The organism is Acinetobacter sp. ANC 4648 (genome assembly GCF_002135345.1).
Lineage (GTDB): Bacteria > Pseudomonadota > Gammaproteobacteria > Pseudomonadales > Moraxellaceae > Acinetobacter.
Genome location: NZ_NEGI01000006.1, coordinates 115,343 through 173,013, shown reverse-complemented (window position 1 = coordinate 173,013; position 57,671 = coordinate 115,343). Strand labels below are relative to the sequence as shown.

Here is a 57,671-nt window from a genome sequence, read left to right as displayed (position 1 = left end):
CATTTTGAATATCTAAGGCGAGTGCTAAATTTTGTTTTGATAATTTTTGGCCCTGAGCATTCATGGCTAAAGGTAAGTGCATATATTGTAGCGTCGGATAACCAAGTAACGAACCTAACCAAATTTGACGTTCCGTATTATCAAGTAAGTCTGCGCCACGCACGATATGGGTCATGCCTTGCAGATAATCATCAACGACTACCGCTAATTGATAGTTAATAATACCATCGCGGCGTTTGAGAACAAAATCACCGAGTTGCTCTTTTAAATTGCAACAATGCGTGCCTTGCAAACGATCTGTGAAGCAAATATTTTGATCCGATACTTTAACCCGAATAGCATGCTGTTCAAAAGGGAGTTTTAAGTCTCGGCAGGTACCTGTGTAGATATGATTTGGACCTAATATTTTACGAGTACATTGGCAGGCATAAATGAGATTTTTTTGTTTGAGCTGGGTTAAGACATGTTCATAAATATCAAGGCGATCTTTCTGAAAAATAATGTCAACATCCGATTCAAATTCGAACGCATCCAGACACCGTAGAATGTGCTGTTCACTGCCAGGATAGATGCGAGGAATGTCAGTATCTTCAATGCGGACAATCCACGTCCCTTGCTGTGCTTTGGCATCGCAATAGCTAGCGACAGCGGTAATCAAAGAACCAAAATGCAAAGGGCCGGTTGGCGATGGCGCAAACCGACCCGTATAACGGTGATCTTGGGTCAACATGAATGACTCAAATTAACCGTTATTTTGCTTTTCTTTGATTTCTGCTAATGTTTTACAATCGATACATAAAGTTGCAGTTGGACGTGCTTCTAAACGACGTAAACCAATTTCGATACCACATGTTTCGCAGAAACCGTAGTCATCATTTTGAATAGCTTCAATCGATTGTTCAATTTTACGAATCAATTTACGTTCACGGTCACGTGTACGTAATTCAATCGCAAATTCTTCTTCTTGCGTTGCACGGTCATTTACATCGGGAAGTGAAGATGATTCATCTTGCATGGTGTTCAAGGTGCGATCAACTTCAGACATGAGTTCAGTTTTCCACGCAAGCAAAATTTTACGAAAATGCTCGAGTTGCCCCTCAGACATGTACTCTTCATTTTTTTTCGGTTGATAAGGTTCAATACCAAAAAGGCTTGCTGTAGTACCGCCTTCTGATGCCTTTGGCTTAGTTTTACGGACACGTTTCGTAGCTTTTTCGTCTACAATAGCATCTGTTTTTTCATCTAAGATTTGGTTTTGGTTGTCAGTCGCCATAAAGGGCATTCCTCATCATATACGTATATCTATACGCAAAAAATATGGTGATATGCAAGTATTTTTATCGCTGCCGATAGAATGTTGCCATCGGGGGTCGTCATCATATAGAGTTTTTACCAAAGATGAAAGCCATGAATCCAATGATTTGACTTAATGCATATCTTGATAGGAGCAATAACTTAATGGAAAAAATAGCAAATGGAAAGCTAATAACCTGAAATTTCCTGCATTATTTTTTGGCTAAAGTTTTTAAGTCGGAAAACTTTAGTTTCAAACTCACCATTTTCTTTTAAATGTAAATACCGATAACCTGGAGCCATATCGTCCAAAGCGAAATCATGACTAAACGGTTTAAATTGTACACAGGTTGCAGGGCTAGATAGAAATTGAATTCCATTCCATATATAGGTTGAATCTTGGTGTACATGTCCGTAAATGACTGCTTTGATATGGTTAAAATTTTCTAAAATTTGAATAAATTCTTCTGTGTTTTTGAGCTGATGCTGATCGATCCAATGTGATTTCATTGCAAAAGGATGATGGTGACAGGCTAAAATAATATTTTTATTTATGTGCTGTTCAAGAATTTGTTTCAGCTGTTGTAGTTGCTCTGTTTGAATGTAACCGTCAGTTTGTCCTGATACTGCGCTATTTAATAAAATAACACTCCACTCACCCAGTTCAATCACTGTTGGGGTGGGATTTGGGGTATGAAAGGGAAAGAGCGCGAGATCGTCATGATTGCCTGGAATTTGGAAAAAAGGAATTCCAAGTTTTTGCATATAGGTTTGATAGCGTGCGTACGTTCCTGGATTGGCAATTTGTGCCAAATCACCTGTATGTACAATGGCATCTATATGCGAAAAACGCTGTAAGATATCATCTACGACGGCATGAAAATTTTGTTCCGGATTAATATGGACAAATTCCGTCTCAGGGTGATCCATGAGATGGGTATCTGTAATTTGAATAATAATTTTATTCTGTAAGTTCGGTGGTTTGAATGTCGGCATGTCTTCCCCTAGACACATTTATAATGTAGATATATGTTGCTTAAGCCACTGTAAAGCCATAATAACAGGCGCATTACGTAAACGATTACTATTTAATAATATATTTAGTTCTGAGTATTGAATTAAATGTAGTTTTATATTTTCACCTTCATCTGGAATACCAAAAATACCACCTTCGGAGGGGAGTCTGCTTTGAGCGCTATATAAATGAAAAATTTCATTACAGGCACCTGCTGAAGGGTAGAAAGTAAATAAATGTTCTAAGTGATCGACTTCACAGCCTGACTCTTCAAGACTTTCTCGTTTTATACAACTTTCTGGTGATTCATTGCCATCAAGTACGCCTGCAATAATTTCAAGTTGCCAAGGTGAGTCAATATCTAGTATTGCACCGACTCGGAATTGTTCAATTAAAGCAAACTTTTGTTGTTGATCATCGTAAATTAAAACCCCAGCAGCTTCTTTACGTGCTATCAATTCTCGTGAAATGACTGGCGTATATGTATCTTGATTAAATAGACGATGTTTAAAACATACTTTTTCAACTTGAACAAAACCTCGAAACACAAATTCACGTGATTCTATTTTAAAATCTTTGTGGCCATAGGTTGCGTGTTGAAGAATATGCATAAACTCAATCAGAATGAAATGTACTTATTTCATCCTAACTGAGAATTACAGGAAGACAAATATTTTTTTAAAACTTTATACTTTGTGGTACAACTTTTGTCCATGTTCCTGATAAGCGGTTTTCATCGCTTCGAGACCTGCTTCAACATCGGAATTAGACTCTTTATGGAGCTTGGCAATATTTTGATTTTGCGCATAATCACGCACATTCTGTGTGATTTTCATAGAGCAAAATTTAGGCCCACACATTGAACAAAAGTGTGCAGATTTATGTGCTTCTTTGGGCATGGTTTCATCATGCATAGAACGTGCAGTGTCAGGATCTAGACTTAAATTAAATTGGTCATCCCAACGGAATTCAAAACGTGCTTTAGACAGTGCATTATCACGGACTTGTGCACCTGGATGGCCTTTGGCTAAATCAGCCGCATGTGCTGCAATTTTATAGGTAATGATGCCATCTTTAACATCCTTTTTATTTGGTAAGCCCAAATGTTCTTTTGGTGTGACATAACAAAGCATGGCTGTGCCATACCAACCGATCATCGCTGCACCAATTGCCGATGTAATATGGTCATAACCTGGTGCAATATCTGTAGTTAAAGGGCCTAGGGTATAGAAGGGCGCTTCTTTGCACACTTCAAGTTGTAGATCCATATTTTCTTTAATCATATGCATGGGCACATGCCCTGGACCTTCAATCATGACCTGTACATCATGTTCCCAAGCACGGTGCGTGAGTTCACCTAAAGTACGCAGTTCGCTAAATTGAGCTTCATCATTGGCATCTTGAATACAACCCGGTCGTAGACCATCACCTAAGCTAAATGAAACATCATAGGTTTTCATGATTTCACAGATGTCATCAAAATGGGTATACAGGAAGTTTTCTTCATGATGTGCCAAACACCATTGCGCCATGATTGATCCACCACGTGACACAATGCCTGTTAGACGATTTGCAGTGAGTGGCACATATCGTAAAAGTACACCTGCATGAATAGTAAAATAATCTACCCCTTGTTCGGCTTGTTCAATTAAGGTGTCTTTAAAAATTTCCCAAGTTAAATCTTCAGCAACACCATCAACTTTTTCTAAAGCTTGATAGATGGGTACTGTTCCGATAGGAACAGGTGAGTTGCGAATAATCCATTCACGTGTTTCATGGATATTTTTACCGGTAGATAAGTCCATGATCGTATCTGCACCCCAGCGGGTTGCCCATGTCATTTTTGCGACTTCTTCATCAATTGAAGAGCCCAGTGCAGAGTTCCCAATATTAGCGTTGATCTTCACCAAAAAATTACGACCAATAATCATGGGTTCAATTTCAGGGTGGTTGATATTGGCTGGAATAATGGCTCGTCCTTCAGCAATTTCCTTACGTACAAACTCTGGAGTGATTTCTTTAAGATTTTTTGCACCAAAATTTTCACCTACGTGTTGGCGCATATCGACCCCTTCACGTTGACGCTGATTTTCACGAATTGCAATATATTCCATTTCAGGCGTAATGATACCTTGGCGTGCATAATGCATTTGCGTCACATTTTTGCCTAATTTGGCGCGGCGTGGCTTTTGAATATGGGCAAAACGAATATTTGCAGTACGAATATCATTAGCGCGTTGTTGGCCAAATTCTGAAGATAGGTTGTCTAAACGTTGAGTATCTTGGCGTTCCTCAATCCATGTTTCACGGACAGAAGGTAAGCCTTGATTCAAGTCAATTTGAATGGATGGATCAGTATATACCCCAGAGGTGTCATAGACCATGACGGGTGGATTGTATTCACCACCCAAACCTGTAGGTGTATCTGAAAGCGTAATAGCACGCATGGGGACTTGAATGTCTGGGCGAGAACCTTGAATATAAACTTTTGATGACGCGGGTAAAATTCGAGTCAGATCTTTGGCATCTTGCTCATGTTGAGCAGAAATAGGGGCTGAAGATAGATTCGTTAATTGGCTCATTGCAATGATCCTTATGAATGACATCAACGAATCAAGCACGACCAAAAACGTAGCAGATTTATCTTATTTCTCAAGCTAGTTTGAATTGAAAAAATAGATAAATTGAGGGCTTAAGTTTTCAGATGGCTTGATTCCTACGCAGGTCTTAACCTGATCAGGTTCAACGGTACTTGTGTTTAAGTTTTTTCTTATCAAAAGATTAGAAGAAACTGACACAATCTCAGCGAGGATTTACTCGCGCTCCGTCAAGCTATGCGAGAGATATTATCATGTGATGTGGATAAAAACACTCACATTAAAGATCTCTTTTAAAGGCAGCTGTACACAATGACTTCGCTATTTTTAGTGGTTTTAGGGGGTGACGCTGCCTGATTTATAGAAAGTCTGAATGTTTAGATACCAACAGATTGATTCATTCAATATAGATTTTAAATATAATAATTGAATATGTTTATTGGGTAGTAAATAGAAGACGAACTTAGCCATATAAATACTCATTTTGTGCTGAATTAATCATCTTTTGTCATCAAAAATTCATATTAGCTATGTTTTAATATTCACTAATACTATTTTCATTTCGCTGCAAGTGGAGTAAGTCATCTTGAGCCCAAGCAACCCGATTTTAAATCATCATATTTCTTCGCAATTTAATGAAGACTTACAAGATGTAAATACTAAATTTATGACTATGGGTGGTTTAGTTGAGCAACAAGTTGCGAATGCGATTCATGCTTTACTTGATACCAATGCGAATTTAGCCATAGAAGTGCAATTTCAAGACAATATTGTCAATCGCTATGAGCGTGAAATTGATGAGGCTTTAACCCTAATTTTAGCGCGTCGCCATCCTGCTGCAATTGATTTACGTATGGTGATTGCTATGAGTAAAGCCAATACAGATTTAGAGCGAATTGGTGATGAAGCGTCAAAAATTGCCCGAATTGCCCAAAATTTATGTGAAGAAGGTGAGTCGCCACGCGGTTATATGGAAACGCGCCATATTGGAAACCAAGTTCGGGTGATGATTCATGAGGCGCTAGATGCATTCGCTCGGGTAGATGCAGAGCAAGCCTTAAAAGTATTACTTGCGGATGCGGACATTGATCGTGAATATCAATCTGCTACACGGACATTGATGACTTATATGATTGAAGATCCTCGTTATATTAGTCGTGTGATTAATGTGATGTGGATCTTACGCTCTTTAGAACGTATTGGTGATCATGCTCGTAATATATCTGAGCAAGTCATTTATATGGCAAAAGGTTTTGATGTACGTCACACCAGCGTCGAAGAAATTGAAGAAAAGGTTCAAAATAGTCATTAATTAAAAAGAGTTAAAAAGCTTTGAAATATTCAGGGCTTTTTTGTTGCTAAATGACATCTATTTATTTGAAAATCTTTTAAAGAAAATTAAGACAAAAAAATTCCTAGATTTTGGGGAAAATCTAGGAAATAAAGCTTAAAACTCAATGTAATATCTTTTGAATTAACATTTAGTTTGTTAAATCTTATGTATTTAATATAGTGCTGTTATCTGTAAAAGTCATTGCTCATTTTGTGATGCTTTGTAAGTTTTTATTGTTAAATGTATTTTGCATCATTAAATTGAAGTGATTTGTTAGCTAGGTCTTATGAAAATTTTTTGATTTAAGATAAAACAAGTTGGAAAAATAATAAAAGGCTGCCTAATGTAAAAAAATCCCCACTGAAGTGAGGATTTTGATTTGAAATATAAATATGAATCGAAAAATACGACAGATCAGATTTATCTAAGTGTTCTAAATAAAGTTAAAGAAGCACTTGATTATGTGGAGCCCAAGCATAGTATTTAGACGCAGCAGAGCTCCCTTTATATTTACTCAGGCTTCCAACCTTCAGCTTTTTCGACACTTTCGTCGTTCGCGAAGAATTTTTCACGTTGTTCTTCTAAGAACTGCTTAGCTTCAGGTTCAAAGACATTTAAGCGTTTCTCATTAATCAGTGTGGTTTGGTGTTGTAACCACTCTTGCCAAGCTTGTTTGGAAACAGAGTTAAAAAATGCTTCACCTTTTGGGCCAGGAAAGGGTGCAAAAGCTAAGCCTTCCATGTCTTTTTGATATTTACGGCAAAATACTTGTCGAGTCATCTTTCAATCCTTAAGCGTAAAGTTTTTCTAAGCGAGTGTAAGCACGTTCAATAGCTGCTGCAACTTGGTTTGGTGCAGTACCACCAATATGATTGCGGGCATTCACAGATGCTTCTAAAGTTAAAGCTTTCTCAAATACATCAGCTTGAATTAAGCCAGAGAACTGTTGTAGCTGTTCCAGCGTAAGTTCAGATAAATCTTTACTTTCTTGTACACCTAAAGCCACAGCCTTACCGACAATTTCATGTGCATCACGGAAAGCTACGCCATTTTTAACTAAATAATCAGCGAGATCAGTTGCTGTTGAGAAGCCACGTAATGCTGCTTCACGCATGATCTCGATATTTGGAACCAGAGCTGGAATCATGTCCGCAAATGCCATGAGTGAACCACGAACGGTATCAATTGCATCAAATAATGGTTCTTTATCTTCTTGGTTATCTTTGTTATAGGCTAAAGGTTGACCTTTCATGAGCGTTAAAAGACTCATTAAGTCGCCATAAACACGACCAGTTTTACCACGGATCAGTTCAGGAACATCTGGGTTTTTCTTTTGTGGCATGATTGAGGAGCCAGTACAGAAACGATCTGGAATGTTTACAAATTTGAATTGAGCTGAAGTCCAAAGAATCATTTCTTCAGACATACGAGATAAATGCATCATGATCAACGATGCCGCAGCATTAAATTCAATCGCAAAGTCACGGTCAGAAACTGCATCTAAAGAGTTTTCACATACAGCTTCAAAGCCTAATAGCTCAGCGGTATAGGCACGCTCAATCGGGTAGGTTGTACCCGCAAGCGCAGCAGACCCTAATGGTAGGCGATTGACACGTTTACGACAGTCAATTAAGCGCTCAGAATCACGAACTAACATTTCAAACCACGCCATTAAATGATGGCCAAAGGTCACAGGCTGAGCCGTTTGTAAATGAGTAAAGCCAGGCATAATAGTATCGGTATTTTTCGCAGCTAAACCCAGAATGCCTTTTTGTAATTTTTCCAGTAGTTTTAAAATTGCATCAATTTCATCGCGCACATATAAACGAATATCTGTCGCGACTTGGTCGTTCCGGCTACGGCCAGTATGTAGTTTTTTACCTGTGATACCAATACGGTCGGTTAAACGCGACTCAATATTCATGTGTACATCTTCGAGCTCAATGCGCCACTCAAAGTTGCCTGCTTCAATTTCTGTTTGAATCGTGTTTAAACCGTTGATGATGTCATCACGTTCTTGTTGAGTGAGTACGCCAACTTTGGCCAACATCGTTGCATGTGCAATAGAACCCGCAATATCTTGTTTATAAAAGCGTTGGTCAAATTGCACAGATGCTGTAAATTCAGCAACAAAGGCGTCAGTAGCTTCAGAGAAACGACCGCCCCACATACCCGAAGTTTGGGCTTGTGACGGATTTGAGGAATTAGATGATGTGGTCATGTCGGCTCAGTAAAATAAAAAGCAGTAGGTTTAAGCGGAGTATAGCAAATTCGAGTTCACTTGCCGAAGTTCAACAGAAGGAATCTAGTAGAAAAAATCAACGAAATTTTAATCATTCCTATTTTTTTAGCAAAAGAGGGAATTGGCAGTATTTAATTGAATTGTTCATTGCTAGTAATGTGTTGGCTTTGCTTATCGCACTTGCAGAAGCTCAGTCATGGGGAAACTTAAAAACCAGTCATGTTGTACAATATATATTATATATCAACTGGGTATTGCTGGCTTTTGTGGCTTTGGTTGATTTTTTTCAGAAAAAAATACACAGAATTAGTGCGATTGCTCGTGCTATTTTTGGCTTTTTTTTATTGCAAGGAATCGTATTTTTCACCACAGTTATTTTAAATTTGGTTGGTTACTGGGGTGCTTACTTCAGCTTACAAAATTTGTCATGGCCAAACTTGAGTGAAAACTTAGTTTTGCATCTGAGTTATGGGGTGTTGTTGGGGGCATTTTGCTTGCGTTATATTTATATGCGTGAGCAATGGTTATTGCAACAAAATAGTGAGTTGAATGCCCGTATACAAGCGATGCAGGCACGCATACATCCACACTTTTTGTTTAATAGCTTGAATAGCGTGGTGAGTTTAATCAGTATTGATCCTGATAAAGCTGAACAAATGTTGATAGATCTTTCGCGGTTATTTAGAGCCAGCTTTCAAGAGTTAAAACTGGTCAGCTTAAATGAGGAAATAGAATTATGCCGTCATTATATTGCGATTGAACAAATTCGACTGGGCGATCGTTTACAGGTTGAGTGGAATATCCAACAACCATTACAACTCTTACAAGTTAAAATTCCCTTACTAACGTTACAACCATTAATTGAAAATAGTATTTTTCATGGCGTTGAGAAAAGAATAATCAGCGCTAAAATAGGCATACTGGTTGAAATATTGCAAAATCAAGTCACTATAGTCATTACTAACCCGTTTATACAGGATAAAATAACAGTTAGAGAAGGACATGGTATTGCAATAGAGAATGTAAAGCAGCGTTTAAAAGCGCACTTTGGCAATAGTGTACAATTTCGGAGTTATGCAAGTAAGGAATTGTTTACGACCATTATTCAGTATCAAAATAAATAAAACAAATCAGCGTTAACACACTAAAATAATCATTGTTAACAGGGACAAGGAGGTAAAATGGACATCCTCATTTGTGATGATGAGCCACTCGCAGTGGAGCGTTTGTCTCGATTAGTATCGCAATTAGGACATCATGTCATTGCGACAGCACAACATGGTTTACAAGCGTTAGAAATGGTTCAGCAATATGAGCCAGATGTCATCTTGCTTGATATTCAAATGCCAGAAATGGATGGTTTAACTTGTGCACAACATTTAAGTTTATTAAATCCTATGCCTGCTGTGGTGTTTTGTACAGCTTATGATGCACATGCTTTGCAGGCGATTCAATCTCAAGCAAAAGGATATTTGCTGAAACCTATTGCAAAATCAGACTTACAAACTGTTTTAGACAATGTCACGAAACTAACTCAAGCTCAAATCTCTAATATAGAACAAAAAGAAATCATGGAAGAAAAAACACAAAGACAGCAGATTACTGCAAAAACCTATCGTGGACTGGAATTGATCCCCATTGAAAATATTTATTATTTTCTTGCAGATCAGAAATACGTTACGGTTAGGCATAAAAATGGCAGTGTATTGATTGATGAAACCTTGAAAGATTTAGAGCAAGAATTTGCACATAAATTTATTCGAATTCACAGAAATGCATTAATTTCATTAAATTATATAGATGGAATGGAAGTCGTTACCTCTGGGCAATACCAAGTACGTTGCCGAGAGCTAAATGAAAAATTGGCTGTTAGTCGACGGCATTTGCCGCTTCTTCGAGAGCGGATGCAAAACTTATGAAATTTGTATGAATTTAAACGATTTTGGATAATTTACTTGCATTTTTAAGGTATCCGGTTAAGTTTAGAGTGTTTAAAGTTTGGCTACTCTGAAATGATGAAAACCTTGAAAATAGCAACCCGTCAAAGTCCGCTTGCATTATGGCAAGCGGAGCACATTCGTGCCCGATTAGAGACATTGCATGCAGGTCTGCAGGTTGAGCTCGTCACTTTCGTGACGCAAGGTGATAAAATTTTAGATACGCCATTGGCTAAAATTGGTGGCAAAGGTCTGTTTGTGAAAGAGTTAGAGGCTGCATTGTTAGATGGTCGTGCGGATCTTGCTGTGCATTCGATGAAAGATGTTCCTATGCAATTGCCTGAAGGCTTAGAGCTTGCAGTCATGTGTGAGCGTGAAGATCCTTTTGATGCTTTTGTTTCAAACCATTATGAAACATTTGAAGATTTACCCCAAGGTGCCAAATTAGGTACTTCAAGTTTGCGCCGTAAATGCCAAATTTTAAAACAACGTCCAGATTTAGACGTGATTGACCTGCGTGGGAATGTGGGTACACGGTTATCAAAATTGGATGCGGGATTGTATGATGCGATTATCTTGGCAAGTGCAGGCTTAAAACGCTTAGGACTGCATCAGCGTATTCGTCATGCACTCGCACCAGAACTTAGTCTGCCCGCAGTGGGTCAAGGGGCTTTAGGTTTGGAATGCCGCAGTAATGACCATGCTGTATTGGATTTAATTCTACCTTTGATGCATTCAGAAACGAATCTATGTGTACGTGCAGAACGTGCCTTTAATGCATATTTGGAAGGGGGTTGCCAAGTTCCAATTGCAGGCTATGCAACATTATCTGGACATGAATTGAGCCTTGAAGGGCGTGTGGGGAGTGTTGATGGTCAAACACTACTTTATGGTCTGGTTAAAGGTTCTCCTGATCAAGCTGAACAATTAGGTGTTCAACTGGCCCAAGATTTGTTAAATCAAGGTGCGGGTGAATTACTCAAAGCATTACATTAACTAGTGATGCAATTTATTAATACTCGACCCGCAGATCGTGCCCAAGCATTAACTGAGTGTTTGGTACGGTCAGGTATTCAGGTAGTTGATTTACCTTTATTGGAACTGAAAGCCTTCCCATATACAGAAAAATTACAACAACTGTATGCGCAACTCTTAGAAACGCAAATTATTGTCGTCGTTAGTCCAACTGCGGTTAATATTGGGATGCAATATTTACAGCAAAGTGGCGTGTTGCAATCACAATTGGATCATATTCAATGGATTGCTGTGGGACAAACCACGGCTCAGAGCTTAGAAATTTATGGAATTCAAAGCCTCATTCCAGCAGTAGAAAGCTCTGAGGGGATGTTAAGTTTACCTATTTTTCAAGACTTACCTCATTTGAAAAAAATTGCATTTTGGCGAGGAGAGGGTGGGCGTCAATTTATGATGCAACATTGTCTTGATCATCACATAGAGGTGCTCAATTTTTTGTTATATGAACGTTATTGCCCAGAAAGTACCGAGGCCAAATTTTCTCAATTGGTTGCTACCTTTTCTAAAAATCCACAAATATATTGGATGTGTGTGAGTAGTGAGGCCAGTTGGAAAAATTGGTTGTCTTTATGCCGTGAACACCCTTGTCTATTGCAAAGTTGCCATTATTTAGTGTTGGGTGAGCGTTTGTATCAAGTTTTGCAACATGATAAAAATAATGCACAATATCATTTTAAGCTCAGTAAAATCTTAAATTTACAACCCAATACAGTACTTGAGAAAATTGCTGAGTTACAAAGGGAATTATGAAAAAGTTTATTTATGTCTTATTTTTAGTCGGTATTGCATGGCTGATTAAGTTGAGCTATGACTTTTATCAAATTTCAGCCCAAGTTGAGACTTTGCAAGCGACTTTACATCAAAGCGAACAACAAAACGCCCATTTAAATGACCGTTTGGTGGCCATTCAAAGGCAAGCTTTGGGGCAACAAGATCAAAGCTTGGCAACAGATTCAAAGCAGATTAAAACTGAAGTGGCATCAGGCTTAAGTCCAAATTTTGTGATTCAGCAGCAATTAGAGCTGGTTCAGTTTGCTCTACAGCAACAGCAATACGTCTATGCTGTTGAAAAATTGAATCAGTTGGAACAGGCACTTGAACACTATGCACTGGCTGATGCTGTCAAAAAAAGTTTGCATCAAAGTATTGAACAAGATAAACAAAATATTCAACAGTTTGTATTAGCACGGAATGCGCAACAAACATTATTAGAAGATATTTTGCATCAATTAGACCAAAAAATCGCCGAGGAAATTGAGAGTACACAATTAAAGCCATCTAGCCATGTGGCTGAACATTTTTGGCAAAAATGGTTTCAAATTGATGTGGTGACACAAGCATCAGCAGAATTGGTAAACCGAAAAATCATTTTAAAAGAAACACAGTTGCGCATTTTGTTGGCTCAACAGGCTTTAGCACGTGGGGAAGCACTTGAGTATCAATCTATGTTGAATCTTGCAATTCAGCAATTAAATGCTTTACCTGATGCTGCAAGCCAGCAACTCAAACAACAGTTAATTAATCTGAAACAAATACAAATGCTTCCTGTGCCGAAGCTGAATAGTACAGCGATTTTGGGGTAAGCATGTTATGAAACAGATTTTACTTGCATATGCTCTGGTTAGTTTAATCATGATCGCAATCATGAGTGTGATGAGCTATGGCGCAGGTGCGGGCTATGTATATCTGTTATGGCATGGGATTCAAATTCAAACCAATGTCTGGATCGTGTTATTTTTAATGATTATTATCAGCCTATTTTTACAAATAGCATGGTTGATTTTAAAGCGAGCCATTCATCAAGAGAAACGTCAGTTAGAACAGGTATTGAATTTTAGTCATCTACATCCATATGAGCAATTGGGGGTGATTTGGATTTTAGAAGGTGAAGAAGAACAGCAGGAATTTGTACAGCAGGTCTTTGATCAGTCTGGTTTACTAAAGCAAATCGTATATGCACGGCTTAAATACAAGCAAAATCAATATACTGAAGCTTTGATGGAGCTAGAGCGCAGTCCAGCATCGGCATTTGAGCTGGCTGAGATTCAACGCATAGAAATTTATTTAGCACAAAATGATGCGCAACAGGCATTAACCCATTTAGAGTTTTTAAACGGTCATGCTTTATCACCTTGGTTGGATCAGGTGAATTTGGCCTATACGCAACGAATGTCAGAGCTATGGGGGATGTACGCGGTACAATTCCCTTGGCAATATTTGCATTCAACACAATTTGGTCAATTAAATACGGCGATGAAAAATGATTGGTTAGTCCAGATATTGGGGCAATTTGAGCAAGCCAATTTAGATGAAGTTGAACTTTTACAGCAACGTTATCTTGAGTTAAAAGAACATATTGCAACATTATCTTTTGATACTAAAAAGCTATGGTTAAAAGTATTATCTCGATTATCTGAAATGGGCCAGCAACATCAAGATTTGGCATTACAGATACTTGAGGAGCAATTTGATCAAGATGTATTTTATATGTGGTTTCAGCAACAGTTATTGAAACAAGTACCTGAATATGATGTGCTTGAACAAAAAATTAATCAGTTTGAAGAAAAATATCCGAGTATGCCAGTATTTAGTTTTGCAAAATGGCATATATATACTGCCACTGGGCGAATGGATCAGGCAAATGCATTATTAAGTCTTTATCCTAAAAATAGCTTGATGAATTATTTACGAATTAAAGCGACATTTAATGGTAATGAAGAATTAATTCAGCAGCTTAATTCAGTATTTGAAAAAGATACCAATTTTATTAAATTTAAAATATGAGAATAGTCATGGATGAACTTTTAAACTACCCTGTCATTTATGAGCAAACCGTTGCTTGGGGAGATATGGATGCTTTTGGTCATGTGAATAATGTGATTTATTATCGCTATATGGAAAGTGCGCGTATTGCTTATTTTGATCAGTTAAATATTTTTACACAGAATATTTATACAGTGGTTTCTTCTAATCAATGTCAGTATTTAAAACCAGTATTTTATCCAGATCGTTTAAAGATTGCTGCGCGAGTCGATGAAATAAGGAATAGTGCGATGCGTATGCATTATATTTTATGGAGTGAGAAACAAAATGCAATTGTTGCAACAGGAGATGCTGTGATTGTATTTGTTGATCCTGTTGAAATGAAAAAAACCTTAATCCCAATTGATATTAAAGAAATGATATTAAGTTTAGAACAATCGGTTAATCATGAATTAAGTTAAGCATGTCAGTATATAAATATTTTGCTTATTTTAAGCGTTTATTTTTTCTGTTTTTTTATGTTGTTTTAACGAGCAGCATGTATTGATTGTTGGTATTAATAAAAATATTATAAGCATGAAATTGTTTTTAATAATTATTCAAACTTATGGAGTTTAAATGATGCCAGATATTAGTAATTTATCCGTTGAAGAGTTAAGACGTTTAACCGTACAAGCAGAAGCGTTGATTGAATCTAAAAAAGATCAAGAAATTGAAGATGCTTATAATAGTATTATGCAAATTGCAGAAACTGTAGGCCTAAGTTTAGAGCAATTGATTGAATATGGTACACAGAAACGTAAGAAAACTACGCGTAAAGCAGTAGAGCCACGCTATCGTAATAAAGACAACAGTGCTGAGACTTGGACTGGACGTGGTAAGCAGCCACGTTGGTTGGTCGCTCAACTTGAAAAAGGTGCTAAATTAGAGGATTTCTTGATTTAATTTAACCGAATTGTCATTCGAGCACTTTAAAATTAAAAAAACCAAGCAAGATTGCTTGGTTTTTTTATACGAGTGAATTGGCGATATGTAAAATATATGCATAATGGGTGTTGAATAAGGGCATCAGCTCACATGGAAGAATAAATGAATAAATTGGTAAGTGTTGGATGAAGAATAAATCAAAACAAATAACTTGGTGGATAATTGGGGTTATCGCTTTTTTAGTTTTTGTATTGTTACAAGTCCCAGCATCATGGTTGATTGCAAAATTTTATAAAGATAACCAAGTCCTACAGAATGTCAGTGGTAATATCTGGCAAGGGCAGGCCGATTGGCGTAAAGGTAATCTGCGCGGATCGGTGGCATGGAAAACACGACCTCTAGATTTAATTTTATTTCGACTTGGTGCCAATTTAGATATTCATAGTGGTGAAACGCAGTTACACGGTATTGCTGCGTATGGATTAGGCAAAAAAATTATTATTAAACAAATGTCGGGGCAAATTGCACCAGAAACATTAAAATCAATCGTGAATTGGCAATGGCCCACAAATGCGATTCAATTGACAGATATTCAATTTAATTTAAATAAAGATCAGGGCTTCAGTGATACAGCTGGAACATTGCAATGGGCGGGTGGTGAGCTAATTTATACCTTTGGTCAGCGCCAAGATCGTATGAATATGCCGTCTTTGGCGGGGCAATTGAAAGATGAGTCAGGAAAGTTACAGTTCGATATTCAAGATCAGCGTAGTCAAAAAATGGCCAATATCGGATTGGATCAAAGTATGATGTTGGATATTCAGCTGACACAACGCTTATTACTGAATGTACCCTCTTATGATGGGAAAGCTGGTTTAGATACTTATGTCATTAGCAGTAGACAACCGCTTGTACAAGGTGGTTTTTAATGATGAATATGCAAGCAAAGTTTGAAAATATTGCTTGGGGAAAAGCAGATAAACTAGCACCCTTTGTATTATTGTTACTTATTCTGGCGTTATGTTGGAAATTAGCTTCGATATTTTGGTGGGTTGTTGCTCCACCTCAAGTGATAAGTCCTGAACCCATTACTTTAGGTTCACAGCAACAACTCGTTCCGAATATTTCTGGATTTGCATTGTTCTATGAAGCTGGATCGGCTGTGGCTAAAGCCGATGATCAGCTACAAATGCAGTTACAAGGCGTTGTACTGGGTTACCCGAGTCGTTATTCCTCCGCCGTAATTAAAGTCAATGAAGTTGCTGACCGTTATGCGGTTGGGCAAAGTATTGATGGTAGTTCTTACCAGTTGGCTGAAGTATATTGGGATCATGTTGTTTTAAAACAAAGTAATGGTTCGGTACGTGAATTAAAATTTAAAGGCATTGAAAATTTAAATCAGCCGATGATTTCGCCTCAAACGAGTAACTCAACGAATTCATCAACCACACCTGAAAATAGTTCGCCTACCAATTCTGAGCAAAATGCACTGGGGCAAGCTATTCAGAAAATGAATGAAGATCGTGATGCCTATATGAAAAATATGGGGGTGAATACTGCTGGTGGACAAGGTTATGAAGTGACTGATCAAACACCATCCGCGTTAAAGAGTAAATTGGGGCTCAGGTCAGGGGATCGCATTCTTTCTCTAAATGGACAAGCAGTCGGTCAAGGACAAAGTGACGTACAACTGTTAGAACAAGCAAAAAAAGAGGGAAAGGTGCGCATTGAAATTAAGCGTGGTGATCAGGTGATGACCATTCAGCAAAGTTTGTAAATGTTAGGCTTGCAAATAAAATTAGGAAAGATAATAAGTTATGGCATTTTTGAATCATCATCGACCACTTTGGGCTTTAGTTGCTGCGGCACCGATGCTTGCTGTAGTCAGTACTGCAACGCAAGCACAGACTTGGAAAATTAACTTACGTGATGCTGATTTAACTGCATTTATTAATGAAGTTGCAGATATTACTGGTAAAAATTTTGCTGTAGATCCACGTGTGCGCGGAAATGTGACGGTTATTTCAAATAAGCCTTTAAATAAAAATGAAGTCTATGACTTGTTTTTAGGGGTCTTAAATGTAAATGGTGTGGTTGCTGTTCCATCGGGGAATACCATTCGCTTGGTTCCAGACAGCAATGTCAAAAATTCGGGTGTGCCTTACGATTCGAGTCGTAATGCACGCGGTGATCAAGTCGTGACCCGTGTGCTTTGGTTGGAAAATACCAATCCAAATGACTTAATTCCTGCATTACGACCTTTAATGCCTCAATTTGCGCATCTTGCAGCCATACAGGGCACTAACGCACTGATCGTCTCTGATCGTGCCAGTAATATTTATCAGTTGGAAACCCTTGTTCGTAATTTAGATGGTACTGGGCAGAATGATATTGAGGCAGTGACATTGCATGCCAGTCAAGCCGAAGAAATTATTACTTTGTTAGAGTCAATGTCTACCACGGGGGCCTCAAAAGATTTTGCGGGGTCGCGAGTTCGTATTATTGCCGATGCACGTACCAATCGTATTTTAATTAAAGGCGATACTGGAACTCGGAAACGTATCCGACAAATGATTGAAATGTTGGATGTTCCCTCAGCGGATCGCTTGGGTGGATTGAAAGTCTTTAAGCTGAAGTATGCCAGTGCTAAAAATTTATCTGAAATTTTACAAGGTTTAGTGACAGGTCAAGCCGTAAATTCCAATTCGAATTACTCATCTTCAAGTAATAATTCAAATAATGGCATGAGTAACTTACTGAATAATAATTCCTCTAGTAACTCTGGTTCCAATGGTGGTTCAAGTATTTCTACGCCTTCGATTAGTTTGAATGGTGGTTCTAATAAAAGTAATCAGAATAGTAATGTCAGTAGTTTTAATGCCAATGGTGTCAGTATTATTGCAGATGGTTCGCAAAATGCATTGGTGGTCAAAGCTGATCCGCAATTGATGCGTGAAATTAGTGCTGCGATTCAACAGCTGGATGTACGCCGTGAACAGGTTCTGATTGAGGCCGCAATTATTGAAGTGGCTGGAGATGATGCTGATCAATTGGGCGTCCAATGGGCATTGGGTGATTTAGCCAGTGGTGTGGGCTTAGTAAACTTCTCAAATGTTGGTGCAGGTATTGCCAACTTAGCCGCGGGATATTTGACTGGTGGGGCTGCTGGTTTAGGTGCTGCATTAACCTCGAGTAAAAACGGAGTGGGTTCTGTTATTGGTATTGGGGATTATAAAGAGGGTGCGGATGGTTCACGTAAACTCTATGGCGCACTGATTCAAGCCTTAAAATCCAATGTGAAATCAAACCTCTTGTCTACACCATCCATTGTCACTATGGATAATGAAGAAGCTTATATTGTGGTGGGTCAGAATGTACCTTTCGTAACTGGGTCTGTCTCAACTTCTGCAACGGGCGGGAATCCTTATACCTCAGTAGAACGTAAAGATGTTGGTGTGACGTTGAAGGTGATACCACATGTGGGTGAGGGTGGGACGGTTCGTCTTGAGGTCGAGCAGGAAGTTTCAGCTGTTCAAGACAAAGGTCAGGCCACAGATTTAGTCACCAGTAAGCGCGCTATTAAAACCTCAGTTTTAGCTGAGCATGGTCAAACTATTGTTTTGGGTGGCTTGATTTCAGACAATAGTATTCATAGTCGCCAATCTGTACCCGGTTTAGGCTCTCTTCCAGGTATTGGTTACTTGTTTAGAGCAGATAATAAAGTCGCTGAGAAGCGTAATCTACTGGTATTTATTCATCCAACGATTGTGGGTGATAATGCGGATGTACGCCGTATAGCACAGCAACGCTATGATCAATTGTATAGTTTGCAATTGGCCATGGATAAAGATGGTAACTTTGCCAAGCTTCCTGAAAATGTAGAAGATGTTTATCAGCAACGGTTGCCAATTACATCCAGTCTTACTTCACAGCCGAAAGTTGAAAACTATCAAGCTGTACCATCGGGTGGAACCATGTCTAAGGGTGTCGTGACAACACCCCTTGCGATTGAAGCACCTGTGCAGAAAGTAACAGTAGAGCTAGTACCCGATTGAAGTGAATAACATATTGATAACAGTGTTATCTATGTCTTGGTCATCGATGTATAAAAATACAAGGATGCCATGTTAAGATAAATTTGAATCAGAATGAGAAAATCGTCATGACTTGGAAATTACAATCCGTTACCGGTGAATTAATGGGGGAAACAATCAACATTGAGCGTGATATGTTGGTTGGTCGTCATCAGGATGCAGATGTCGTTTTACAATCTGCTGAAATTTCTCGTCGCCATGCTGCACTTTTATTAAAAGACAATGTACTTTGGGTTCAGGATTTGAATTCCTCAAATGGTACCTATGTGAATGATGTTCGTATTGCAAACGAAACTTTATTAAAAAATGAAGATACTGTGCAGTTTGCCAGTTTGAAGTTTTCAGTTATTCAGTCAGCTGAAACAGCCGCTGCGGTGGATGATGTTATTGAAAATACAGTGCACGTAGAATTTATTGAATCAGAAACCATTGAGCAACCAGCTGAGGCGATTGCAACGTCAGAATATGTGGCTGAACCCGCTGCTGAGCTGAAAATAGAAGAGTTCCCGCAGCATACACCTGCTGAAACCATGAATACTACAGGTATGCCTAGTTTGACTGAGCGGGCAGTAGAAACAGTGGTGACATCAGAAGGGATGCCTGAGCATGTGGCTATACCTAAGCCAGCACCCATTCCAGAAGGCGTGGATGTTAAAGCTAAACCACCAGTACCTATGGTGACTCCAGAAGTTGATCCTGTGGTGAATCCACAGCAACAAGAGCAAAAAAATGCTTCAGTTGGATTAATCGCGATTGTGACCTTGATTATTTTGGCGATCATTGCTTGGCTATTCTTTAAATAGGCCTGATTTATCCATACGATTGAGGCATGCTATCGCATGCCTTTGTTATTTGAATTGACTGATTTTAATATAATTTAGGAAACTATCATGAGTGTGGCAAAGTTAGCGCAAAGAGAACTGATTTTATTTGATTTGGATGGAACTTTAGTTGATTCAGCTTTTGATTTATATCGTGCGATGAATTTGAGTTTAGAGCGTTTAAATTTGCCTGTAGTGACCGAAGCACAAGTTCGCATTTGGATTGGTAAAGGAACCTCATTATTCTGTAGCAGCACCTTGCAGTATCTTAAAGGTGAAGTCGATCCCGTTTTACATCAACGATTATTGGAGACTTTTCTAGAAATTTACAATGCTGATCCTTGTGTAGACACTAAACCCTTTCATGGCATTCTTCCATTTTTAGATTGGGGCTTGGCAAATAATAAGATCTTAATTTGTGTGACTAATAAACCCGAGCAACCTGCACGAAAAATTCTTGAAGTATTAAAAATGGATCATTATTTTGTAGATGTGATTGGTGGAGATCGTTTTGAAGAACGCAAACCACATCCAAAGCCCTTACTTTATTGTGTAGAACAATATGAATCATCGTTTGATAAAACGTTAATGATTGGTGATTCAAGTAATGATGTTGAGGCTGCGCGTCGTGCGGAAGTTGATTGTGTTGTGGTGAGCTATGGCTATAATCATGGTGAAGATATTCAGTTGTGTCATCCACAGCAAATTGTCGATGATCTAACAGAATTACTTTAAGCAGCATTAAATTCGGAATAATTTGGTGAAAAGGAAGAGGGATGAAAAGTTATAACGTTTTTCGATGGCGTCACTAAGTCAATTTAAAGCATCACATTACTTAGTAAATTCGAAAACAGAGAGAATTCCTCATGACAAGTCAAACTCAATTTGAACAATTAAAATCAGTTGGCTATAACCTTATTCCAGTCTATCGCCAAAGACTGGCCGATACAGATACCCCTTTATCGGTATTCGCACGATTAAAACAACATAAACAAGCTTACTTATTTGAATCTGTCGAAGGTGGGGAGAGCTGGGCGCGTTATTCCATTATTGGTCTAGGTGAATCTACCGTTTTTTCCTGTAATGCAGGACAGCTGACTGTTCAATCGGTGAATGGGAAAATTGCTACGCAGCCATGTAGTGATCCGTTTCAATATATTCGCGACTATTTAAGTCAATTTAAAGTACCCACTTCTGATGATATTCCTGCATTGCCTAATTTTACTGGGGGGCTAGTGGGGTATTTTGGCTATGATGCTGTGCGTTATATTGAGCCACGCTTAAAAAATGTACCTACAGCCGACCCAGTTGGCTTGCCTGATATTTGGATGATGCTCTCTAAAACGGTTATTGTCTTTGATAATTTAAAAGATACGCTTTTTTTAATCGTACATGCGGAAACGAATAATGTTGATGCGTATCAGCAAGCCCAAGCCCAGTTAGATGTATTGGAAGAGTTGCTTGCGACTCCTATTAGTTTGAAAGCAAAAAAACATACTGCACCACATTTTGAATCTTTAACTGGTAAAGAGAAGTATTTAGCGTCAATTGAAACGGTGAAAGAGTACATTCGTGCCGGCGATGTGATGCAGGTCGTACCAGGTCATCGTATGGTGTCTGATTTTGATGGTGATCCATTACAAGTCTATCGTGCTTTGCGGCATTTAAACCCCTCGCCATATTTGTTCTTGGTGCAAGGGCAGACTTTAACTGATCAGAAGCCATTTTATGTGGTGGGTTCATCTCCTGAGATTTTATCGCGTTTAGAAAATGGTATTGCCACAGTACGTCCTTTGGCAGGTACACGACCGCGTGGAAAAACCAAAGAAGAAGACTTGGCTTTGGAAAAAGACTTACTTTCCGATGAAAAAGAGATTGCTGAGCATCTTATGCTGATCGATTTAGGCCGCAATGATGTTGGTCGTGTCTCTAAAATTGGTAAAGTGCAAGTTACTGATCAAATGGTGATCGAGCGTTATTCACATGTGATGCATATTGTTTCTAATGTTCAAGGTGAAGTTTTGGATGATGTAGATGCTTTGGATGTTTTTAAAGCAACTTTTCCAGCAGGAACGTTGTCAGGTGCACCCAAAATTCGTGCGATGGAAATTATTGATGAAGTTGAGCCGGTAAAACGCGGTATTTTTGGTGGGGCTGTTGGTTATTTAGGCTGGCATGGTGAAATGGACATGTCGATTGCGATTCGAACCTGTGTGATTCGTGAAAATAAAGTCTATGTTCAGGCTGGAGCGGGGCTAGTTGTAGACTCAAATCCTGAGTCTGAATGGAATGAAACCCAAATAAAAGCTCGCGCAGTGATCAAAGCGGTTGAATTATCATCAAATGGTTTGATTTTATGAGTTTTTAGCGTTTTTTTTGAAAAAAACACTTGCAAGGTTTCAAGATTTTGCTAAACTGCACACCGTTCCGATACGAAACGTACGAAACAAAAGAAACGCCGGCATAGCTCAGTTGGTAGAGCAACTGACTTGTAATCAGTAGGTCCACAGTTCGAATCCGTGTGCCGGCACCATCTTAAAGTTTTGTAGTGTAAGTAGTGAAGAGCAACACTGAAGTAAGTGTGAAAAAGGTGGGATTCCCGAGCGGTCAAAGGGAGCAGACTGTAACTCTGCCACGTAAGTTTCGAAGGTTCGAATCCTTCTCCCACCACCAATTAAATACTTCGAAAGTGATTAGTACCAACCTTAAGCGGGAGTAGCTCAGTTGGTAGAGCGGCAGCCTTCCAAGCTGCATGTCGCGAGTTCGACCCTCGTCTCCCGCTCCAATCGAATATTTATTTTGCTCTTATAGCTCAGCGGTAGAGCACTCCCTTGGTAAGGGAGAGGTCTCGAGTTCAAATCTCGATAAGAGCTCCAGATATACAGTTTAGTAGATTACTCTACACAGTTCCCCAAAAGCAGGCTTATTAGTCTGCTTTTTAAGTATTTAGGTGTCTAGTTTTTTAGGCGATTGTCGATACTGAGTTGTTTTGACCCGTGTTCGACGTAAACGAGGAAGATCATCATGGCTAAGGCTAAGTTTGAACGTAATAAGCCACACGTAAACGTGGGTACAATTGGTCACGTCGACCATGGTAAAACAACTTTAACAGCTGCGATTGCAACTGTATGTGCTAAACAATTCGGTGGCGAAGCGAAAGACTACGCTGCAATTGACTCTGCACCAGAAGAAAAAGCACGTGGTATTACAATTAATACTTCACACGTAGAGTATGACTCTCCAGCTCGTCACTACGCTCACGTAGACTGCCCAGGTCACGCCGATTATGTTAAAAACATGATCACTGGTGCTGCTCAGATGGATGGTGCAATCCTTGTATGTGCTGCGACTGATGGTCCTATGCCACAGACTCGTGAACACATCCTTCTTTCTCGTCAGGTTGGTGTACCTTTCATTCTTGTATTCCTTAACAAGTGTGACCTTGTTGATGATGAAGAATTACTTGAATTAGTAGAAATGGAAGTTCGTGAACTTCTTTCTACTTATGACTTCCCAGGTGATGACACTCCAATCATCCGTGGTTCAGCTTTAGCTGCACTTAACGGTGAAGAAGGTCAGTATGGCGTTCCTGCTGTTCTTGCTCTTGTTGAAGCGCTTGATACTTATATTCCACAACCAGAACGTGCAATCGATAAAGCATTCCTTATGCCAATCGAAGATGTATTCTCTATCTCTGGTCGTGGTACTGTAGTAACAGGTCGTGTTGAATCTGGTATCGTTAAAGTTGGCGAATCAGTTGAAATCGTTGGTATTAAAGATACAGTAGTTACTACTGTAACTGGCGTAGAAATGTTCCGTAAATTGCTTGACGAAGGTCGTGCTGGCGAGAACTGTGGTGTTTTACTACGTGGTACTAAACGTGAAGACGTTCAACGTGGTCAAGTACTTGCTAAACCAGGTACAATCAAACCGCATACTAAGTTTGATGCTGAAGTATATGTACTTTCGAAAGAAGAAGGTGGTCGTCATACTCCGTTCCTTAACGGTTACCGTCCACAGTTCTATTTCCGTACAACTGACGTAACTGGTGCTATCCAATTACAAGACGGCGTTGAAATGGTTATGCCAGGTGACAACGTTGAAATGTCAGTAGAACTAATTCACCCAATCGCAATGGACCCAGGTCTACGTTTTGCGATCCGTGAAGGTGGTCGTACAGTTGGTGCTGGTGTAGTTGCTAAAGTAACTGCATAATCATTGATTGTGTAAAAAAGCGCCCCTTTGGGGCGCTTTTTTATTTGAGGTTTTTTATTAATACACTCGGTTATACGTTATATCAATTTAATAAAATTTAAAAAAATATATATTTTCAAACAAATCATTTTTAGATCTGAATCAATAAAATTATTTTTCTTACCTTTTGAAATATTGTAAGAGAGTTTGTGCATTCTCACCACGTAATTGCCATGACATACAACGAACACCACCTCCCATATGACAAACATTATTGGACTGGATTGGAATGACTTCACGTTTAGTCAATGCGCGAATTTGTTGCAATGCAATACTATCTTCTTTGATACCGAATTGAGGAAAATAGATGCGTTGAGGGGTGACAAGCATATTGGTGTATAGTCCACAAGCAGAACCAAATTTTTGATCATAAATTTGGCTGCCATCATAAGGTGTGACGATTTCAATAATTTTTACGTCAGGAAGCCCACGTTTTAAATCTGCTTTTAATTTTTGAGAATATGTAGCATCTTCAGGATAGGAGTTAATAACTAAGGTGTTATCGCCAATAAAACTCACGACACCATCAGCATGTTCTAAACCCCCTTGTTCATCAGCATCAATAAACGCAATTTGTTTTAATCCAGTTAAGGCTTTTAATTTTTTTCTTGCAGAATCTTCTGATATTTTATTATCCGTTAAAAACTTAGTACTAACGACAACATGCCCTACACCGTCATCTACCCAATTTCCACCATCATTGAGTAAATTAGAGTAATGGAATTTTAGTCCCGCTCTTTGAGTGAGTTGTTTAAATTTTGATTGTACAGCATCGGAATTAACCTGTCCTTTTTTACCACCACCTTGCCCAGCAGCTGTATAGCGAAATAGGACAGGGGTGTTTGGGTTTGAACTGCTGAAATCACGTATCCAAATATCTTGCATTGGAGCAATCACAACATGATCTTTGCCAAGCACTTTTACATAGTCATTATATAAATATTGATCTGTTAAAATTAAAACTTGATCTCCATGCTGAATGATTTTTTTTGCATAACTTACATGAAAATCAAAAATTTGATCAACCATTTCGGCGTAGTAAGGATCATTGCTTTGGGGAGAGGCCAAAACAATAAGCTCAGCTTTTGTAGTTAAAGTTGTCATCATCATTAAGACCGCTATTATGATACGAAGCATATATTGATTGATCCTATATTAAGGATGAGTATGAAAAAATTTATTTTGAGTTGTTTGAAATATCGCAAAATACCACTTACATGACAAGCGCTGTTATATGTATCAATATTTATGAGTTGAATTTTAAAGATTCTATCTGTTATTAAATCATCTTAAAATTATGTACTGACATTCCACAAGCTATAACACTAAAAAAGATTAATTTTATTGCGTATAGAGATCATCGTTAAATTGTTAGACAAAAAGTGCTTAAAGCTGTCCTTAACTGATATTTGGTTGTCCTTAACGGCACTTATCGAAATTTAATAAAGTCGTAATATAAGAAGGAAGAAAAACAAATAAATGATTTAAGTGTGAAAACAACTTAATAGGAGTAATTGCAATGAATGCTAAAGTGAATATTTCCAATCGTGCTGGTGCAAGCTTTCCAGTACGTCGCATGAACTTTGATTTTGATTCAGTACCCGAGTATTGGATGAATGGTTCAGCGGGTTTAACCCATTTTATGACAGCGTTGTCTGCATTATTTCCTGATGGTGAGCAACTTTTCATCGATTCAGTTCGTGCTGTGCGATATCATCCCGCAATTAAAGAAAATGAAGCACTACAAAAAGAAATTAGCGCATTTATTGGACAGGAAGCGATGCATACGCATGAGCATGTTGGCTTTAATGCGGCAGCACAAAAATATGGTCATGATGTTGCAAAATTAGAAAGACAAACAGGTGTAGTTATTCAAACCGCACGTAAAGTTTTTGCAAAAGTGGTTAAACCATTTGGTATGACTCAAGAAATGGTGGATTTAACCGCAACGACTGCTTTAGAGCATTTTACGGCAACGATTGCTTCTCAGTTATTAACCAATCAGCATATACAGAAATTGATGACAGACCCAACAATGTCAACGATGTGGTATTGGCATGCGATTGAGGAAAATGAACACAAAGCAGTGGCGTATGATGTTTATGAAGCAGTATTTGGTAAGGGAATTAAAGCCTATGCACTGCGTAACACAGCATTAGTTTTTGCAATGGTGCTCATTTTCTTGGCTCAATCTTCTTTTGTATTGCGCCTTTTAAAAGATGATGGAAAATTAAATTTTAAAGAGTTGGCTATGATTTATAGCTACGCGTATAGCCCATCTAAAGGAATTATTGCTGGGATGGGTAAGGAAATGCTGGCTTATTTTAAACCAGGTTTCCATCCAAACGATTTGGATACAGTCAGTTTACTAGAAACTTGGAAAGCTAAATTAGGTTTGTAATGAGGTTAAAGTACTCATTTATTGGGCAATGAAAATTGCCCTTTTTTGTCGATCAATTTTATGCAAATTATCTAGAATGCTGAATTTTTTTAGCTACTTGGAAAATAGAATGAGTCATTTAAAATTTACACGCTGAAGATGAAAAACAATCAGTTTTATTATACTATTTTTATAGAAGTTCTTATAATTCAAACTTTATTTTGAAATGATGAACCAAGATGATTCGTTTAATGCAAAAAGCTGATCTGAGTACAGTTGCACAAATTGAAAATTTGGTTCAAAGCCATCCTTGGACAATCAAGCAGTTTGAAGAGTCTATTGATTCATATCAGAGTACGGTGATTGAACAGCAGGGTGAAGTGGTTGGTTTTTGTATTTTACAACCAGTATTAGATGAAGCAAATTTATTATTAATGGCTATTCATCCCAGTCAGCAGGGTAAAGGGTTGGGCTTTCAATTATTAGATGAATCAATGACATTATTGAAAAATAATCCGATCCAAATTTTTTTAGAAGTGAGAGAGAGTAATCTTTCTGCGATTGCATTGTATGAAAAATCTGGATTTCATCAAATTGATTTACGTCCAAATTACTATCCAACTTCAGCAGGTCAGCGAGAACATGCAATTATTATGGTGAAGTCGTATAGTGATGATTTTTCTCAGCTTTTTAAATCTTAAGTATCATTGAAATATCAATTGCTTAAGTTTTTTGATTAACGAAAAAATTAAGCAATTGATAGGATGGGTAGAGTAAAGGTTATTTGATAAACAGTTCATTCCATTCAGACGATAGAGTAGTCATCAGCATATCTCCCAATTGTTTAATTTCTTTAGGGTTTAGGGTGCGATTTAAACGGCGCCATTGACCATCCAGCAGCAGTTCAAGTGGTGCATACTGAGATTTATAATTCATTTTATTGGAGTGTGGGACTAAATAGCCTAGGTAAACATACTCTTGTTGAATGGATTGAATATATTCAATTTGCTTTAGAATCGCAAAAACACCAAGTGAGCGACGACTTTCATCTGGATCAAAGAATGTATACACAGCGGATATGCCATCATCCAACATGTCACAAGTTGAAACGCTAATGAGTTTATCTTCTTTCCAAAGTTCTAAAAAAAAGCTTTCAGAACAACTATGGAGTAAGAATTTTTCAAATTGATCATGGCTCGGTGGAAACATATCACCATCGGCATGCCGTTCAATGATATATCTTTCATACAAATTATAATGAACAGCGCTGGCCTGTTTAGTTGAAGTGATTTTCATACTCAAATCTTGATTACGTTTCCAAGCTTTTTTCTGAATACTGTTCATTTGGAAGGTAGCGACTGGAACACGGCAAGATAGGCATTGACGGCATAAGTGACATTCGGGGCGATAGACAAAATCACCACTGCGCCTAAAGCCCATTCGCGAAAGTTCAGATAAGGTTACGACATCAATGCGATGAACTGGATCAAGAAAGACCATTCGTGCTGATTTATTTTCTAAATAACTGCAATCATGCGGTGGCGTAATGTAGTACTGTAAGTCGTTTAATAGGGACTTCGGATGATAAGAGTTCATAACGGTGTGTCCCTCCTTTTGTTGTCATTCCATTAATCGCGCATTTAACGCTATTGTTTTACTTGAAAATACACCTTCTTGATATTTTTTCCAATCTATAGCAGGGTGTTTAATTACATCTTGTAACGATTTAAGGTACGCTTGGCGAGAAAGTGTACAAGCGCCAAGGCTAAGCAGGTGATCATTGACCAATTGACAGTCAATCCAAGGGAGATTGTTTTCTTGGCCAATCAGCATAAGCGTATAAAATGCCATTTTAGAGACATCTGTTTCGGTACTAAACATCGACTCACCAAAACAGCCTTGTCCAATGGTGACACCATATAAGCCACCAATAATTTTATTCTGATTCCAGACTTCGATGCTATAGGCATAACCTGCATCAAAAAGTTGGCAATATCCCTCGATAATTTCTTCAGAAATCCATGTGTCATCGGCGTAACTACGTGGTAATGCACATGCGCGAATCACGTGGTCAAAAGCATGATTAATTGTGATTTTATAATTCATCTTTTTCATATTACGTACCAGAGATTTACTGGGCTGATAATTAGCTGGCCGAATAATACATCGTGGTTCAGGACACCACCAACAAATCGGTTCACCTTCGGAAAACCATGGAAACAATCCATGGCTATAGGCTTCAAAAAGAGTAGACGGTGAAAGGTCTGCACCTATGCAAATTAGTCCCTGTTCATCAGGATCAGCTTCAATTGGATTCGGAAAAACGTATTGAGAAGGTGCTAATGTATGCATGGAGATCAGCCTAAAGCTAAAAAGTTGCTATAAAATATTCAAAAATGGTGTTTTATTATCTATAAAAAAACCGTCCAAATTTGGACGGTTTTAAGTTTAGCTGAAATTACTCACCTAAAGCATCTAAATATTTTTCAGCATCTAATGCTGCCATACAACCTGAACCAGCCGAAGTAATGGCTTGACGATAAATACTGTCGGCAATATCACCCGCTGCAAATACGCCAGCAACAGATGTAGCTGTTGCATTACCAGTAGTACCACTTTGGACTTGGATGTAACCATCACGTAACGTCAGCTGACCGTCAAACATCTCACTGTTCGGTTTATGACCAATAGCAACAAATAAACCTGATACGGCTACAGTTTGAGTGCTGTTATCTAAAGTTGATTTTAGACGTATGCCGGTTACACCTGAAGCACTATCTCCCAAGACTTCATCGACTTGGTGATTCCAGATAATGCTAATTTTGCCTTCTTTTTCTTTTTCGAATAAATGATTTTGCAGAATTTTTTCTGAGCGTAAAAAATCACGACGATGTACTAAGGTAACATGTGAAGCTATATTAGAAAGATAAAGTGCTTCTTCCACAGCAGTATTACCACCACCGACAACCATCACTTTTTGGTTTTTATAGAAGAAACCATCACATGTTGCACAAGCGCTCACACCTTGACCCATATAGGCTTGTTCAGACTCAAGCCCTAAATATTGTGCAGTCGCACCTGTCGCAATGATTAAAGCATCACAGGTATATTCATCCATATCACCTTTTAAAACGAATGGACGGACATTTAAATCGACTTCATTAATATGATCATACAGAATTTCTGTACCAAAACGCTCTGCATGTGCTTGCATACGTTCCATTAATGCTGGGCCCGTTAGGCCTTCAGGGTCGCCAGGCCAATTGTCTACTTCAGTTGTTGTGGTTAATTGACCACCCAGTTGCAAGCCAGCAATCAATGTTGGTTTTAGATTTGCACGTGCTGCATAGACTGCTGCGCTATATCCTGCAGGACCTGAACCTAAAATGATTAACCTTGAGTGACGAGCGCTCATTTAGACATCCTTTTGATATAAAAAATATAGAATCTGTTAAAATTATACGTGAAACTTGGGCGCAGTTGTGTGAGTTAGATGTGGATAATATTGATCATCTAAATCGAATTGAGCTATATAGGGTTTATGTATAATGAAGTTAACAACATACATAAACTATCGTGCATCTTTTTTTAAAGAACAGGTGCATAATATAAGCATTTCTGATGTGAAGCTAGTAACTCACATCTACACAAGAATATTAATGAAAAATTGGTTACAGGACAGTATATGACTGCGGTGTCGAGTGTTTATGCACAGCGTTTATTATTAACATTATTCTTGATTTCATTTGGGATCTATCTGTTTTTAGCGACAGTAACTTATACCCCATTTGATCCAGGCTGGATGCATATATCAAGCGATACTCAACAAGTGTCGAATGCAAGCGGAGTTGCAGGTGCTTGGATTGCAGATTTACTGTTTGGTTTTTTAGGATGGGCCAGTTTACTCATTCCAATTTTATTATTTGCTGAAGCTGTGCATGTCTGGTGGCCAAGAAGTTTTTTAAGTCGTCCATTCCGCTATGCTGCGCAATTTTTTATCTTATTGACGACCGCAAGTTTGTTGTATCTACTGTGGAATGTTCCAGCGGATACCTTAGATAATGCTTCGGGTGGTATCATTGGTTATGAGTTGGGGCAAAGTCTGTCACAACTGATTAGCATTTATGGTGCAGTAATTTTTCTGGCTTTATTCTTATTACTTTTAATCACTTTGGTATTTGGTATTCAGTGGAATAAAACATGGGCGACTTTAAAAGCGACCCCTGCATATCTACAAGATTTATTTTATAAAAATGTGCCTGAAAGTGAGTCGGCTTATGACTTAACCACATCACCTAAGCATTCGAAAACCAGTACCCCAATTGAAGTAGAACCAACAGTAGCAGGGGATGATATAACTCCTATTACTGAAGTGACTGCTTTAAAACCATCTAAACAGCATTTGGCGGCAGAACGTTTATTTGCAGATCTTGTTGCGGATAAAGAACAGCAAAAAAGTACTGTTCAAAGTGAATTAACCGCTATTGATGAAATAGAATTTGAAAAGACTTTAGAAAAAGCACACCGTTTAGAACAAGAAAGTCAGCGCGCTGTACCTACGGGTGAAGTATGGAAAGCATTACATCAAGAAAGTGATCATAAGCGAGATATTGATGCATTACTTCGTGCGGCAGACGACGATTTAGTCACTGCTAAATCGCAACATCATTTAGATACTTTATCATCGAAGATTCATACACCGCAAAATACTACGGTTCCTCCGCAAAGATCACATGATGAAAATCATATTGATTGGGATGATGATGAGGTCTTTGATGAGTTATTAGCGGTTGTTCCAGAGGGTAAGATTGCGACTGATGTACATAGTCCATATCAGCCTATCAGTGAGACAACTACTCAGGCTATGACTCATGCTTCAGCAGTAGCTGCAGTTACATCAATTCAGCCAATCAGTCCAAATGTTGTTGCTCCAATTATACCTAAAATACAGAATTTAGCGGATGAGTTGGATGATCTAGCCTTATTGGTTGAGGATGAAGAAGCACAAGTTATTACACCTGTGCTTACCACTAGTAGTTATGCCCAATCTACGCCATTTATAAAAGCTGAAATTCAAACTCATTTACAGCCATCGCCCATTGTTTCGGCAGAAGAAAAGCAGCGTATTTCTGTAGATAAAGATGCCTTTAGAGAAGCTTGGCAAGAGACAGCAGGGAAGTCCGAAGCGCTGGAAACTACGCTTGTAGTAGATGACTTTGATTTTGATGCGCCCTTGACTGATGCATCGGGTCGACCAATGTCACGTGCTATGCAAGTGGCTGAGAAAAGACGCGACCTGCCAACTTTACCGGGTTTAGAAATACTCGATAAAGTTGATCCGAACAAAAAAATTAATTTTACTGAAGAACAATTGGCACGGCTTTCGGAGTTGCTTGAAATTAAGCTACAAGAATTCAATGTCAAAGCCAAAGTAATTGAAGCTCAACCTGGTCCCGTAGTGACTCGTTTTGAGTTGGATTTAGCACCTGGGGTAAAAGCTTCTAAAGTTACAAATATTTCGCGTGACTTGGCGAGATCAATGTCAATGGCATCGGTTCGTGTAGTCGAAGTAATCCCAGGGAAGCCTTACATCGGCATTGAAGTTCCGAATAGTAGCCGTGAAATGGTACGTTTGATTGAGTTGCTTGAAACGCCAACTTATAGAGACCCGAGTGGTCTGATTACCATGGCGATGGGTAAGGATATTTCAGGTAATCCAGTGCTCACAGATTTAGCCAAAGCCCCCCATATGTTAGTGGCAGGAACCACCGGTTCGGGTAAATCTGTTGCGGTAAATGCGATGATTTTGTCGATGTTGTTGAAATATACACCGGCTGATTTACGTTTGATTTTAATCGATCCAAAACAGCTGGAACTTGCCAACTATAATGATATTCCACATTTACTTACACCTGTTGTGACCGATATGAAAGATGCTGTGAATGCATTGAATTGGTGTGTGAATGAAATGGAACGCCGTTATAAACTGATGTCTTATCTGAAAATTCGTAAATTGTCAGATTATAACCGTAAGGTAGATGAAGCCATTGCCAATGGTGAGGATCTGATTGATCCAACGTGGAAGCCAAGTGATTCAGCTACACGTGAGCGAGCGCCACGTTTAGAGCCATTACCATCGATTGTGATTGTTGCTGATGAATTTGCTGACATGATTATGCAAGTAGGCAAAAAAGCAGAAGAGATGATTACCCGTTTAGCACAAAAATCTCGTGCTGCGGGGATTCATTTGTTGCTAGCAACGCAACGACCATCTGTGGATGTCATTACTGGTTTAATTAAAGCCAATATTCCAACCCGTGTTGCGCTGCGCGTCAATAGTAAAATTGACTCACGTACAATCCTGGATGCAGGTGGTGCCGAGGATTTACTTGGGCATGGTGACATGTTGTTTTTAGGGCCAGGAAAAATTGAGCCGGAACGTGTCCATGGTGCATTTATTTCAGATGATGAAGTCAATCGGATTTGTGATGCATGGCGTGAAAGAGGACATCCTAACTATGTGGATGAAATATTAACGCCTTATGATGAAGAACCAACGTCACGTGGTTTTGAAGAGGGTGAAAGCGATCCAAGCCGTGATGCTTTATATGACCAATGTATTTCCTTCGTTTTAGAAACGCGTAAAGTTTCTGTTTCATCGTTACAGCGAAAATTTAGCTTAGGTTATAACCGAGCTGCACGTATTGTCGATCAAATGGAAGAGAATGGAGTTGTAAGCTCGATGGGAGCAAATGGTAAACGCGAGATTTTAGTTTAATACTTTTAGATTTAAAAGCCTCTTTCAAAGAGGCTTTTTTATACTTTTCTTTATTACACTTTATCTTGATGATAGTGTAAATTTCACATTAATATAGAGCTTACTATCACAAAGGTATTCACAAATGTTAATCGCATTATGTACTTTGGTGTTTATCCACTTTTGTGCGTTGATCACACCCGGGCCAGACTTTTTCTTGGTCTCTCAAACAGCAATTAGCCGTTCACGTAAACAATCCATGTTTGTGGTTATGGGAATTACTGCTGGAGTAATGTTTTGGGCTTTTTTAGCACTAATGGGATTAAATATTATTTTTGAAAAGATGGCCTGGTTGAAACATGTGATGTTAGTTATTGGGGGGCTTTATTTATGTTGGTTAGGCTTTCAATTATTGAAATCTGCTTTTAGTCAAAAAGTAGTGACTGAAGAACATACGTTTGAATTACCACAGAGTAATTTACGTTTCTTTCTAAAAGGGTTTTTGACTAATTTATCTAATCCGAAAGCTGTGATTTATTTTGGTAGTGTCTTTTCATTATTTTTAGCAAATCCAGATTTAGATGGCGTACATTCTTTACTGTTTCTTATTGTTTCTGTAGAGACGGTGATTTGGTTTGGTTTTGTCGCATTTGTTTTTTCATTACCTCGTTTTAAAGCCGCTTATCAAAATTCTGCACGATGGATTGATGGGATTTCAGGTGGTATTTTTAGTATATTTGGTGCTTATTTAATTGGTAGTAAATAAAATATCATAAAAAAACCTGCCAAAATGGCAGGTTTTTTTATTGCTTAATGAAAATCAATTAAGCAAATTTAGCTAAAACTTCTAAAAAATCGTCACGTTGTCGTGGGAACTCTGAGATTACATCATGAATACGTTGACCTTCATGATTGGTTGCATTGACATCGCGACCATCCGCTACAAATTGAGTTAATAAGCGGTCATAGTCCTTTGGACGCATATGTTTGAAGGCATGATAGAGCACATGAAAATCTGCATTACTGCCTTCAGGAGGAAGTTGGGTTAAATAGGCAAAAACACGCTCGTCTGACCATTCTTCATTGAAAGTTGCTGGCTGTGAAAGTGCCATAACAGCATCTCCTCAAATTTTGATTGTAAAAAAGGCAAAATAACTCACGCTATTTTGCCCTGAATCTAGTGACTTGACTAATCAGAAATGAAATTAATGTTCTTCAGGTAAATTGATATTCATCTCAAGCATTTCAATATTCGCTTCAGAACGCACAGACATTTGAATATGTTGTTCATCGACACCACGAACATAGCGATTCACGACTTGCATGATCTCTTTTTTCATTTGGTCAATTTTGTCTTGGCTTAAGCGTTTGCCTAGACCTTGTTCAGATGCAACAATGACTTTTAAACGGTCTTTCGCAGTTTGAGCGCTCGATGGTTTATCATCATTGCTAAAAAGTTTACTCCAGAATCCGGCCATTATTACGCTCCAAATAGTCGTGCTAACCAACCTTTAGGTTTCACCGTGATGTGGCGATACAGGCGATCTTCACCAAGGAAGCGAGCAACAAGGTCATCATAAGCCTGACCAGCGCTGGTTTCGTCATAAAGAATGACAGGTTTACCTTCGTTAGACGCTTGTAAAACGCTAGGACATTCAGGAATTACACCTAAAGTGGGTACACGTAAAATATCTTTAGAAATATCGTCAATCGTTAACATTTCTTGCTTATCTGCACGTTCTGGGTTGAAGCGTGTGATACATAAATGCTTGCGAATACGACCTTCGTTGTTTTTTACTTTCTTGGTTTTGCTATCTAGCATCCCAATAATACGATCAGAGTCACGCACTGAAGAAATTTCAGGATTGGTTACAATAATCGCTTCATCTGCATGATACATGGCTAAAATTGCACCACGTTCAATTCCCGCAGGTGAGTCACAAATGATATAGTCGAACTCTTGTGCAAGTTCATCCATGATACGAGCGACACCGTCATCAGTCAGTGCATCTTTATCACGGGTTTGTGATGCAGGTAGAATATACAAGTTTTCTATGTCTTTATCACGAATTAGTGCTTGTTGTAAGCGCGCTTCATTATTTAAAACATTGACAAAATCATAAACAACGCGACGTTCACACCCCATAATAAGGTCAAGGTTACGTAAACCTACATCAAAATCAATAACGACGGTTTTATGACCACGAAGGGCTAAACCTGTAGCAAAAGATGCACTAGTCGTAGTTTTGCCTACGCCACCTTTGCCTGATGTAACGACAACAATTTTGGCCACCGAATCCACTCCTGTTATGGTCAGTTCTTCCCTTTATCGAGGGAAGTTTATTATGGTGTTTATTTATACCTTAAAATTGCAAGGCTTCAAATACAAGTTCTTGTTGATCATTCAAGTAAATATGAGCAGCTTTTTTGACAACATCCTGAGGGATGTCATCTGCTACACAGTAAGTCCCCGCAATAGAAATTAATTCAGCTTCTAATGAATGACAAAAAATTCTTGCAGCTGTATTTCCGCCTGCACCTGCGATTACTCTACCACGAACACTTCCGTAGATATGTATATTTCCTGATGCAATGACTTCTGAACCACTGTTAATGCCAGCACTGAGAATAATATCCCCGTGGTCTTGGACTAAACTCTGCCCAGTTCTTAAAATTTCATCATGATAAGAGGTGATATGGCTGACTTTAACGGGTTTTGGAGTAGCTTGCACAGGAGTGACTTGATCTGTGACTTGTTGTTCAGTCTCAATCGGTGTTTCAACGACTTGTTCTTTACTTGCTTTAATACGTTGTAATGGTCGGTCGGCAGCCAGTACCGGAAATTGAATCGAGCGTGCTTGATCTCCAAGCAAGCCATCAATGACTGCCATGGGCTGTAAATCCAAGCTCACCAAAAGTTGAATAAGCGCAATAAGCTCTTGTTCAACCGTTGTATCAATAATCACTAAAGCCCCTTGGTAAGAGGTTTCAGCCATCATATCGTTCAGTTGCTGGCGGATAGCATTTTGATCATTTGTATCAAAGGTTAATCGGGTAAAATTAACCATTCTGCCTGTAATCCGAATATCAGCCATAATTATTCCTTAAAAGGCTTGTGACCTATTTATGCGTGTCAAAGTCAAACTGTAAATTAGCGCAAATGCTAGACCAAATTGATTGATTTCACTAGCAAAGATACAAATAATTTTAATAAATTGCTTATTCTTTCACTTGATCATTTTTGTCTAATACCAGTTGCCACTGTTTGATTTTGACTTGTTTACGCAAGGATTCTAAACTTTCATACACAGCAGATTCAACCAACTCTTCAAGTGTTTGATTTTCTATATTTAAATTACTAACTTTTTCAGAAATCAAGTGATAGATTGCATTCGGTTGTTGAATACTACCCTGAGTCAGCGGCTCAATTAACCCCATGGTAATATTTTCCCCTAGGCGTTGCCCAATACTTTGAATTTGATTTTCGATCATACTGCCAGCAATGGGAATTAATCTGAGAAGTTGCGTCAATTGCGGAGTATCTTCAATCGCTTGTTTTACAATTTCTCCAACATTATCTGCAATATAACGTTGCTGTACTTTTAATTCAGTTGCGAGTGATTCTTGTAAAATTTCCGCAACTGCTTTGGCAAATAAATCTCGATGATGATCGACCAAGTTATGGATAATTTTTTTATGGCTTGAGCTGGTATTGAGTTCATGGCGAATACCATCAATCACGGTAATTACAACACGGTCTGAAAGCTCTTCCATCACCACACTATAATAAAATAAGATTTTATTCTTAATATTTTCTGGTATCACTTGATAACCGAGTTCATGCAGCCGATAACCGATGATTGCGGCACGAATGAGTCGCAGGAAGCGTAGATAGGGGATAATTGCGAGAACTTCGTACCAATGAATAAAAGGGAAAAAGAACCAACGCCGATGATGTTTATGAATGATTGAAATGAACCATCGAATAAGTAATTCAACTACTAAAAAAGTAATGAACCAACTTTCAGTTTTAACCACCCAAGGGTGTAAGTTGATTTTATAGTAGGTTAATACTGAGGTTAAATGGATTTGGTCAAAAAACCAAGCAGCAAAGTTACTAATTAAAAAAGCATTAGCACATAAACAGACCAAGTTGACGACAATGATCAACATCATAAAAATGTCGTAAACTAAAAAAAGTTTCCATGCCGCAGTGTCATGTCGTGTTGCACGGTAGCCTCTTTTATGGGGTGTTGCTGGGTCTGTCATATCAATCCTTAGTTTAACTTTATTTATGCTGCTGTAACTTGATATTGTTTTTTCATTGCTGTAATCAATTGATCTTTTTCAGTCCAGAGTTCATCTACCCAGTGTTGGAAACGTTCGCGGTATTCTGCATCCTCCTCGTAGTTTCCACCATATACCCATTCTGGAATCTGAATTTTACGTAAATTTACCGCAATACGAGAGACTTCACCTAGCCAAAAATCAGCATAACCTGGTGCACCATCAGGATAAACAATGGTCATATCAACCAGTGCATCAATTTGATCACCTAAAATATTGAGGGCTAAAGCAAGTCCTCCAGCTTTAGGCTTGAGTAAATTCGTGTATGGGGAGTTTTGTTGTGCATGTTTTTCAGGGCTAAAACGCGTACCTTCCAAGTAATTTAATAACGTAAAGGGTTGGCTGAGTAATTGTTCACAGGCTTTGCGAGCCTCATCCATATCTTTAGATTTAAGTTCAGGATTTTTTTCGATTTGTGCTTTTGTATGTCGTTTCATCATTGGGAAGCCGAGGATTTTAAAGGCTTGGCCGACAAAGGGAATAAAAATAAGTTCCCATTTGGTAAAAAAGCGCGTCAATGGCATGCGGGTTAATCCGACATATTGATTCACCGTAGTGTCGACCCAACTTTGATGGTTACAGGTCATCAAATAGCGACCTTGCATATTTAAATCTAAATCGTCATCAATGCTAATTTCCCAATTTAAATGCGGTAAGAGATGATCAATCAGCCAATTATTAATGCCTAACCAACTGTTTGTAATATTGATGTTGGTTGCATCAATTTGAGGTGACTGTTTAATCAGCTTGGTTAGGCCTAAGGCTAAAACAGGCGGGCCGTGAAAAAATGTACTTCCTGTAATCACTGTTCCAACGGTGAGGCCTTTTGTTATTTTTTTTAAAATAGGTTGTTTCTGTTGTTGATATGACATAAAACTGTCCTAATAATGACATCATGAAAATGTATTTTGATTTAAATATAATCGGAGTTACATGATTTAAAAAGCATCAAATGCAAACTGTGTACAAATTATGATGAATGAACATTACCTACTTAAACTAATTATTACAAAATGTAACTAAAACAAAGCTTGTTAACAAAATATCTATAGTTGCATTTGATTTTTTCAATCAATATTACATTATACGAAACAAATAAACATAAACTGGAGAAGCGCGATGCGTGCACTAGCAATTTCAGCTGTAGTTGGGGCTTTAGTATTATCAGGTTGCCAAACTACAGGTAATAATATTGGCGGTGTTGAATATGATAAAGCTGCTTTAGGTGGTTTAATTGGCGCAGCTGCTGGTTATGGTCTTTCTAAAGGTAATGCAAATTCATCTGCACAAAATAATCGTGCCTTGGCTATTGGCGCGCTTGTAGGTGCTGGTGCTGGTGCATATTTAGATAATAAAGAGAAAAAATTACGCCAACAAATGGCGGGAACTGGTGTTGAAGTAAACCGTAATCCAGATGGTTCTGTTGGTTTGATCATGCCAGGTAATATTACATTTGATACCAATCAATCGAACATTAAATCTAACTTTTATTCAACTTTAAATAAAGTGGCTCAAACGCTCACTGAAGACAATAAAAGTGCTATTTTAGTTACAGGTTATACTGATAGTACAGGGAATGATTCAATCAATATTCCATTGTCTCAAGCACGTGCACAGTCAGTTGCAAATTATTTAACGAGTCAAGGTGTACCAAGATCTCGTATTAACGCTCAAGGTCATGGTTCAGCTAACCCAATTGCATCGAATGCTACTCCAGCTGGTCGTGAGCAAAACCGCCGTGTTGAAATTAGTATTTATGCCGCAAACTAATTTAAAACCTATATAATCCTAATCGAATCATAGATATCTATGATTCGATTTTTTTTATATTTAATGAATGGATCTGATTTTTAATGCGCGCACTTGTAATTTCTACTGTAATTGGAGCTTTGGCACTTTCTGGTTGTCAAAATATGGAATTTGACAAAGCAGCAATTGGTACAGGTTTAGGCGCTCTTATTGGTGCTGGTATTGCATATTCTAATGCAGACAAAGATAAAATGGGTCAAGCAGCGGCGATTGGTGCAGTTGTTGGTGGTGGTGCTGGTTTATTGCTTGATCAAAAAGAAAAACGCTTACGTCAAGAATTGGCAGGAACGGGTGTTGATGTCAACCGTAATCCAGATGGCTCAATTAATATGGTGATGCCAAGTGTTACTTTTGCAAGTAGTTCTGCAACAATCCAACCAAAATTTCAAGCGGCATTGAATAATGTTGCGCGTGTATTGGCTGAAGGCGGGACAGCGAGCAAATTAGCACTTGTGATTCATGGTCATACAGATAACACGGGATCAGATGCGATTAATAATCCTTTATCACAAAACCGTGCGCAATCTGTATTGAACTATTTGTCGAGTCAAGGTATTGCAGCGAATCGTATGACTGCACGTGGTTATGGTTCTAGCTCACCAATCGCAGACAATTCTACACCAGCGGGTCGTGAACAGAACCGCCGTGTAGAAATTACAGTGTATGAAACTAAATAATTTGAATTAGCTTTATTGGTTTTTAAAACCACCTTCGGGTGGTTTTTTATGGCGTGCGATTGGTGATGGAAAATTTCACTAAGCATTAGGCAAGTCATGTTCAGATGACTATAATTGAACGCTGAAACAAAAGAGGAAATACGATGTCTAAAGCAAGTCAACTCAATGACAAGCAACTTGAAGCCATGAAATATACTCAAGGACCCTTGTTAGTACTTGCAGGGGCAGGTTCGGGTAAAACCTCAGTAATTACTCGAAAAATCGCGTATTTAGTTCAACAGTGTGGTATTCCTGCACATCGTATTACCGCGATGACCTTTACCAATAAAGCCGCACGTGAGATGAAAGAACGTGTGAGTAAATTATTATCTAAAGAAGAAGGTAAAGGGCTTTCTGTTTCGACGTTTCACACTTTTGGCTTAAATTTATTACGATTAGAGTTAAAACATACACCACTCAAAAATAATTTTTCAATTTTAGATGCGGATGACTGTAAACGCATTTTGATGGATTTGATGCATCGAGATAATTTATCTGGTGCGGAAAGTAAAGAATTGATTGCCAAAGCCATGAAGAAAATTTCAGATTGGAAAAATGATCTGATTATGCCTGAGCAATCCCATAGCACCTGTGAAACACCAGAAGATGTCCAGTTTGCACATTTATATCAACTGTATGAGCGTAATTTACGTGCTTATAATGCGGTTGATTTTGATGATTTAATTGTGATGCCCACGCGCTTATTACAAGAAAATGCTGAAGTTCGAGATAAGTGGCAAAATCGTGTGCGCTATCTTTTAGTGGATGAGTATCAAGATACCAATACAGCTCAGTATATTTTGGTGAAACTACTGGTCGGGGTGATGGGGCAATTTACCGCGGTAGGTGATGATGACCAATCTATTTACGCATGGCGTGGTGCAAAGCCTGAAAATATGGCTTTGCTTAAAGAAGACTTTCATAATTTGAAAGTGGTAAAACTTGAACAAAATTATCGTTCGACTAGCCGTATTTTAAAAGCCGCCAATCATGTGATTGAAAATAATCCACATCTTTTTGATAAAAAATTGTGGAGTGATAAAGGTCATGGTGAGGTGATTCGGATTATTACTTGTCGTAATGATGATGATGAATCTGAACGTGTGGTGAAAGATTTACTCACACATAAATTGATGAATGGTAAAAGTTGGAAAGATTATGCGGTGTTGTACCGTGGAAATTTCCAAGCACGTGTTCTAGAAACGCAACTCCGTCAAATGCAAATTCCTTACAAGCTTTCAGGGGGGCAATCTTTCTTTGGCCGTGCTGAAATTAAGGACATGATGGGTTATCTCAGAATGATTATTAATCCTGAAGATGACAGCGCATTTTTACGGATTATCAATACGCCAAAACGTGCAATTGGCCCCGTTACACTAGAGAAGTTGGGCTTATTTGCACAAGAGAATCATCTTTCGCTATTGGCTGCTGCCAGTGATCAGCGTTTAACTATGGTGATGCCAAAAAAAGCCACCACACAATTGGCAGAATTTGCAGAATTCATTGAGAGTTTCACCCGTGAATTGTTAGATGATGATGAACCTGTGCCTAAAATTCGACAGATGATGCATGAGGCTGGTTATGTCGATTATGTACGTGAAACAGCGGCAACGCCTGCACAAGAAAAGACCAAGCTCGACAATATGGAAATGCTGTATAGCAGTATTCAAAGCTTAATTAATCGAGCTGATGATGTTGATGAACGTAATATTGAAAGTGTGATTCGTAAAATGGTGTTGCTGGATATGTTGGAGCAACAGCAAGAGGACGAGGATACCGATAAAGTTAATCTTCTGACTTTACATGCATCAAAAGGTTTAGAGTTCCCATTTGTGTATATTATGGGGCTTGAGGAGGAACTACTGCCACATAAAAATTCGATTGCTGCTGAAACTATCGAAGAAGAACGTCGCTTGATGTACGTTGGTATTACTCGTGCTCAACAAGGTTTAACTTTAACCCTTGCGGAGCAGCGTAAGAATGGTGGTCAAATGAAACAAATGACTCCAAGTCGTTTCTTAGATGAATTACCGCAAGATGATTTGGATTGGTTAGGTCGCAAGAAAAAATTGGCTGAAAATATTGATCCAAAATTACAAGCACAACATTATTTGCAAAATTTAAAAGCACTTTTAAAGCGTTAAGTTTAAAGGTGTTGCGTGAAAAGTTTTAAAAACTCATAGGATTTTATGATGAAAGTTCAAGTAAAAGTACTTGATAAACGTTTAGGTCAAGAATGGCCAATGCCAACGTATGCCACGACTGGTTCGGCAGGTTTAGATTTACGTGCCTGTGTAGATGCAGCTATTCAAATTGAACCTGGTCAAACGGTTTTAGTGAAAACGGGTATGGCGATTTATATCGAAGATTCAAATTTTGCTGGTTTAATTTTACCGCGTTCAGGCCTAGGCCATAAACATGGCATCGTACTTGGAAACTTAGTCGGTTTAATCGATTCAGATTACCAAGGTGAGCTGATGGTTTCAGTTTGGAATCGTAGCCAAACGACTTTTAATTTAGAACCAGGTGAGCGTTTGGCTCAATATGTACTTGTACCTGTAATTCAAGCTGAATTTGATTTGGTTGATGAGTTTAAAGCTACAGAGCGTGGTGCTGGTGGTTTTGGGCATACAGGTCAAAATTAATCTATTCGTCTGCTGTAAAAAAGCCTGAAATCTCAGGCTTTTTTAATAAAAAGTATATTTGTGATATATTCAGAACTTAAATCGAGTCGTTTAAAAAATTTCTAACTTCCGCCGAGATCCTTTAAAAGTATCCAAATCAGAGATACGAATACTTTACTCATGGAAGTGAGTGAAGGATGAAGCAACCAGAAGTATTGCTAATGAATATACCTATTGAATTTCCACATCAAATTTTTCGCGCTTATGATATTCGAGGAAAGGTGGAGTTATTAAATCCGGCAATTGTTTATGCAATTGCAACGGCATTGGTCAGTCAATTCCAAAAAATGGGGCAAACGCAAATAGTGATAGGCTATGATGCACGTCTGAGCAGTCCTACTTTTGCAAAAATAATTGAGCAAGTCTTTTTACAGCATCAATTTAAAGTGGTTGCGCTGGGATGCTGTGCTACTCCACAAATGTATTTTGCAGCACGCCAAACCCAAGGTAATGGGATTATGGTGACTGCCAGTCATAATTCGAAGACCGATAATGGTATTAAATGGGTGATTCAATCTGAACCGCCTAGTCCTGAAATGATTCAAGATATTGGTGATTTGGCCTCACAATTGGTATTAAATCAAACACCATTGTTTGAAACTGTCTCCGTAGAACATAATATAAAACCTGAGTTTTTTTTGTCCTACCAGTCTGCATTGATTCAAGATATTCAACTTAAACGACAGTTTAAAGTGGTTGTCGATGGCTTAAATGGTTCTGCTGGATATTGTGCACAACAGGTACTTAAAAAATTAGGTTGTGATGTGATTGCATTACGCTGTAATGCCGATGGTCACTTTCCAGATCATGCTCCAGATCCATCACAAGCAAAACATTTAGAACGACTTCGACAAAATGTACTACATTATCAAGCAGATTTTGGCATTGCTTTAGATGGTGATGGTGATCGCGTAGTATTACTAGATGAACATGCACATATTATTTCAGCTGACCGTTTATTGGCTTTATGTGCGCAGATGTGTTTAGAAGATCATCCGAAACATGAAATTGTATTTGATGTGAAATGTTCATCCATAGTTCGTCAAGTAGTAGAACAATTAGGTGGACATGCCAAAATGTTGCGTACAGGGAGCAGTTTTTTACGTAGATATCTGTCGCAATCAAAAGGCTTCGCCGTCTTTGGTGGTGAATACGCTGGGCATTATGTCTTTAATGATGGTCGTGGTTTGGGCTACGATGATGGATTGTATGCCGCATTACGGGTGATGGAGTATTTAAGTCAATTTCCACACATGACTTTATCTGAAATTTTAGCAGTTTATCCTGAGCGTTTTTATACTGAAGATACTTATATCAGTACGCAGGGTACGGATCCTCAAAGTGTATTGCGGGATATTGAGATTTCTAGTCATAATTTAGATGCCGTACTCAGTAATATTGATGGAGTTCGACTCGATTTTGAGTATGGTTTTGGGATTATTCGAGCATCCAACACAGGGGAGTTTTTTACTCTCCGCTTTGATGCAGATAGTCCAGCCCATTTAGATCAAATTAGACAAACATTTGCTTCCATGTTAAGTGCTAGTTATCCTATGATCGCGCAAGATATTCTAAATGTGCATTAAGTTTAGATTGGCTTAGTTTTATAGATTCAATGATTGAGGAGAGGAGAATGCCACATCAGCATACTGGCACGGACAAAGCTAAAATTTTAATAGAAGCTTTACCGTATATACAACGCTTTGCAGGTAAAACGCTCGTTGTAAAGTATGGTGGTAATGCCATGACTGACCCAGAGTTGGAAAGTTCATTTGCACGCGATATTGTTCTACTTAAAACAGTCGGTTTAAACCCCATTGTTGTACATGGCGGTGGTCCACAAGTCGATTCACTTCTGAAACAGTTAGGGCGTGAATCAGACCGTATTGATGGTATGCGCGTGACCGATCCTGCAACTATGGAAGTGGTGGAAATGGTACTCGGTGGCAGTGTCAATAAATCGATTGTCAATTTAATTAATCAGCATGGTGGTCGTGCGATTGGTTTAACGGGTAAAGATGGTAATTTGCTGCGTGCACGTAAATTATTAATGGAAAAAACAGCCGAAGATGGTTCAGTGCAACACATTGATTTAGGTTTAGTTGGTGAAGTGGTTGGGGTTAAAATAGACGTTTTAGAAATGTTTACCCAAAGTGATTTTATTCCTGTAATTGCCCCATTGGGTGTTGATGATGAGGGCAATACTTATAATATTAATGCTGACCTTGTTGCAGGTAAAGTTGCAGAAGCATTGGGTGCGGAAAAACTAATTTTATTGACCAATATCTCAGGTGTATTGGATGAAAATAAAAACTTATTGACGGGTTTAAGTACGCATGAGGTCGACCGTTTGATTGAAACTGGTGTGATTTACGGTGGGATGATTCCTAAAGTCGGTTGTGCTTTAGATGCGGTGAAAGGCGGTGTAGTAAGTGCGCATATTGTTGATGGTCGTGTACCACATGCAACATTACTTGAAATTTTTACGGATCATGGTATTGGCACCTTAATTACCAATCGAACCAAATCACTGTAAAATCAAATTAAGTATTGTAAAAAGCCACATTAAGTGACTTTTTACATATTCATGATCCCAGTTTATGATCACTCTAGAGCGATTAAAAATATGAGATATCTTAAATGCATTTGTAAAAACTGAATAAAACACACTCGTTTGCAATTTTTCAGATTTGCAAGCAGGTGTGTACTCATGCACAATATTGATATAACTAAAAGCTGTATGAAAAAACTATGTGCCAATTATTGGGAATGAACTGTGCAACACCAACGGATATTACTTTTTCTTTCCGTGGTTTCTCACAACGCGCGGGAATTACCTCAGATCATTGTGATGGTTTTGGGATTGCCTTTTTTGAAGATAAAGGCTGTCGTTTATTTGTCGATAATCAATCTGCGGTTGAATCTCCAATTGCCGAATTGATTCGAAATTATCCAATCAAATCTCGTAACGTTATTGCTCATATTCGTAAAGCAACCCAAGGCAAAATTACTTTAGAGAATTCCCATCCATTTAGTCGTGAACTATGGGGGAGACAGTGGATTTTTGCACATAATGGGGATTTGCATGGTTTTAATCCGCATTTATCTGGACGTTTCACACCTGTTGGAAATACGGATAGTGAATTAGCATTTTGTTATTTACTGGAACAGTTTGTAGAGAAGTTTGGCTATGTTGAGCCGAGTTTGAGGCAAATATTTGCATTGCTTCAAGATATTGCACCAAAAATTGCTGAATATGGTACGTTTAATTATTGTTTATCAAATGGGCAGGCATTGTTTAGTTACGCAACTACTAAGCTGCATTGGTTGGTCCGAGAATATCCATTTCAACATGCACAATTAATCGATTTAGACGTAGAAATCGATTTTAGTACAGTTACTACAGCGGAAGATTGCGTTGCTGTAATTACGACAGAACCTTTAACACATAATGAAAATTGGATTTCATATAAAGCTGGAGAAATGATTTTATTTCAATCTGGTCGACCAATATTAACTGCTCTTACTCGGGTAGAAAGATTAATTCGAGAAGAGGAAAATCCAAGTTTAAAACGAATGACTAAAGCAGACCAATATTAATTTATTTAATATAAAAAATTTTAGATAAAATTTAAAGCTATTTAAAATATAGATTAAGATTTTATTTTTAATTAAAAAAAAATAAATAATTAGTATGTTTTTTTTATATTTATTTAGTTTTAATTTATAAAATTGGTTAAATAATAACTTACCCTTTTGGTATGATTAAAATATAAAATATATATTTAACAATAACTTGATTTTAAAATCATGAATTTTGGTTAAATCCGAGTAATACGGTTCATTTTTATTTGTCTATTTAGTCGTTACTATGAATTTAAAGGGTGATGCAATTAATATTTTAAGGTGGTCGTATGAAGATGAAATGGGTCCCAGAATATAATACTGGAATCGATGTGATTGACGATCAACATAGACGGATTTTAGATTATATCAATGAAATTGATGAAATCAGCGTAGGGACAGATAAAGCAAGAGTTAAACAAATTCTCAATAATATTATTGATTATACGCAGTCTCATTTTACCTTTGAAGAGAGTTTACAAGAAGAAGCTGAATATAAATATCGTGTACCTCATAAACGAGTACATGATTTATTTATTAAAAAAATTGAAAGTTATCGGACTCGTTTTGATGAAGGATATTCAATTGAAAGTGAGTTACATGAAGTATTATCGAAATGGTTAATTAACCATATTCAACACGATGATGCAGATTATGTGGGGGCAGTTAAGACCAATATGATGGGTATTATTAAAGAGAATGAAAAGAAAAAAGGTAAAAATTGGTTTGCTCGTTTTTTCTCTTAAATACCAATGTTGGGTGTATGAATAAGAAAACTAGAGTGGATAAAAATAATAAAATTTGAATCATCAACTTAGCGCAGCAAGTCATCTGATCAGATGATTTGCTTTTTTCTTTGTAATCTTTTGATTTTCAGCTATGACAAAGGCAAAATAGCATTAGACTTTTTTACGGAACTCGTCATGCAGGACAATTCTATGTCACGATGGTTATCGCCGCTGATGGCATTTTGTTTATCATTTATTATTATTGCTGGGTTAGCGCCGAGTTTAAGTATTCAAATTGATCGACAAATTGATTTTTGGTTGTTATGGCTAGGCACAATGGTGTTGCTCGCTTTACCGATAGGCTATTTAGAAGTCGCGTTGGCAAAGCGTTCAAAAACTACAGCTTTAAATGCACTTTCAGCACTAACACGAGATGCTGATGCATCACAAAGATGGCGTATTGTTGGTTGGTTGGCGGTGGTATTTATTCCTTTCTTAGCCGGCGGAGTTCTTTCTAATATTAGTCAAATTGCGTTACATGACTCAATATTAGCCAGTCAAGCTCATTTCGTTTTGATTAGTTTAGCGATTGTTGCATTGGTGCTGTCCTACTTACCACGTCAAATTTTGCTACTTTTAACGGCAGTAGGTGCTATTGCTTCATTGATATTGGCTAACGTACTCGGTACAGCTTTACAACCTTGGCATGTGACTGCAATTGAATTTAAAGAATGGGGCAATGCAACTATTTTAGCATTGGTGGCCAATGGTCTAGGACTAGGATTGTATTGGCAAACCAGTCTTTCACAAATTCAGCAACAAGAGCAATCTAGTAAAACAGTCGTACCCATCTGGTTAGCACAGTTCGTTGCAGTGATTGCTTTTGGCTATTTTGCCATGAGTACGCAAATTACTGCATATAGTATGACTTTTGCGGCTGTAGTCGCAGCTGCACTGATGCTACAGCTAGCGCGTGAACAGTTAGCGCAACGTCAAATTGCAGTTGTGATTCAAGTACTAATTTTATTGGTCGCATTACTGGTTTGGGCGATACCCAATTTAAAGAGTATCTTAAATCCTATCTTGATGCTTTGGGGATTAGTGATTTGTTTAATTTATTCGATCTTTGCTGGTTGGATTATGAAAATCAGTCATTTACGTAAAGCGATGAGTTTTAGTAATGAAATATTTTATAATATCTGGCGGATTGCGGTACGTATCGTATTACCGTTATCGATTGTAGTGGCGATGATTTCATTCATTGGACAATTCATCTAATGGGAGAAGAGAAAATTACTCACCCCAAAGTTTGGGTCGCTTATGCTACGCCTGAACAACAATTTCATATTGAAGTGAACTATGTGGATGGAATGACTGCGCTGGATGCCATTCTGAAAAGTGGAATCGAGAATCTGGTCACATTACCTGAGCAGTATAGCTTAGGTATATTTGGTACCAAAATTAAGGATCAAAATCAGATACTTCAAATGGGTGATCGTGTCGAAATTTATCGGGTATTGACGATTAATCCTAAAGATATTCGTCGCAATCGTGCTGCTGCAAATCCAGTTGGAAACTACTGTCGAGGTAATCGCTTTAAACAATTGAAGTGATATGAAAAACCCCTCAATGAGGGGTTTCTTTTTATTCTAAAGTGACTATAGTGGGGGCGCATTCAAAATCGCTTCTTTAGATGCTGGCAAGCCCGGTTGAGATTCAGGAATGCTATCTAAGCCTTCAATTTTGGTGACAATGCCTGACTCATTAAAATAAACTTTTAAGTGTTGGCCATGTGCTGCTGGAATCTTAGCTTTTTTAGCATAAGTACCTGGGATGTAGTTATAAATGTAGTCCCAACGTAATGGATTCATTGGATCAGTCACTGTCGGGCTGCCCAACAAGAAACGAACTTGTTGGTGTGACATACCTACTTGAATTTTTGAGGCTTGAGCTTGGGTTAACGGTGTTCCTTGAGGAATATCAACTTTGTATACTCCGAATACAGAACAACCACCAAGCAATGAAGCGACGAATAACGTCAGCATGATTTTTTGCATTTTGCTACACTATCCCAAATTAATTATGATGCAATTGATCCAATCATAGATCATACTGCATCTCAACTCTGTTGCATATTCCAACTTAAAATTTGTTGCGAGACCTTTTTATATGGCTATTTCAAATCAAGATTTACGCAAAGCTGGACTTAAAGTTACCCTACCACGAATCAAAATTTTGGAATTATTGGAAAACTCAAGACAACATCACTTGAGTGCAGAAGACATTTATAAAACATTACTTGAACAAAATGAAGATGTAGGATTAGCAACTGTATATCGTGTATTAACACAATTTGAAGCAGCGGGTATTATTCAACGTCATCATTTTGAAAATAATCATTCAGTTTTTGAGATTATGCAAGATGATCATCATGATCATCTAGTGTGCCAAAATTGTAATAAAGTGGTTGAATTTACTAATGATACAATTGAACATGAACAGCATGAAGTTGCTGAAAAGTTTGGTTTCATCCTGACAGGACATTCACTGAATCTGTATGGTTATTGTGATGCGGCTGAGTGTAAAGAAGCGTATCGTAAAAAATAAAAGTACAAAAATATAATAAAAAAAGGAGAGATAAGCGAACTTATCTCTCCTTTTTTGAGCTTAATATTTAATTAGGCTATATAAATTCAAAATTATTGACCATCAAAAGTCAGTTTAGTGTTGGCATTTAACAAGTGAGCACCACCTTCTTCATCTAATTTAATTTGTAGACGTAAATCATTCGGAGAGTCGGCATGTTTTAAGGCATCTTTGTAGGTAATTTGCCCAGCTTTATACAGTTCGAATAAAGCTTGGTCAAAAGTTTGCATACCGAGTTCACGGGATCTTTTCATCAAATCTTTAATTTCATGAACTTCACCTTTACGAATTAAATCTGAAATTAGTGGTGAGTTAATCAGAATTTCAATCGCAGCACGACGTGAATTACCGTCAGGAGTGGGAATCAATTGTTGTGCGATCATTGCTCTTAAATTTAAGGATAAATCCATAAACAATTGACTATGACGATCTGATTCAAAGAAGTGAATAATTCGGTCAATCGCTTGGTTGGCATTGTTAGCATGCAGTGTGGCAAAAACTAAATGTCCCGTTTCTGCAAAGGCAATGGCATAGTCCATAGTTTCGCGGGAACGAATCTCACCAATCAAAATAACGTCAGGTGCTTGGCGTAAAGTATTTTTTAAAGCAATTTCAAAAGAATCGGTATCAATGCCCACTTCACGTTGCGTAATAATACAACCAGCATGTTCATGTACAAACTCAATCGGATCTTCAATCGTAATAATGTGACCTTTTGAATTTTTATTACGATAGCCAATAATTGAAGCAAGCGAAGTGGATTTACCCGTACCAGTTGCGCCCACAAAAATGATGATGCCACGCTTAGTCATGGCTAAATCTTTTAAGATCGGTGGAAGTTTTAATTCTTCCATGGTTGGAATAACTGTTTCGATCCGACGTAAAATCATTCCAGGCATATCACGTTGTTGAAATGCACTCACACGGAAACGCGAAGTTTTGTCTTTATTGGTAATTGCAAAGTTACATTCACGGGTATCTGCGAATTCTTTACGTTGCTTGTCACTCATAATAGAGTGAATCAATTGCCCAACAATTTCACCTGTAAGTTTTGTTTTTGCAATAGGAACAATCTGTCCATTAATTTTCATGGATGGTTCAACATCAGCAGTGACAAATAAGTCAGAGGCTTGATGTTCAATCATTAAATTCAATAAATCATTAAAATCCATCTAAATTTCCCCAAGTTCAATTTTATAGGAATGATTCTGGTTGTTTCGCAGCATGACGTGCTACCTGAGCAGTGATCACACCTTTTGAGACTAAGGTTTTGAGACTCTGATCGAGCGTGCTCATGCCATAATTGGCACCCGTCTGAATGGCAGAGTACATTTGTGCCACTTTATTTTCACGGATAAGATTACGGATGGCTGGAACCCCAATCATAATTTCATGTGCTGCAACACGTCCGCCACCAGTTTTTTTCAACAGAGTTTGAGAAATGACGGCCTGTAATGATTCTGAGAGCATGGCACGAACCATATCTTTTTCTTCAGCAGGGAATACGTCAATTACACGGTCAATGGTTTTTGCCGCAGAGGTGGTATGTAGCGTACCGAAAACTAAGTGACCTGTTTCCGCAGCAGTTAATGCTAAACGAATGGTTTCAAGATCACGCATCTCACCAACCAAGATTATATCTGGATCTTCACGTAGTGCAGAACGTAGTGCTTCGTTAAAACCATGCGTATCACGGTGTACTTCACGTTGGTTAATCAGGCATTTTTTGGACTGGTGTACAAACTCGATTGGATCTTCAACGGTTAAAATATGATCATAACGGTTTTCGTTAATATAATCCATCATCGCTGCAAGGGTGGTTGATTTACCCGAACCCGTTGGGCCTGTAACTAAGACAATTCCACGTGGATAATTACAAATATCTTTAAAAATTTGTCCTAATCCTAAATCTTCCATAGTCAGGACTTTAGATGGAATGGTACGGAATACAGCACCAGCACCACGATTTTGATTAAAGGCATTGACACGAAAACGTGCTACACCAGGGACTTCAAATGAAAAGTCAGTTTCGAGTTTTTCTTCAAAATCACGACGCTGTCTATCATTCATAATTTCATATACAAGTTTGTGTACATCTTTATGTTCTAAAGCAGGTAAGTTAATACGACGAACTTCGCCATCTACACGGATCAGTGGTGGCATACCGGCTGAAAGATGTAAATCTGATGCACCATTTTTTACCGAGAATGCCAGTAATTCTGTAATATCCATAATGTCCCCGAAATAAAGCTGTTAACTTAATTATTTTGTAGAATAATAAGGCTTTCACGCAGCATAACCAACAGTTTATTTACTGGGAAGCTGATTTATCTGAAATGAGACAACATCAATGAATGATCTAAACCAAGCTCGAAATCATGTACTTAAGTTAATTCAGCAAGCCTGTGTAGCTTCGAAGCGAAATATGGATGAAGTTCAGTTATTGGCTGTTTCTAAAACCCATCCTAGTGAGCAGGTAAAAAAAATGTATGCGACAGGACAGCGCGCATTTGGTGAAAATTATTTACAAGAAGCTTTAGATAAAATTGCAGCATTATCAGATTTAGACATTGAATGGCATTTTATTGGTCATGTGCAACGCAATAAAACTAAGCATTTGGCAGAAAAATTTGCATGGGTCCATGGAGTTGATCGTTTCATTATTGCAGAGCGATTATCCAATCAGCGTGCAGAAAATCAAGAGCCATTGAATATTTGTTTACAAGTCAATATTGATGCTCAAGAGACAAAAGAGGGTTGCCATCCGACGGAGGTTGCAGAGTTGGTAAAATGCATAAGTCAGTTACCACGATTAAAATTACGGGGTTTAATGGTTATTCCAGCACCAGATCACCTGCATGCTTTTATGGATGCAAAGCATTTATTTGAGGAAGTTAAGGAGCTACATGCACATCCTGAAGATTGGGATACTTTAAGTATGGGAATGTCGGGAGATTTGCAAGCTGCGATTGCAGCGGGTTCGACCATGGTACGCGTAGGAACAGCATTATTTGGAACACGAGATTATTCAAAATAGCTATATTAAAAAAATGATGGCATTTCAGCTAGAACTGAAAAGTGTATTCAATTAAGTAGATTTCATAAGATAATGCTTTCTAAGCTAAAATGAGTTTGGTTGATTAAAAATTCTATTAATCTATGCAAATGGATGTTGCTATGTAGATTTTTATTCTTATGTGATTATTTTAGATTGAGTTAGAGTTATGCATAAATTGACATAACATAGCTTTAAGATTCGATGCAACTTTAGAGCATAAAGTTGAACACATGGGATCAATATTTTGTTGAAACATAGACTTTTCACGTAAATTTCAGTACAAAAATAGATTGAGAATGAAAGATACATTATTTCAATATAAGAAAAACTGAATCGAATAGGGAAGTTTATGTCTGCTTATTATCAATTGCTTGATCGAACTATCAATGATGCGGGCATAGTTCAAGCACGTTACCAATCGACCATGAATACACAAGGTGCATGGAATCCTAATGAGCAACATATGTCACCAGCAACAGGGGTGATTTGTGTCGAATTAGAAAAGTTTGAGCCACGTGAAAATATGCGCATTGGTCGCATCAGTTTTGATATCTTTGGTTTGATTGCTTTGGGTGAAATTGAGATCACCACGCAAGTTATTCGTCCCGGTAAAACCATTGAGTTAATTGAGTCCATTATGACGGGGCAGGGCAAAACTTTAGTCGTCGCAAGAACATGGCGAATGATGATACAAGATAGTTCGTTCATTGCAGGTCTAGAAGATCAGGCCGTAGAAACACCTGAAAATATGCCTGATTTTGATGGTATACGGAAGTGGCCAGGGAGATTTACAAAAACAGTTGAGGCTAGATCAAGCCAACAACGTCATGGTAAGGGTTTGATTTGGTTGAAAACTGACTTAGATATGGTAGAGGGGGAAACCGCTTCAGATTTTGTCAATATTGTGAGTATGGTGGATATGGCCAACGGAATTGTGCCTCGGCAAAGTATGCCACTTAAATGGGGCTTTCCGAATCTAGATTTACAATTGCATTTTTATCGTTTACCTGAAGGAAAGTGGTTGGGATTAGAGGCTGTACAACAATATGGTGCAGATGGTATTGGATTAACCAGCGCCATTTTACATGATGTACATGGACCTTTTGGACGAAGTGAGCAGATTTTAACATTACGTAAAATAGATTAAGTAGTGATTTATTCCAAACCTATTCATATCAAGATGGTAAAAATTTACGATTATCATCTATATCTATTTTTATTCTCGATTTATAACTCCAATTTATAAAATAAGATAAAAAGGTTGTGGTAATGTTTAATCAAATTATTTATAAATTTAAAGTTTTTGTTTGGATTTTTCTCGGGTTAGTGATTGCTGCGTGTAGTCAGCAACAAATGGAATCAGCTACGGTTGAAACTTCTCAGAATATTCAAACAGAAGCCATGAAAGCTTCTGTGGCAAATAGTCACGTTGCTACGCATGAAAAGCTTGGAACACGTTGGGGGGATGATATTAGCTCACCTATAACGCAGGTTGATTTAAAACGGATGTCTGAAACTGCAATTTCGGAAGTTCAAGTTCGTTATGCAGGCAAGCAGTATCAAGGTCAGCGTATTAATAGCATTTCACTCGCTACTGGTAAAATCAGTTTTTCTATTGTTGATGATGCAGGACGTGGTTTACAACTTTATCGAGATGGCCAAAAGTATTATTTATCTGCCAATGATGGTCAAAGTTATCAATTGCGTTATGTAAATAGTACCAATCAAACTTTTGAAATTGTAGCAAGTGTTGATGGCTTAGATGTACTTGATGGCAGCCAAGCATCAAGACAAAATAGTGGTTATGTCTTACGCCCATACGACACGCTTGTGATTGAAGGTTTTCGTAAGAGTAATTCAGCTGTTGCATCATTTACCTTTTCAAAACCTAAAGATGCTTATGCTGCGAATAGTACCAGTGGCTCAATTCGCAATACGGGAATTATTGGGACCGTCGTATATGAGTTAAAAGCTCCCAAACATAAACAAGTTCAAAATAATCAGGGTTATGCACCAGCCCCTAATGCATTTCCAGCTGACTAAGTGAAGTCAGTTAAAGCAAGTGCTTGAAGTAGAAAGTATTCCCAAGTCAGTTAAATATGAAGCCTCTGAAATATGGGGCATAATATTCTGTACATTTATATTAACTCCCCCTAAGAAATTTTTCTGCTTAAGTTTAACTCACGATTTGAATCGTACTTGCTCCTGCACCTAAGGGATTGACCTGAATTTGTACTGGAATACGCTCATGCATTTCTTGTATATGTGAAATCAATACGACTTTACGACCCTGATTTTGTAATTGATCCAAAGCATTCATTACCATATGTAAAGATGACGCATCTAACGTACCGAAACCTTCATCAATAAATAACGATTCAATTTTCATGGAACCTGAAGCCATATTGGCAATTGCTAAGGATAAAGCGAGGGCAGTAAGGAAGGATTCACCACCTGAAAGAGAAGCTACTGAACGCGTTTCACCATCCATATCATGATCGATAATAGCAAGGCTAAGAGAGTTGTCTAGACGCTTTAAGGTATAACGCTGTGACAGCATATTTAGCTGTTGATTGGCCAGCTCAAGTAAAATATCCAAATTATATTGCTGTGCATAATCACGGAATTTTTTACCATTTGCATCACCCATGAGTCCTGAAATTTTACCCCAACGATATTCTTCTTGCTGAATCGTTTGAATCTGATCTGCAAATTTCGCTTGTTTTGTTAAATTATCCTGATGTCGTGCAAGATCAACTTTGAGTTTATCTAATACTTCAGATTGAGCCATTAAAGCTTCGAGATTGTCTTTTATGTTTTGTAGTAAGACATTCAAGTCAATATTTGGTTGATGGCTGAGGTGTGCTGTTTGTTGTTCTTGTAGGGTTTTTAATGCAGATGCACTATCGTTAAGTACACGTTCGGCATTTTGTAGCTTAATGCGAAGTTCTTGTTCTTGTATAGTATTGATCTGAACCAAATTCATTAAATCATGATTGCTGAAATCTTGATGCACTTTTAGCCAATGCTCAATGTCAATGTTAATTTGATCAAGACTATTTTGATTTTCAGCTCGCCGAGAGAGCAATTGCTGCAATTCATTCTGTTGTTTTTCAAAGTTGGCACGTAACTGTTCAAAGCTTTGCTTTTGCTGTTGGTAGCTGTATTGTTTTTGTTGTCGATCTGCATCATGTTGAGTCAGCCACTCATGTGGTTTGATTTCAGTAGGGGATAGATCCGTGATGTCGTGAATCAGTTGAGTGGCAAATTGGGTATTTTGTTGCCCTTTGGTATAGGTTTCATCACGCACTTGCATGGTTTCGGTCAGCAGTTTGGCTAAATTATTTTGATCAACATTCACTAAACCTAAGGTTCGATTCAGCTCATCGCTACTTTTAACCAATTTATCCAAGCTCAGTAAATGCTGCGCTCGAGTTATTAACGTAGTTAAAATAAGTTTCGTTTGAGTCATCGTTTGCATTGCCGGTTGGCTTTGCTCGGCATTGCTCAAGCAGGCCGTGATGTGTTGTATTTGTTGTTTTAAGTTTTCTGCAGTACTGAGTTGGTGTTGAACACTTTGAATCTGTTCTACTAAAGTATTTTGCTGTTTCAGTATATCTTTTAAGGCTTGTAATTTAGTCTCAATCTGTTGTTTTCCATTTTGAAATTGAGTTTTAAATTCTGTAACTTGTTTTTCGATTTCATGCAATGCTTGCTCAAAATTAATTTGAAGCTGTAAATTAGAAAATTGTTGTGCTAATTCACTTTTCAGATTTTCGAGTTTTCCAAGGTTACTTTGAATAGTATTTTTGAGCTGCTCAAGTTCTGATGTTCGTTTTGTCGCTTGTTGTTGTGCTGTTTGCCACAGTTGAAAGTTATGTTGTTCTTTCAAAATAGCTTGTTGTTCTTGTTGTTGTTGCAACTCAAATAAGGCTTTTGAAACTTGAGCTTCATCATCGCGATAAGGATGTGCCTTACTACCACAGACCAGACAAGGTTTATCCGCAACTAAGTTTTCACGTAATTTTTCAATATTTTCTGCATGTAATAAACGTTGTGTTTGTAAGATATCTTGCAGTTTAAATCGTTCATTTTTTGCTGTTTCAAGATTTTGTTCAGCTTGAGCACTTACTTGAGTCAGCTCAAGTGCTTGTGTATTCAATGCTTGTAACTTACTTTGATGAGTTGATCGATCTGCGTCTAATTCAAAATATTGCTGAAATTTTTGCTGTGCAATATCAAACTGATTAAGTTGTGAAATTTTCAGTTCACGTTCAGTATTAAGCTGGGTTAACTGTTGTTCAATTTGTATATTTGAACCAAATTTAGTATTTAGCTGTTCAAGCTTAAGTTGATCATCTACAAGTTTTGACTGCGCTTGGAGAATATTACCTAAGCTATTTTCAATATTTTGATACTGAGTAATGAACTGTTGTAATTGTTGGATATGTGCCTGAATGCCTTGATCGAGTGGATTAAAATGTATCGTTTCCGATAACAGTTTTTGTATAGTCTCTTGTTGATCGTTCAGCTTTGAAATCTCTAATGCAATATTCTGCTTTTGTGCAATTAAAGGTTGTTGTTGAGCATCTAATTCGATACATCGAGTTT

General features: G+C 38.0%; 55 protein-coding genes, 4 tRNA genes and 1 riboswitch (2 of these 60 running past the window's edge). Of the genes, 38 read left to right on the top strand and 21 right to left on the bottom strand.

Annotated elements, in window-relative coordinates:
- The 5 genes from gluQRS to thiC all read right to left on the bottom strand — a co-directional run.
- Nucleotides 1-730 carry the 5' portion of a tRNA glutamyl-Q(34) synthetase GluQRS gene (gluQRS, locus tag B9T27_RS11840; RefSeq protein ID WP_086207016.1) on the bottom strand. It extends 149 nt beyond the left edge of the window, so 730 of the gene's 879 nt are visible here — the first part of the coding sequence; the start codon lies at nt 728-730; the stop codon falls past the left edge of the window.
- Between the two features lie 12 nt (nt 731-742).
- Entirely contained in the window at nt 743-1,273 is a 531-nt protein-coding gene (dksA, locus tag B9T27_RS11835; RefSeq protein ID WP_086207015.1) for an RNA polymerase-binding protein DksA, read from the bottom strand.
- A gap of 209 nt (nt 1,274-1,482) precedes the next feature.
- On the bottom strand, nt 1,483-2,289 hold the full coding sequence (gene cpdA / locus B9T27_RS11830) for a 3',5'-cyclic-AMP phosphodiesterase (RefSeq protein ID WP_086207014.1): 807 nt from the start codon (nt 2,287-2,289) through the stop codon (nt 1,483-1,485).
- Between the two features lie 18 nt (nt 2,290-2,307).
- On the bottom strand, nt 2,308-2,919 hold the full coding sequence (locus B9T27_RS11825; protein WP_086207013.1) for an NUDIX domain-containing protein: 612 nt from the start codon (nt 2,917-2,919) through the stop codon (nt 2,308-2,310).
- Nucleotides 2,920-2,994: 75 nt separating this feature from the next.
- Entirely contained in the window at nt 2,995-4,890 is a 1,896-nt protein-coding gene (gene thiC, locus B9T27_RS11820; RefSeq protein ID WP_086207012.1) for a phosphomethylpyrimidine synthase ThiC, read from the bottom strand.
- A gap of 114 nt (nt 4,891-5,004) precedes the next feature.
- Nucleotides 5,005-5,145, bottom strand: a riboswitch (TPP riboswitch).
- A gap of 346 nt (nt 5,146-5,491) precedes the next feature.
- Here thiC and phoU point away from each other — a divergent pair.
- Entirely contained in the window at nt 5,492-6,217 is a 726-nt protein-coding gene (gene phoU / locus B9T27_RS11815; protein WP_086202082.1) for a phosphate signaling complex protein PhoU, read from the top strand.
- A 531-nt stretch (nt 6,218-6,748) separates the two neighbouring features.
- Here the strand turns inward: phoU and B9T27_RS11810 are convergent.
- On the bottom strand, nt 6,749-7,018 hold the full coding sequence (locus tag B9T27_RS11810; RefSeq protein WP_086207011.1) for an oxidative damage protection protein: 270 nt from the start codon (nt 7,016-7,018) through the stop codon (nt 6,749-6,751).
- 10 nt (nt 7,019-7,028) lie between these two features.
- Complete coding sequence (argH, locus tag B9T27_RS11805; protein ID WP_171263388.1) at nt 7,029-8,459, bottom strand: argininosuccinate lyase; 1,431 nt, start codon at nt 8,457-8,459, stop codon at nt 7,029-7,031.
- Here argH and B9T27_RS11800 point away from each other — a divergent pair.
- From B9T27_RS11800 to tuf, 19 genes are all read left to right on the top strand, one after another.
- Nucleotides 8,450-9,604, top strand: a complete 1,155-nt coding sequence (locus tag B9T27_RS11800; RefSeq protein ID WP_086207010.1) for a sensor histidine kinase — start codon at nt 8,450-8,452, stop codon at nt 9,602-9,604. The two genes, argH and B9T27_RS11800, sit on opposite strands and share 10 nt — an antisense overlap.
- Before the next feature lie 57 nt (nt 9,605-9,661).
- Nucleotides 9,662-10,399, top strand: a complete 738-nt coding sequence (locus B9T27_RS11795; RefSeq protein WP_086207009.1) for a LytR/AlgR family response regulator transcription factor — start codon at nt 9,662-9,664, stop codon at nt 10,397-10,399.
- Between the two features lie 96 nt (nt 10,400-10,495).
- Nucleotides 10,496-11,413 carry a hydroxymethylbilane synthase gene (gene hemC / locus B9T27_RS11790; RefSeq protein ID WP_086207076.1) on the top strand — a complete coding sequence of 306 codons (918 nt, stop codon included), beginning with the start codon at nt 10,496-10,498 and terminating at the stop codon, nt 11,411-11,413.
- A 6-nt stretch (nt 11,414-11,419) separates the two neighbouring features.
- Complete coding sequence (locus B9T27_RS11785) at nt 11,420-12,202, top strand: uroporphyrinogen-III synthase (protein ID WP_086207008.1); 783 nt, start codon at nt 11,420-11,422, stop codon at nt 12,200-12,202.
- Entirely contained in the window at nt 12,199-13,035 is an 837-nt protein-coding gene (locus B9T27_RS11780) for a hypothetical protein (protein ID WP_086207007.1), read from the top strand. Before B9T27_RS11785 ends, B9T27_RS11780 begins: the two co-directional genes overlap by 4 nt.
- A 7-nt stretch (nt 13,036-13,042) precedes the next feature.
- Nucleotides 13,043-14,236 carry a hypothetical protein gene (locus B9T27_RS11775; RefSeq protein WP_086207006.1) on the top strand — a complete coding sequence of 398 codons (1,194 nt, stop codon included), beginning with the start codon at nt 13,043-13,045 and terminating at the stop codon, nt 14,234-14,236.
- Between the two features lie 8 nt (nt 14,237-14,244).
- On the top strand, nt 14,245-14,676 hold the full coding sequence (locus tag B9T27_RS11770; RefSeq protein WP_086207005.1) for an acyl-CoA thioesterase: 432 nt from the start codon (nt 14,245-14,247) through the stop codon (nt 14,674-14,676).
- A 157-nt stretch (nt 14,677-14,833) separates the two neighbouring features.
- Nucleotides 14,834-15,160, top strand: coding sequence for an H-NS family nucleoid-associated regulatory protein (locus tag B9T27_RS11765; RefSeq protein WP_086207004.1), 327 nt, complete (start codon nt 14,834-14,836; stop codon nt 15,158-15,160).
- Nucleotides 15,161-15,327: 167 nt separating this feature from the next.
- A complete protein-coding gene (gene gspN / locus B9T27_RS11760) occupies nt 15,328-16,071 on the top strand; it encodes a type II secretion system protein N (RefSeq protein ID WP_086207003.1) in 744 nt (247 codons plus the stop codon).
- Nucleotides 16,071-16,919, top strand: a complete 849-nt coding sequence (locus B9T27_RS11755; RefSeq protein WP_416224405.1) for a type II secretion system protein N — start codon at nt 16,071-16,073, stop codon at nt 16,917-16,919. Before gspN ends, B9T27_RS11755 begins: the two co-directional genes overlap by 1 nt.
- A 40-nt stretch (nt 16,920-16,959) precedes the next feature.
- Nucleotides 16,960-19,197 (top strand): type II secretion system secretin GspD, encoded by a 2,238-nt coding sequence (gene gspD, locus B9T27_RS11750; protein ID WP_086207002.1) that lies wholly within the window; start codon nt 16,960-16,962, stop codon nt 19,195-19,197.
- A 107-nt stretch (nt 19,198-19,304) separates the two neighbouring features.
- Nucleotides 19,305-20,039, top strand: coding sequence for an FHA domain-containing protein (locus B9T27_RS11745; protein ID WP_086207001.1), 735 nt, complete (start codon nt 19,305-19,307; stop codon nt 20,037-20,039).
- Nucleotides 20,040-20,126: 87 nt separating this feature from the next.
- On the top strand, nt 20,127-20,792 hold the full coding sequence (locus B9T27_RS11740) for an HAD-IA family hydrolase (RefSeq protein ID WP_086207000.1): 666 nt from the start codon (nt 20,127-20,129) through the stop codon (nt 20,790-20,792).
- Nucleotides 20,793-20,923: 131 nt separating this feature from the next.
- The gene (gene trpE / locus B9T27_RS11735; protein ID WP_086206999.1) at nt 20,924-22,417 is read left to right on the top strand and encodes an anthranilate synthase component I; all 1,494 of its coding nucleotides are present in this window, start codon (nt 20,924-20,926) and stop codon (nt 22,415-22,417) included.
- 97 nt (nt 22,418-22,514) lie between these two features.
- Nucleotides 22,515-22,590 (top strand) — tRNA-Thr (locus B9T27_RS11730).
- A 56-nt stretch (nt 22,591-22,646) separates the two neighbouring features.
- Nucleotides 22,647-22,730, top strand: a tRNA-Tyr gene (locus tag B9T27_RS11725).
- A 36-nt stretch (nt 22,731-22,766) separates the two neighbouring features.
- A tRNA-Gly gene (locus B9T27_RS11720) sits at nt 22,767-22,842 on the top strand.
- A gap of 16 nt (nt 22,843-22,858) precedes the next feature.
- Nucleotides 22,859-22,933, top strand: a tRNA-Thr gene (locus B9T27_RS11715).
- Between the two features lie 148 nt (nt 22,934-23,081).
- Nucleotides 23,082-24,272, top strand: coding sequence for an elongation factor Tu (gene tuf, locus B9T27_RS11710; RefSeq protein ID WP_086206998.1), 1,191 nt, complete (start codon nt 23,082-23,084; stop codon nt 24,270-24,272).
- A gap of 159 nt (nt 24,273-24,431) precedes the next feature.
- On the opposite strand, the gene B9T27_RS11705 is transcribed toward tuf, so the two are convergent.
- Nucleotides 24,432-25,448, bottom strand: a complete 1,017-nt coding sequence (locus B9T27_RS11705) for an agmatine deiminase family protein (RefSeq protein WP_143222580.1) — start codon at nt 25,446-25,448, stop codon at nt 24,432-24,434.
- A gap of 382 nt (nt 25,449-25,830) precedes the next feature.
- Here B9T27_RS11705 and B9T27_RS11700 point away from each other — a divergent pair, with 382 nt between their 5' ends.
- Nucleotides 25,831-26,712: a metal-dependent hydrolase gene (locus B9T27_RS11700; RefSeq protein WP_086206997.1), complete on the top strand. Its 882-nt coding sequence runs from the start codon at nt 25,831-25,833 to the stop codon at nt 26,710-26,712.
- Between the two features lie 218 nt (nt 26,713-26,930).
- Complete coding sequence (gene rimI / locus B9T27_RS11695; RefSeq protein WP_086206996.1) at nt 26,931-27,392, top strand: ribosomal protein S18-alanine N-acetyltransferase; 462 nt, start codon at nt 26,931-26,933, stop codon at nt 27,390-27,392.
- 79 nt (nt 27,393-27,471) lie between these two features.
- Here rimI and B9T27_RS11690 read toward each other — a convergent pair whose 3' ends face one another.
- From B9T27_RS11690 to trxB, 3 genes are all read right to left on the bottom strand, one after another.
- Nucleotides 27,472-28,287 carry an arginyltransferase gene (locus B9T27_RS11690; RefSeq protein WP_086206995.1) on the bottom strand — a complete coding sequence of 272 codons (816 nt, stop codon included), beginning with the start codon at nt 28,285-28,287 and terminating at the stop codon, nt 27,472-27,474.
- Nucleotides 28,288-28,311: 24 nt separating this feature from the next.
- Complete coding sequence (aat, locus tag B9T27_RS11685) at nt 28,312-29,043, bottom strand: leucyl/phenylalanyl-tRNA--protein transferase (RefSeq protein WP_086206994.1); 732 nt, start codon at nt 29,041-29,043, stop codon at nt 28,312-28,314.
- Nucleotides 29,044-29,149: 106 nt separating this feature from the next.
- Complete coding sequence (gene trxB, locus B9T27_RS11680; protein WP_086206993.1) at nt 29,150-30,106, bottom strand: thioredoxin-disulfide reductase; 957 nt, start codon at nt 30,104-30,106, stop codon at nt 29,150-29,152.
- A gap of 270 nt (nt 30,107-30,376) precedes the next feature.
- Here trxB and B9T27_RS11675 point away from each other — a divergent pair, with 270 nt between their 5' ends.
- On the top strand, nt 30,377-33,469 hold the full coding sequence (locus B9T27_RS11675) for a DNA translocase FtsK (RefSeq protein ID WP_086206992.1): 3,093 nt from the start codon (nt 30,377-30,379) through the stop codon (nt 33,467-33,469).
- 124 nt (nt 33,470-33,593) lie between these two features.
- Nucleotides 33,594-34,214, top strand: a complete 621-nt coding sequence (rhtC, locus tag B9T27_RS11670) for a threonine export protein RhtC (RefSeq protein WP_086206991.1) — start codon at nt 33,594-33,596, stop codon at nt 34,212-34,214.
- A 58-nt stretch (nt 34,215-34,272) separates the two neighbouring features.
- Here rhtC and B9T27_RS11665 read toward each other — a convergent pair whose 3' ends face one another.
- The 6 genes from B9T27_RS11665 to B9T27_RS11640 form a co-directional block, all read right to left on the bottom strand.
- Entirely contained in the window at nt 34,273-34,560 is a 288-nt protein-coding gene (locus B9T27_RS11665) for a PA4642 family protein (protein WP_086206990.1), read from the bottom strand.
- 93 nt (nt 34,561-34,653) lie between these two features.
- On the bottom strand, nt 34,654-34,926 hold the full coding sequence (minE, locus tag B9T27_RS11660; protein ID WP_086204489.1) for a cell division topological specificity factor MinE: 273 nt from the start codon (nt 34,924-34,926) through the stop codon (nt 34,654-34,656).
- Nucleotides 34,927-34,928: 2 nt separating this feature from the next.
- Nucleotides 34,929-35,741: a septum site-determining protein MinD gene (minD, locus tag B9T27_RS11655; protein ID WP_086204488.1), complete on the bottom strand. Its 813-nt coding sequence runs from the start codon at nt 35,739-35,741 to the stop codon at nt 34,929-34,931.
- A 70-nt stretch (nt 35,742-35,811) separates the two neighbouring features.
- Nucleotides 35,812-36,543 carry a septum site-determining protein MinC gene (gene minC / locus B9T27_RS11650; RefSeq protein ID WP_086206989.1) on the bottom strand — a complete coding sequence of 244 codons (732 nt, stop codon included), beginning with the start codon at nt 36,541-36,543 and terminating at the stop codon, nt 35,812-35,814.
- 124 nt (nt 36,544-36,667) lie between these two features.
- On the bottom strand, nt 36,668-37,717 hold the full coding sequence (locus B9T27_RS11645; RefSeq protein ID WP_086206988.1) for a hypothetical protein: 1,050 nt from the start codon (nt 37,715-37,717) through the stop codon (nt 36,668-36,670).
- A gap of 23 nt (nt 37,718-37,740) precedes the next feature.
- Complete coding sequence (locus B9T27_RS11640) at nt 37,741-38,667, bottom strand: acyltransferase (protein ID WP_086206987.1); 927 nt, start codon at nt 38,665-38,667, stop codon at nt 37,741-37,743.
- Nucleotides 38,668-38,914: 247 nt separating this feature from the next.
- Here B9T27_RS11640 and B9T27_RS11635 point away from each other — a divergent pair, with 247 nt between their 5' ends.
- The 10 genes from B9T27_RS11635 to B9T27_RS11590 all read left to right on the top strand — a co-directional run bounded on the left by B9T27_RS11635 (nt 38,915) and on the right by B9T27_RS11590 (nt 48,969).
- Nucleotides 38,915-39,565: an OmpA family protein gene (locus tag B9T27_RS11635; RefSeq protein ID WP_086206986.1), complete on the top strand. Its 651-nt coding sequence runs from the start codon at nt 38,915-38,917 to the stop codon at nt 39,563-39,565.
- An 83-nt stretch (nt 39,566-39,648) separates the two neighbouring features.
- Nucleotides 39,649-40,281 carry an OmpA family protein gene (locus B9T27_RS11630; RefSeq protein WP_086206985.1) on the top strand — a complete coding sequence of 211 codons (633 nt, stop codon included), beginning with the start codon at nt 39,649-39,651 and terminating at the stop codon, nt 40,279-40,281.
- A 143-nt stretch (nt 40,282-40,424) separates the two neighbouring features.
- A complete protein-coding gene (locus B9T27_RS11625) occupies nt 40,425-42,464 on the top strand; it encodes a UvrD-helicase domain-containing protein (protein WP_086206984.1) in 2,040 nt (679 codons plus the stop codon).
- 48 nt (nt 42,465-42,512) lie between these two features.
- Nucleotides 42,513-42,965, top strand: coding sequence for a dUTP diphosphatase (gene dut / locus B9T27_RS11620; protein WP_086206983.1), 453 nt, complete (start codon nt 42,513-42,515; stop codon nt 42,963-42,965).
- 200 nt (nt 42,966-43,165) lie between these two features.
- Nucleotides 43,166-44,590 (top strand): phosphomannomutase/phosphoglucomutase, encoded by a 1,425-nt coding sequence (locus B9T27_RS11615; protein ID WP_086207073.1) that lies wholly within the window; start codon nt 43,166-43,168, stop codon nt 44,588-44,590.
- A gap of 47 nt (nt 44,591-44,637) precedes the next feature.
- Complete coding sequence (gene argB, locus B9T27_RS11610; protein WP_086206982.1) at nt 44,638-45,540, top strand: acetylglutamate kinase; 903 nt, start codon at nt 44,638-44,640, stop codon at nt 45,538-45,540.
- Between the two features lie 215 nt (nt 45,541-45,755).
- Nucleotides 45,756-46,604 carry a class II glutamine amidotransferase gene (locus tag B9T27_RS11605; protein ID WP_086206981.1) on the top strand — a complete coding sequence of 283 codons (849 nt, stop codon included), beginning with the start codon at nt 45,756-45,758 and terminating at the stop codon, nt 46,602-46,604.
- A gap of 314 nt (nt 46,605-46,918) precedes the next feature.
- Nucleotides 46,919-47,374, top strand: coding sequence for a bacteriohemerythrin (locus B9T27_RS11600; RefSeq protein WP_086206980.1), 456 nt, complete (start codon nt 46,919-46,921; stop codon nt 47,372-47,374).
- A gap of 177 nt (nt 47,375-47,551) precedes the next feature.
- The gene (locus B9T27_RS11595; RefSeq protein WP_213033018.1) at nt 47,552-48,634 is read left to right on the top strand and encodes a hypothetical protein; all 1,083 of its coding nucleotides are present in this window, start codon (nt 47,552-47,554) and stop codon (nt 48,632-48,634) included.
- Nucleotides 48,634-48,969, top strand: coding sequence for an RnfH family protein (locus B9T27_RS11590; RefSeq protein ID WP_171263387.1), 336 nt, complete (start codon nt 48,634-48,636; stop codon nt 48,967-48,969). Before B9T27_RS11595 ends, B9T27_RS11590 begins: the two co-directional genes overlap by 1 nt.
- Nucleotides 48,970-49,014: 45 nt before the next feature.
- Here the strand turns inward: B9T27_RS11590 and B9T27_RS11585 are convergent, their stop codons facing one another.
- The gene (locus B9T27_RS11585; RefSeq protein ID WP_086204476.1) at nt 49,015-49,413 is read right to left on the bottom strand and encodes an outer membrane protein assembly factor BamE; all 399 of its coding nucleotides are present in this window, start codon (nt 49,411-49,413) and stop codon (nt 49,015-49,017) included.
- A gap of 112 nt (nt 49,414-49,525) precedes the next feature.
- Between B9T27_RS11585 and fur the strand changes: the two genes are divergently transcribed.
- On the top strand, nt 49,526-49,963 hold the full coding sequence (gene fur, locus B9T27_RS11580; protein ID WP_086206978.1) for a ferric iron uptake transcriptional regulator: 438 nt from the start codon (nt 49,526-49,528) through the stop codon (nt 49,961-49,963).
- Between the two features lie 92 nt (nt 49,964-50,055).
- On the opposite strand, the gene B9T27_RS11575 is transcribed toward fur, so the two are convergent.
- Complete coding sequence (locus B9T27_RS11575; RefSeq protein ID WP_086206977.1) at nt 50,056-51,174, bottom strand: PilT/PilU family type 4a pilus ATPase; 1,119 nt, start codon at nt 51,172-51,174, stop codon at nt 50,056-50,058.
- Nucleotides 51,175-51,196: 22 nt separating this feature from the next.
- Entirely contained in the window at nt 51,197-52,234 is a 1,038-nt protein-coding gene (locus tag B9T27_RS11570) for a type IV pilus twitching motility protein PilT (RefSeq protein ID WP_086206976.1), read from the bottom strand.
- 118 nt (nt 52,235-52,352) lie between these two features.
- Between B9T27_RS11570 and B9T27_RS11565 the strand changes: the two genes are divergently transcribed.
- From B9T27_RS11565 to B9T27_RS11555, 3 genes are all read left to right on the top strand, one after another.
- Nucleotides 52,353-53,039 carry a YggS family pyridoxal phosphate-dependent enzyme gene (locus tag B9T27_RS11565; RefSeq protein ID WP_086206975.1) on the top strand — a complete coding sequence of 229 codons (687 nt, stop codon included), beginning with the start codon at nt 52,353-52,355 and terminating at the stop codon, nt 53,037-53,039.
- 370 nt (nt 53,040-53,409) lie between these two features.
- A complete protein-coding gene (locus B9T27_RS11560) occupies nt 53,410-54,207 on the top strand; it encodes a thioesterase family protein (RefSeq protein ID WP_086206974.1) in 798 nt (265 codons plus the stop codon).
- A gap of 137 nt (nt 54,208-54,344) precedes the next feature.
- Nucleotides 54,345-55,103 (top strand): hypothetical protein, encoded by a 759-nt coding sequence (locus B9T27_RS11555; RefSeq protein ID WP_171263393.1) that lies wholly within the window; start codon nt 54,345-54,347, stop codon nt 55,101-55,103.
- A 133-nt stretch (nt 55,104-55,236) separates the two neighbouring features.
- Here B9T27_RS11555 and B9T27_RS11550 read toward each other — a convergent pair whose 3' ends face one another.
- A protein-coding gene (locus B9T27_RS11550) for an AAA family ATPase (protein WP_086206972.1) crosses the window boundary here: on the bottom strand, nt 55,237-57,671 show its 3' portion. The gene runs 1,168 nt beyond the window's last position; the window shows 2,435 of its 3,603 coding nt (coding positions 1,169-3,603); its start codon lies off the right edge, out of view — the gene reads right to left on this strand; it ends in the stop codon at nt 55,237-55,239.

Excerpts from the sequence above, each read along its gene's own strand:
- B9T27_RS11665 (WP_086206990.1), bottom strand. The coding sequence starts at position 34,560 with ATGGCACTTTCACAGCCAGCAACTTTCAATGAAGAATGGTCAGACGAG.
- B9T27_RS11640 (WP_086206987.1), bottom strand. The coding sequence starts at position 38,667 with ATGTCATATCAACAACAGAAACAACCTATTTTAAAAAAAATAACAAAA.
- B9T27_RS11780 (WP_086207007.1), top strand. The coding sequence starts at position 12,199 with ATGAAAAAGTTTATTTATGTCTTATTTTTAGTCGGTATTGCATGGCTG.
- B9T27_RS11825 (WP_086207013.1), bottom strand. The coding sequence starts at position 2,919 with ATGCATATTCTTCAACACGCAACCTATGGCCACAAAGATTTTAAAATA.
- trpE (WP_086206999.1), top strand. The coding sequence starts at position 20,924 with ATGACAAGTCAAACTCAATTTGAACAATTAAAATCAGTTGGCTATAAC.
- minE (WP_086204489.1), bottom strand. The coding sequence starts at position 34,926 with ATGGCCGGATTCTGGAGTAAACTTTTTAGCAATGATGATAAACCATCG.
- B9T27_RS11705 (WP_143222580.1), bottom strand. The coding sequence starts at position 25,448 with ATGCTTCGTATCATAATAGCGGTCTTAATGATGATGACAACTTTAACT.
- B9T27_RS11785 (WP_086207008.1), top strand. The coding sequence starts at position 11,420 with ATGCAATTTATTAATACTCGACCCGCAGATCGTGCCCAAGCATTAACT.
- B9T27_RS11575 (WP_086206977.1), bottom strand. The coding sequence starts at position 51,174 with ATGGATTTTAATGATTTATTGAATTTAATGATTGAACATCAAGCCTCT.
- B9T27_RS11565 (WP_086206975.1), top strand. The coding sequence starts at position 52,353 with ATGAATGATCTAAACCAAGCTCGAAATCATGTACTTAAGTTAATTCAG.
- gspN (WP_086207003.1), top strand. The coding sequence starts at position 15,328 with ATGAAGAATAAATCAAAACAAATAACTTGGTGGATAATTGGGGTTATC.
- B9T27_RS11645 (WP_086206988.1), bottom strand. The coding sequence starts at position 37,717 with ATGACAGACCCAGCAACACCCCATAAAAGAGGCTACCGTGCAACACGA.
- thiC (WP_086207012.1), bottom strand. The coding sequence starts at position 4,890 with ATGAGCCAATTAACGAATCTATCTTCAGCCCCTATTTCTGCTCAACAT.
- B9T27_RS11795 (WP_086207009.1), top strand. The coding sequence starts at position 9,662 with ATGGACATCCTCATTTGTGATGATGAGCCACTCGCAGTGGAGCGTTTG.
- minC (WP_086206989.1), bottom strand. The coding sequence starts at position 36,543 with ATGGCTGATATTCGGATTACAGGCAGAATGGTTAATTTTACCCGATTA.
- cpdA (WP_086207014.1), bottom strand. The coding sequence starts at position 2,289 with ATGCCGACATTCAAACCACCGAACTTACAGAATAAAATTATTATTCAA.
- B9T27_RS11800 (WP_086207010.1), top strand. The coding sequence starts at position 8,450 with ATGTGGTCATGTCGGCTCAGTAAAATAAAAAGCAGTAGGTTTAAGCGG.
- B9T27_RS11585 (WP_086204476.1), bottom strand. The coding sequence starts at position 49,413 with ATGCAAAAAATCATGCTGACGTTATTCGTCGCTTCATTGCTTGGTGGT.
- B9T27_RS11755 (WP_416224405.1), top strand. The coding sequence starts at position 16,071 with ATGATGAATATGCAAGCAAAGTTTGAAAATATTGCTTGGGGAAAAGCA.
- B9T27_RS11600 (WP_086206980.1), top strand. The coding sequence starts at position 46,919 with ATGAAGATGAAATGGGTCCCAGAATATAATACTGGAATCGATGTGATT.
- hemC (WP_086207076.1), top strand. The coding sequence starts at position 10,496 with ATGAAAACCTTGAAAATAGCAACCCGTCAAAGTCCGCTTGCATTATGG.
- dut (WP_086206983.1), top strand. The coding sequence starts at position 42,513 with ATGAAAGTTCAAGTAAAAGTACTTGATAAACGTTTAGGTCAAGAATGG.
- B9T27_RS11770 (WP_086207005.1), top strand. The coding sequence starts at position 14,245 with ATGGATGAACTTTTAAACTACCCTGTCATTTATGAGCAAACCGTTGCT.
- B9T27_RS11690 (WP_086206995.1), bottom strand. The coding sequence starts at position 28,287 with ATGAACTCTTATCATCCGAAGTCCCTATTAAACGACTTACAGTACTAC.
- argH (WP_171263388.1), bottom strand. The coding sequence starts at position 8,459 with ATGACCACATCATCTAATTCCTCAAATCCGTCACAAGCCCAAACTTCG.
- B9T27_RS11745 (WP_086207001.1), top strand. The coding sequence starts at position 19,305 with ATGACTTGGAAATTACAATCCGTTACCGGTGAATTAATGGGGGAAACA.
- rimI (WP_086206996.1), top strand. The coding sequence starts at position 26,931 with ATGATTCGTTTAATGCAAAAAGCTGATCTGAGTACAGTTGCACAAATT.
- trxB (WP_086206993.1), bottom strand. The coding sequence starts at position 30,106 with ATGAGCGCTCGTCACTCAAGGTTAATCATTTTAGGTTCAGGTCCTGCA.
- B9T27_RS11615 (WP_086207073.1), top strand. The coding sequence starts at position 43,166 with ATGAATATACCTATTGAATTTCCACATCAAATTTTTCGCGCTTATGAT.
- B9T27_RS11775 (WP_086207006.1), top strand. The coding sequence starts at position 13,043 with ATGAAACAGATTTTACTTGCATATGCTCTGGTTAGTTTAATCATGATC.
- aat (WP_086206994.1), bottom strand. The coding sequence starts at position 29,043 with ATGCATACATTAGCACCTTCTCAATACGTTTTTCCGAATCCAATTGAA.
- B9T27_RS11810 (WP_086207011.1), bottom strand. The coding sequence starts at position 7,018 with ATGACTCGACAAGTATTTTGCCGTAAATATCAAAAAGACATGGAAGGC.
- fur (WP_086206978.1), top strand. The coding sequence starts at position 49,526 with ATGGCTATTTCAAATCAAGATTTACGCAAAGCTGGACTTAAAGTTACC.
- B9T27_RS11595 (WP_213033018.1), top strand. The coding sequence starts at position 47,552 with ATGCAGGACAATTCTATGTCACGATGGTTATCGCCGCTGATGGCATTT.
- B9T27_RS11765 (WP_086207004.1), top strand. The coding sequence starts at position 14,834 with ATGATGCCAGATATTAGTAATTTATCCGTTGAAGAGTTAAGACGTTTA.
- B9T27_RS11635 (WP_086206986.1), top strand. The coding sequence starts at position 38,915 with ATGCGTGCACTAGCAATTTCAGCTGTAGTTGGGGCTTTAGTATTATCA.
- gspD (WP_086207002.1), top strand. The coding sequence starts at position 16,960 with ATGGCATTTTTGAATCATCATCGACCACTTTGGGCTTTAGTTGCTGCG.
- B9T27_RS11590 (WP_171263387.1), top strand. The coding sequence starts at position 48,634 with ATGGGAGAAGAGAAAATTACTCACCCCAAAGTTTGGGTCGCTTATGCT.
- dksA (WP_086207015.1), bottom strand. The coding sequence starts at position 1,273 with ATGGCGACTGACAACCAAAACCAAATCTTAGATGAAAAAACAGATGCT.
- B9T27_RS11675 (WP_086206992.1), top strand. The coding sequence starts at position 30,377 with ATGACTGCGGTGTCGAGTGTTTATGCACAGCGTTTATTATTAACATTA.
- argB (WP_086206982.1), top strand. The coding sequence starts at position 44,638 with ATGCCACATCAGCATACTGGCACGGACAAAGCTAAAATTTTAATAGAA.
- tuf (WP_086206998.1), top strand. The coding sequence starts at position 23,082 with ATGGCTAAGGCTAAGTTTGAACGTAATAAGCCACACGTAAACGTGGGT.
- rhtC (WP_086206991.1), top strand. The coding sequence starts at position 33,594 with ATGTTAATCGCATTATGTACTTTGGTGTTTATCCACTTTTGTGCGTTG.
- B9T27_RS11700 (WP_086206997.1), top strand. The coding sequence starts at position 25,831 with ATGAATGCTAAAGTGAATATTTCCAATCGTGCTGGTGCAAGCTTTCCA.
- B9T27_RS11560 (WP_086206974.1), top strand. The coding sequence starts at position 53,410 with ATGTCTGCTTATTATCAATTGCTTGATCGAACTATCAATGATGCGGGC.
- B9T27_RS11625 (WP_086206984.1), top strand. The coding sequence starts at position 40,425 with ATGTCTAAAGCAAGTCAACTCAATGACAAGCAACTTGAAGCCATGAAA.
- B9T27_RS11630 (WP_086206985.1), top strand. The coding sequence starts at position 39,649 with ATGCGCGCACTTGTAATTTCTACTGTAATTGGAGCTTTGGCACTTTCT.
- B9T27_RS11740 (WP_086207000.1), top strand. The coding sequence starts at position 20,127 with ATGAGTGTGGCAAAGTTAGCGCAAAGAGAACTGATTTTATTTGATTTG.
- B9T27_RS11570 (WP_086206976.1), bottom strand. The coding sequence starts at position 52,234 with ATGGATATTACAGAATTACTGGCATTCTCGGTAAAAAATGGTGCATCA.
- B9T27_RS11605 (WP_086206981.1), top strand. The coding sequence starts at position 45,756 with ATGTGCCAATTATTGGGAATGAACTGTGCAACACCAACGGATATTACT.